Here is a 57,671-nt window from a genome sequence, read left to right as displayed (position 1 = left end):
AAAATCCAATTGGTAGATCTTCCCGCTCCAATCCCGTAACCTATATTAAAGCTTACGACGATATTCGAAACCTTTTTTCTGATCAAAAATTATCTAATATTCGAAGTTTTAAACCCAAACATTTTTCTTTTAATGTAGAAGGTGGGCGTTGCGAAGTTTGCAAAGGCGAAGGCGAAGTTACCATAGAAATGCAGTTTATGGCCGATGTTCATTTAGAATGTGAAGCCTGTAATGGGAAACGTTTTCAAACAGATGTGCTGGAAGTTCAGTTTGAAGGAAAAAATATTGACGATGTACTGAATATGACCATCGATGACGCCACTAGCTTTTTTGCCGAAAACAAACTCGATAAAATTGTTAGAAAACTTAAACCATTACAAGACGTTGGTTTAGGTTATGTGCAATTGGGGCAAAGCTCTTCTACCCTATCAGGTGGTGAAGCGCAAAGAATAAAACTGGCTTCATTCTTAGTAAAAGGAGCTACCAAAGAAAAAGCATTGTTCATTTTTGATGAACCTACCACAGGACTTCACTTTCACGATATTAAAAAGCTATTGAAATCATTTAATGCACTTATCGAAAAAGGACATAGCGTGGTGGTGATAGAACACAATATGGACCTGGTGAAATGTGCCGATCATATTATTGATATTGGCCCTGGTGGAGGAGTAAACGGCGGAAATATTGTGGCAAACGGCACTCCGGAAGAAATTATTAAATCGAAAAAATCTTTTACCGCCAAGTATCTCAAAGAAAAATTATAGCGATTATTATTTCTGAATAAATACACGCTAAATTTCATTTCTATTGAAGATTTTCTACTGAATTATTCGATTTTCTATATAAAACCTCTAAAAACAAGCTTTTTTAGAGGTTTTCTTTTTTTGGCACGCGGTTTGTATTTTATATATTGATTCTAAATGAGAATCTCTTTAACAACATAAAACGCAAACCATGAAAAATATCGCCATTTTATTCAGCTTTTTATTTATTGGTATTTCGGCAAAGGCTGCTTCAGAAGCTATGCCTCGTAATGCCTATAATAATGCCTTTATTTTCGTTGAAAACGGCGTTGAGTTTGCCGTTTATCCCAACGGGGAATTTGATTTCTATTATAATCCGGAATTCAGAAGAACCAGTATAGTAAATATTTCTACTCCAAATATGAATATCAGTTATAACGCAGGGCATAATTATGATGCGTATGTGCAGTATGACGATTATGGAGCTGTAATTCAAATTGAAAGTGTTCCGGTTTTTTATGATTACTACGGAAGAATTATTCGTGCCGGTGATGTTTTTATAGATTATAACCGTCGTGGCCGTATTGCAAGAGTTGGTGGTTTACATATCCATTACAACCGTTTTAACCGAATCACCAACTATACAGGATTTATAAATCATTATAATAACACTTATGTTTACAGGCCGTGGCACCAGTATTATTCAAGACCTCGCAGTAGTGTGAGCATAGTATTTGGACAGCCTTATAGGGCTTACTATCAGCCAAACCGCGTTACTTACGTGCAACACGTAAATTATTATAATAATCATTATTCTAGTAATGTGCATCAAAATTTTTACAGGCCAAATCAACAAGCGGTTTCTTATAATAAAGGAAGAAGAACTTCTGAAAGACGTGATATAAAAGATATTAGAGGTGACGAATCTCGTGTAGCTTTAAATACAAGAAATGTAAGAAGCAACGCTTATTCTGAAAGATCTAATAACACCGCTAACAGAAGCAGAACGATTAGATCAGAAAAAAATAGTAGCACCAATTCTCGAGGAAATGCTGTAAGATCATCCAGAAGTACTAATACTAGCGATGTTGTGAAAAGCAGAAATAACCGTACAAGAGTTGATGCAAATTCAAGTGTGAATACAAGACGAGCTGCAGTAAATACCAGTAGATCTTCTAATACAAATGTAAACTCCTCTGCAAGGAATAGTAGAACTGTAAAAAGTACTCCTACGAGACAAACAAGTAGAGCCACTACCGCTCCCAGCCCAAGAAGAACGCAGACTACCACCAGAAGTAGTAATAGAAGTAATAACACACAAGCGGCAAAAAGCAGTACGAATACACGATCTTCGGCTAGAACTTCAAATTCTTCTTCTCGAGGAAGAAGTTCGGCACGAAATGTGAATAACAGATAATAAAGAATTCATAATTTAATTTTTTGGTTGGTTAGTTGGAAACCCCTTGAAGCCTCAAAAGCTTCGGGGGTTTCCCGTTTTTAAGAGATTTTTATACCCAAAACCTTATTAATTATAGAATTCACTTCTGAAGAAAAATTCAGAAAATAAGCTAGTCCCACATAGCTTATTCCTATTAAAATAGATTTAAGTGCGATATTTAAAATTGGATGAAAACCGAAATCCCAGAAATAAAACCCAATTGAAAGGGTTATTCCGGTAAAAAGTACCAACCAGGTTTTTGAAGTAAACGGAAGGAAATTAAACTTTTTATGCACCAACCAGATTTTAGAAGAATTATATATAAAAAAAGCTATAAAACTTGCAATTGCCGCTCCTTCTATCCCAAAGCTGGGAATAAATATCAAATTTAAAACAAAGGCTACAAAAACAAGAAGAACACCTATAAACAGTACAATTCGGTAATAATCTGAATTAAAAAGAATACTGTTATTATTCCCAAGAAGATTATCATAAAGCTTTACCAGGGAGATTAATAAAACTACCAATATACTCAACTCATATTCATCGGGAATAAGTTCGTAAAGCTGTTTTACGTTAGTGATTATTAGGATAAAAATGAGTAAGCTTACAATCAATAAGTTTAAAGAACTCTTTTTATAAAGCTCTTCAAGGCTTTTTTTATTTTTGGTATTAAGAAATTCAGCCGTCATGGGGTTTGTAATTTGGTGCATAGCTTTTTGCGGCACCGAAATTACCGTAGCGATATAAATTGCAATTCCGTAGATAGCCACGTTTTCTATCGGCATAAAATATTCTATCATCACTTTATCTAAATCTAATAAAGCGGTAGCGACTGAACCCGCAATAAGAATTAGCGAGGTATATTTTAAAACCGGTGATAAGTTTTTTGGGAACTTAAAATTTAAACGCGGCAAATAGAGCGAAAACGCATAGATCTTCATTGCAATAAGTCGCAGAATAAAAACCCCTGCAATACAGTAGATAAATTGATGCACTGTAATCCAGTTAAAATAAACTCCTAAAAGCAATAAACTGATGCAGAACCTATGAAAAACCTCCTTCATAAAGTTTCCGAATACACTTTTATAAAAAAGCTTAGACCAGGCGAAAAAGATTTCAAAATAGGCGGTGGCAAAACCTATTAAAAAAATTAGCCAAATATACGGTCGCACCAATCCGTTACCCTGGGTAAAATAATTGATTAAAAATGAATAACCAGAAGCCACTATTAATCCCAGCAAGAGTGAAACGATTAGCGGTAAAAACAGCACTAAATTTAGCAGCCTATCTTTTTCTTCCCTGGTTTTATAAAAAGTAAAGAATTTTATTAATGTACTGTGAACTCCAAATCCCATAAAAGGCCAAAGCAAACTTGCCGCTGAAAGTAAAAAGGTCACCAACCCATAATATTCGGGCTCCAGGAAGTAGGTGAATAGAAACAAAGTATTAATCGCGCCAATCGCAAAACCAAAATAGGTGGTAATTAGGTTTTTAAAAGATTGCTTGATTATTATTCCCATAATTCTATAGGCTCTTTATTAAACTGGCCAGATTTTGCGTAAGATTTCTTCTGTGATATTGCTGAATAACTCCTTTTATAAAATTACCGTTGCCTTTTTTATAAGCATCGTAATGTTTTAAAATTAGACTTTTAAGTCGGTCTTTTTCTGAATATTGAAAATATTCTCCAGATCTGGTTTGCTGCAATATTTTCTGAACATCCCATTTTTCGGGTCCAATAGCTAATATGGGCCTTTTTGAACTTAAATATTCAAATAACTTCCCCGGAATAATTCCGCGAGTTTCTTCACTGTCAATTTCAATTAATACTAATAACCTGCTTTTTTGTTGAAGTGCGATTGCTTGCCTATGACTTACATAACCCAATAACTGAAGCTTCTCCCCTAATCCCACAGATTTAATTGAAGCAATTACTTCTTCACTTACCGTACCCGCTAATATTAATTCCAGATCTTCTGAAAAAGCTGAATTTTCATGAACAAGATCTGCTATGGCTTTCCAAAAATTTTCGGGATTTCTTTCTGAAAGTAAAGAACCGATATGAGAAATACTGAATTTAGTATCTAAGTCGGTGGTTGTTGCTTCATTTTCTTCAGCATCAAATCCGTTAGTAATTACGCTTATTGGTTTACTGGTTTTTTTAGCAAACTCAGCTTTTGTGGTAAAACTAGTGGTGATAATTTGGTCGGCAGAATTTAATACCTCCCGTTCCAGGTCTTTGTGCTTTTGTTCACTGCTTTTGGTAAGGTTCAATTTTTTATGATACCCAATTTGTGTCCAGGGATCCCTAAAATCGGCTATCCATTTTAAATCGAGTTCTTGCTTCAATTGTAAACCAATTAGATGCAAGCTATGCGGCGGACCGGTTGTAATTATTTTTTTAATACCTTCTTCTTTCAAATAGGTTTTCAGGAATTTCACCGATGGCTTTATCCAAAACTTCCGTGCATCAGGGATAAATAAATTCCCACGAATAAAAAGTAGGCTTTTCTGTAAAAAGGACTGATTTTTCTCTGCAGCAATAATTCCTTTGCTAATGGTTTTGGTTTGGTTTTTCGCAAAAAAACCGGCTAATTGGTAAGGTTCAAAAATAGGCTTCTTAAGAATAGTTATTCCCTCCGGAATTTCATTTTCTAAAGAATTATCCAACATAGGGTAATTAGGATTTTCAGGAATATAAACCACAGGTTCAATATTAAAATCCCTTAAATACTTCACAAACTTAAGCCAGCGCTGCACGCCGGGACCGCCGGCCGGTGGCCAATAATAAGTTATAATGAGTACCTTTTCCATTTAAGAACTTATTCCCTCTTTCGGGATTTATAGTAAAATCCGCCTAAAATAATTAAAACCAAAATAATGGAACTTGCCAGGGCAATGCTGCTCCCTGTATTTACTACTTCAGGTTCAAATCTAAAAGTCACAGTATGCTCGCCTGCAGGAATATTCATAGCTCGCAACACATAATTTGCCCTCACGTGATCTACTTCTTCCCCATCTAAATATGCCTGCCAACCCGGTTGGTAGTACATTTCAGAAAAAACTGCAAACTGAGGCGATGAGGCATTAGTTTCATAGACCAATTCATTAGGCTGATAGCTTTGCAATTGAATTTCTGCATTTTCGGTGGCTTTAAAATCTTCAGAAACTTCATTTTTAAATTCTGAATTTATAACCGCCGTATTTTGAAGGTCAACTTCGTTTAAATTCAGTATTTCTTCGTTAGCAGATTCAACCCATATAATATCCTTCACAAACCAGGCATTTCCAAAAGCATTCGGATTTTGTTGTGCTTGCGGCTGACCACCTTCAGAAGGAACAATAAAGTATTTAGCATTCAGCATATTTAGAATTTCCATATTATTTTGAGAAATATAGAAATCGTATAAATCCTGCATTCTGCCCGGCTTGGCTGCATGATAACCACCTATGGCATTGTGAAAATAAGAAGTTCTTCCGGTATTAAAAGGGCTTCCGGAAACGTCAAAAACACGGTAATGTGCATCGTCCTGTAAAATTTGTTGATCGGCAGCATTAGGTTGGAATGGACGATCCATCTGTCTAGCGCTTACAAAATCATCATCATTAACATAGCGTTTATCTACAGGAATCAAATCGATTAAAATTAGAAGTGCTAAAGCCGGTACTAACCAGTTTTGCGTGATTTTCTTTTCAATATATAACCAAAGGGCTGCTGCGGTTAATGCGGAAAAAATAAGTGACCTAATAAGATCTTCGGTATAAATTGCCTGCCTGTCTGCCTTTAGAGATCTTACAAAATCGGCGCCCATTTGTTGAATTAAAGCTGAATCTCCCGCACCACTGAAATCAAATAGTACAGAACGGAAAAGCAACAAAGCAATTCCAATTCCACCCACAATTATCCCAGACCATTTAAGCGCGTGAACTTTTACTTCTTTTTGAAGTTTAGGATCAAATAATTTATAAAGGCCGAAAACGGCTAAAACAGGAACGCATAATTCTATAATTACCTGTATGGAAGAAACGGCTCTAAATTTACTGTACAGGGGAACGTAATTTATAAAGAACTCGGTAAAAAATTCAAAATTTTTACCCCAGGAAAGAATCAAGGCTAAAACACTCCCTCCAACAATCCACCATTTTAAACGGCCTCTCACAAGGTAAAGGGCAAAAATAAAGAGAAATAATACTGTGGCACCAATATACGCCGGCGCGCCTACATAAGGCTGATCGCCCCAGTAAGTAGGTGCATTTTCAGTAAAATTAGCCGCCTGTGCCGGGGATGCCCCAAGTTTGAGTAAGGAATCATAAATTTCTGAATCTTTTCCAATATCTTCTGCATTGGAGCCGCCCATAAACCGGGGAGCAAAAAGATTAAAAGATTCCATTACCCCGTAGCTATACTCGGTGATATAATCATAAGTTAAGCCGGCTGCCGGTTTATCTGAACCGTCGGGGGCAATGGTTAAACCGGTATCACCTCGGGTACTGTGTGCGGTATATTCCTGGGTGGCAAGTAGATTGGTAGCATTGGCGCCTATAGCCAGTATAACCGCCACAACCATTACTCCTAAAGCTTTAAAGAATTTTGGAAGTATATTTTTTCGGTAGGCATCAATTAAATAGGCAATTCCCAAAACAATTACCAGGAGAAGCAAATAATACGTCATCTGGAAATGGTTTGCGCCAATTTGCAGCGCCATTCCAATAGCCAATACTAAAAACCCCCATAAATATTTTTGCCTGAAAGTGAGAATAATTCCGCCTAAGACCATCGGCATATAAGCTATCGCGTGAGCCTTGGCATTATGCCCAACTCCAAGGATAATAATAAGATAGGTAGAAAAACCGAAGGCCAACGCACCTAAAAATGCGAGCCTAAAATCGAGTTTTAAGCAGAGTAAAAGAATATAAAAGCCGATAAAATAAAGAAATAGATAATCGGCAGGTCTGGGTAAAAATCTTAAAACTGAATCCAGTTTTTTAACGTAGTTATGCGGATAATAAGCACCTAATTGAAATGTAGGCATTCCTCCAAAAGCAGAATCGGTCCAGTAAGGTTCCTGGCCGGTTTGATCGCGAAAATCGTTTTGCTCTTTGGCCATCCCGATATATTGAACTATATCGCTTTGAAAAATCTTTTTCCCTTCTAGAACCGGACTAAAATAAAATAAAGAAACTATTACGAAGCCTACCAAAACGAGAAGATGCGGTAGAAACTTTTTAAGATTGGCCATCTGAAATTTTTTAGATCACTTTCTGTTAAATTGAACGGGCAGCTTCTTCCCTTTTCAATATAAAAAATTGATCCCGAAATTAATCAATTTCCTCGTAATCTATATATTCCCCAACGTTTTTATTAGAATTCCTTTTTCCTTTCGGCTTCTTGTCAATGCTAACTTTTCCTTCTTTTTTCTGTGAAGCAGGACCTTGTTGTTGCCTGAATTGTTCTTCAAAACGTTTTCCCATTTTCCGAAGGAAATATTTAAGAATAAGCGGCCCAAACCATTTAATTAGCATTTTAAAAGCAAAATATACTAATAGAATGATTAGAATCGTTTGTAATACATCGGAAAAAGAAGCTTCTAACATTTTCAGGAATTTATGCAAAAATAAAAATAAGCCTTGAGAATAGAAGCTTTGAGCTCCTAAAAAAATAATAAATCTGCTATCTTTGAAAGTAACAAACCAATCTAATATGCACTATTTAAAAGTAGGTATCGCTTTTATTTTCCTCGGAATATTTAGCGCAAATGCGCAATATACTGAAACCATAAACTCCAATCGCCCGGGAGAATCGCAAGGCGCGTATGCCGTGGGCAAAAACGTTTTACAACTTGAAGCCGGTGGTTATTTCGGTAATGATAATCATACCTTATTTAATAGCGACACTGATATTTTAGGTGCCAGTTATGGTTTACGATATGGATTTTTAACTGAAATCCTGGAACTCAATTTCTTTGGTTCTTTTCAGGATCAGGTTACCTCAATTCCCGTGGGAAATAGCAGTGATGAGTTTAGATTTAGCAACTTTAAATCAAATACTCTTGGCGCTAAATTCCTGGTTTTTGATCCAGGGGTTAGTGTAAAAGAAAGAAAAGTAAATTTATATAGCTGGAAAGCGAATCAACGTTTAAATCTACGTAGTTTAATTCCCGCTGTCTCGGTGTATGCCGGCGCTAATTTTAGCTGGTGGGAAAATCCCTATATGTTTGAAGGCGAATCTAAAATTAGCCCTAAAGCTGCTTTAATAACGCAACATAACTGGGGCCGGTGGGTTTTGGTTATGAATTTTATAGCCGATAAATTTACAGAAGAATATCCTTCTTACGGCGGAATCTTTACCTTAACCCACGCTATTACTCCAAAATTTGCCGTTTTTGGGGAATTCCAAACTTATATAAGTGATCTATATGCCGATGATTTGGTAAGAGGTGGCGCAGCTTATTTATTTGGAAAAGATTTTCAGGTAGATATTTCTGGTCTTTTTAATTTTAAAGACACTCCTTCGAGATGGCAGGTAGCTGCGGGAGTTTCTTATAGATTCGATTTTCACGACGATGATGAATATATTGAAGACACTTATGAAGGCGACCGAAACCAACGTGGTGAAGAATTGGAAGAAACCGGATTTTATAAAGAAAATGAAGATGTTAATGGTTCTAAAGATTAATCCTGAACCTAATTTTTTCTAAAATTTAAACATAGAAAAGCCATTTAAAATTTCTTCTTTCAAACGTCATTCTGAACTTGTTTCAGAATGACGTTTGTTTTAAACTAGACCCTGAAACAAGTTCAGGGTGACGAAAAGTGGAATTTTAAACGGCTTTTATTAATTTTTAAGAACTAAATATTTCCTACTCCTTGCTTGCCATAGCTGCAGAAACTGAAGCGGATAACCTTTTGTAAGTTCCGTTTTCTAAACGCTCTCTAATTGCTGAAAAAGCAGTTAAGGTTTCTTCAATATCCTGAAGGGTATGCGTAGCGGTAGGAATCATTCTTAATAAAATAAGTCCTTTAGGAATAACTGGGTAAACTACGATAGAACAGAAAACGCCGTGGTTTTCCCTAAGATCTTTCACCAAAGCCATTGCTTCCGGAATGCTTCCTTTTAGATATACCGGAGTCACACAACTTTGCGTGGTTCCAATATCAAATCCGTTTTCTTTAAGTCCGTTTTGAAGTGCATTAACATTTTCCCACAACTTTTCTTTAAGCTCTGGCATTGTTCTTAGCATTTCCAAACGTTTTAATGCTCCCACTACCAATTGCATTTGCAATGATTTAGCGAACATTTGCGAACGTAAATTATATTTTAAATAATCAATAATTTCTTTATCGGCTGCAATAAATGCACCTGTGCTAGCCAATGATTTTGCGAAAGTGGCAAAATACACATCAATCTCATCCTGAATGCCCTGCTCCTCACCTGCTCCAGCTCCTGTTTTGCCAAGAGTACCAAAACCGTGGGCATCGTCTACAAAAAGTCTGAAATTATATTTTTTCTTCAGCTCAACGATATCCTTTAATTTCCCCTGTTCACCACGCATACCAAAAACGCCTTCAGAAATCAATAGAATTCCTCCTCCGGTTTGCTCTGCAATTTTAGTGGCACGTTGCAGGTTCTTTTCTATACTTTCAAGATCGTTGTGCTTATAAGTAAAACGCTGACCTAAATGTAATCTTACACCATCTATAATACAGGCGTGAGCATCTACATCATAAACTATTACATCTTGCTTAGAAACTAAAGCGTCTATGGTAGAAACCATTCCCTGGTAACCAAAATTAAGCAAGTAGGCCGATTGTTTGTGTACAAAAGAAGCTAATTCGTCCTGCAATTTTTCGTGAAGCTGAGTATGGCCGCTCATCATTCTAGCACCCATTGGGTAAGCCGAACCGTATTCAGCAGCAGCTTCAGCATCTACTTTTCTTACTTCTGGATGATTGGCAAGCCCCAGGTAGTCATTAATACTCCAGGTAATTACTTCTTTCCCTCTAAATTTCATTCGGTTAGAAATTGGCCCTTCCAGCTTAGGAAATACAAAATATCCTTCAGCTTGCTCTGCCCATTTTCCTAATGGTCCTTTATCTTTATATATTTTTTCAAATAAATCCCTCATCGATCTTTTTTTAGTCGAGCCGCAAAAATACTTAAAATTGGCTCAATTGCACAAAGTTATTTATTCAGCAAATTCAAATAAAAGAAAAGCATCCTACGCGGGATGCTTTTATAAACTTTATTTCTGAATAAATTTCAAAATACTCTTATTTTATAAATTCTATAGGCTGTGCCTCAATTTCATTTTTAGTATCAAAAAAGCCCTGTTCTTCCATCCAATCGTCGCTAAAGACTTTCCCCATATATCGGGAGCCGTGATCGGGAAATATTACTACAACATTACTGTTTTCGTCAAATTCTCCTTCTTCAGCAAGTTGTTTTAATCCCTGGGTAGCTGCACCACTGGTGTAACCTACAAATAAACCTTCGGTTTTTGCAAGTTCCCTGGCGGTATGTGCACTATCTTCGTCACTAACCTTAACAAAACGATCTATAATTTCAAAATCTGTTGCAGATGGAATAAGGTTTTTTCCCAGTCCTTCTATTCTGTACGGATAAATCTCACCAGAATCAAATTCTTTTGTTTCGTGATATTTCTTTAAAACTGAACCGTAAGCATCTATACCAATAACTTTCATTTCAGGATTTTGCTGCTTTAAATATCTGGCCGTTCCAGAAATTGTTCCACCGGTACCGCTACAAGCTACAAGGTGAGTTATTTTTCCTTCGGTTTGTTTCCAAATCTCGGGGCCTGTAGAATTAAAATGAGCATCAATATTCAGCTCATTAAAATACTGATTAATATAAACCGAGCCTTTAGTTTCTGAATGCAATCTTTTCGCAACCTGGTAATAAGATCTAGGGTCGTCTGCCGAAACGTGCGCCGGGCATACATACACCTTGGCGCCCATTGTTTTTAGCATATCAATCTTATCGTTAGAAGCTTTGGAGCTTACCGCAAGAATACATTCATAACCTTTTATAACACTTACCATAGCAATACTAAAACCGGTATTACCAGAAGTAGTTTCTATAATTGTGCTTCCCGGTTTAAGAATACCTTTTCTCTCGGCTTCTTCAATAATATAAAGTGCAATACGGTCTTTAGCGGAGTGTCCCGGATTAAAGGCTTCTACTTTAGCGAAGAATTCCCCTTTAAATTCCTGGGTTATTTTATTCAGTTGTATCAAGGGTGTATTGCCAATTAATTGCAATACATTATCATATACTTGCAAATCTTCTTTCATAAATCGAAGTTCTTTACAAAATTTGGGTTAACTATTTCACTCTTTTTAAGAGCGTAAAATCCCCCAAATTTAAGGCAAATTTTTTAATTAGTGGTCAATTCCTTCCAAATCCAGTAAAAACGCATACTCTTCGGCTACTTCTTTTAGAGCTTCAAAACGTCCGGAAGCCCCACCGTGACCGGCATCCATATTAGTATGGAACAATAATAAATTATTATTGGTCTTTAATTCTCTTAATTTCGCTACCCATTTTGCCGGTTCCCAATATTGAACCTGGGAATCGTGTAAACCTGTTGTTACCAGTAAATTTGGATAATGTTGCGCCACTACATTATCGTAAGGTGAATATTGCATCATATATTCGTAATAATCTTTATTATTCGGATTTCCCCATTCATCGTATTCCCCAGTGGTTAACGGGATACTATCATCTAACATAGTAGTTACCACATCTACAAAAGGAACTGCAGAAATAACTCCGTTATAAAGCTGTGGCGCCATATTAATAACCGCCCCCATAAGCAAACCTCCTGCCGAACCACCCATTGCGTAAAGATGTGCTGCGGAAGTATATTTTTCCTCAATTAAATATTCTGAAACATCTATATAATCGGTAAAAGTGTTCATTTTATTGAAAAGCTTTCCGTCTTCATACCAGTTACGCCCCAGGTATTCCCCACCACGAATGTGTGCGATTGCATAAATAAAACCACGATCTAATAAACTGAGTCTTACTGTAGAAAAATAAGGATCTATGGTAGAACCGTAGGAACCGTAAGCGTATTGTAATAGCGGACTATTTCCGTCTAATTTAGTTCCCTTTTTATAAACCAAACTCACCGGAATTTTAGTACCATCTTTGGCAGTAGCCCAAATTCTCTCAGAGAGGTAATTATTTTTATTAAAATTTTTATCTAAAACTTCCTGTTCTTTTAAAACCGTCTTTTCCCGGGTTTCCATATTAAAATCTACAACCGAAGTTGGCGTGGTCATAGAATTATAAGTGAATCTTAAAATATCAGTATCAAAAGCAGGATTTATTGAGGTATAAGCGGTATAGGTTTCATTATCAAAAGGAATATAATATTCTTCTGAATTATCCCAGCGAATCACTTTTATTTTATTTAAGCCATTGTTACGCTCGCTTACTACCAGATACTTTTTAAAGATATCAATATCTTCAAGTAAATAATCTTCGCGATGGGGAATAACGTCTACCCAGTTTTCTTTTGTGGTTTTATCAACCAGGGTTTTCATAAGTTTAAAGTTGGTGGCACCATCTTTATTGGTCATTACATAAAAGTTATCTTCGTAATGCGCTATGCTATACTCTAAACCTCGTTCTCTTGGCTGAAAAACCTGGAATTCACCAGATGGATCATCAGCCTTTAAAATACGGTATTCTGTAGTTAAAGTACTATGACTTCCTATTATGATATATTCTTTGGATTTAGATTTATATACATAGGTGTTAAAAGTTTCATCCTCCTCTTCAAAAACCAGTTCATCTTCAGCAGAATCAGTTCCTAAAATGTGCTTGTAAATTCGATAAGAACGAAGCGTTTGTTCGTCTTTCTTCGTGTAGAAAAGCGTTTTATTATCGGCGGCCCAGGTAGAACCTCCGGTTGCATTTTCAATTTTATCAGGATAAGTTTCTCCTGTTTGCAGGTCTTTAATTTGAATGGTATATTTTCTTCGGCTTAAAGTATCTACCCCAAAAGCCACCATTTTATTATCGGGACTCACATTCAATCCGCCAAGACTGTAATATTCAAAACCTTCGGCCATTTCATTAACATCAAAAAGCAATTCTTCAGGCGCATCCAGTTCCCGCTTTTTCCTTGAATAAATTGGGTAATCTTTTCCGGTTTCAAAACGAGTTAAATACCAGTAATTATTCAATTTATAGGGAACCGATTCATCATCTTCTTTTATTCGGCCTTTCATTTCCTCAAATAACCGCTGCTGAAAATCTTTGGTATGGGCAGTCATTTTCTGGTTATATTCATTTTCCTGATTTAGATAATCAATAACTTCCGGATTGTCGCGATTGTTCATCCAGTAATAATTATCTATTCTCACGTCTCCGTGAAATTCCAGGCTTTTAGGTATTTTCTTAGCTTTTGGCGGTAAAATTTCTTTTTTCAAATCTGCATTATTTTTAAGCGCTTGCAAAGGTAAGGCTTCCCAACCAAATACATAATTAGTGGGTTCAAATTAACAGGATTAAACCTGTAATTAGTAAATTTGTGTTTATTAAATTTAAAAAAGAGACTATGTTTGGAGATATGGGTATGATGAATAAGATCAAGGAAACCCAACAAAAGGTTGAAGAAACTAAAGAACGCCTAAAAACGGTAACTATTGAAGAAAAATCCAGTGACGGACTTCTAAAAGTAACTATTAGCGCTACGCGTGAAATTAAGAATATTAGCGTTGCTGATGAATTGATGGATGATAAAGAACAGCTGGAAGATTATTTGGTACTCACTTTAAATAAAGCGATAAGCAGAGCTTCAGATATTAACGAAGCAGAACTTGCTGCCGTAGCAAAAGACGGGATGCCAGATATTCCCGGTTTAGATCAATTCAAATAGAATTTAATTATCTTAAATCCTGAATTTATTTCAGAATTTAAATCAAAAAAACCTCACAGCTTTCTAAAAACTGTGAGGTTTTTCTTTTTATGCTTCTCCCCTTGCTGGATATTCTTTTTCTACCACAAAATCTATAGCCTTTAATAATTCATCAAATTTTGGCCTTGCGAAAGGCATCGTTTGAATAGAAGCCGCATAAAGGGTATTATCAGGTTTAACAAGAAACAGTCCGGGTTCAAAGAAAACTTCCGGTTCATCGTTAATTCCTTCAGAAATATATAAATCCCATTTCCGGGCATCTTCAGTATTAAAATTATAACCTATAGTAAGATTATCTACTTCCCATTCCTTCACCGTTTTTTCTGCCAGGGTCTTATTATTCGCGCTAATGCAAATAACACTCACTCCTTTCTCCTGAAATTTCTCAACTTTTTTATTTAATTCTTCTAAATACGATTTACAAACCGGGCAGTGCAATCCGCGATAAAAAATAACCATCGTAAAATTCTCTGGTTTCTGGTCGCGTAAATCCCATTGCATTCCGCTGGTAGTTTCTACTCTTAATCTTGGTACTTCTTTTCTTGGCAATACATTTTTCATAACTTAATTTTGGTTTTTTGAAAATTATGAAATTCAATTCCCGAAACATATTAAAAGCATTGTAAGATTAGGTTAAACTCTATTAAAACCTATAAATTAATTTCCCGTAGAACCTTCAAAAACTTCTGGTGCATTTCTTCGGAATAATCTAAATGGGTAACAATTCTTAATTTTCCCTGTCCCATATTGCTTATTCTAATATTTTCCTGCTGAAGCTTTTTCATAAAAGCAGTTTCATCTGAAGCATTTTTCAGGTAAAAAATAATAATATTTGTTTCCACAGTTTCCACCTCGCCCACATAGCTTGCAGCATCTAAAGTTTCAGCAATTTCTGCAGCTCTTTTATGGTCTTCGGCTAAACGTTCTACGTGGTTATCTAAGGCATAAATTCCGGCTGCGGCCATAAAACCTACCTGGCGCATACCACCACCTAAAACTTTACGAATTCTAATCGCGTTTTTCATAATTTCCTTATCACCAATAAGCACCGATCCCATAGGGATTCCCAGCCCTTTAGAAAGACAAACCGAAATAGTATCAAATAATTTTCCGTATTCTTTTGGATCTTCATTTTTAGCCACCAAGGCATTAAAAAGCCTTGCGCCGTCTAAATGCAAACCTAATTTATGCGTATTGCAAACTTTTCTTATTTTTTTGATTTCCTTTAGATCGTAACAAGCGCCACCACCTTTATTGGTGGTATTTTCCAAACAAACCAAACTCGTTAACGGACTGTGATAAAAGTCTGGCGGATTTATATTTTCTTCAACCTGGGTAGCAGTAATCATTCCGCGATCACCATCTACCAACTTGCAGGAAACCCCACTATTAAAAGAAGCGCCACCACCTTCATAGTTAAAAACGTGCGCCCATTTATCACAAATAAGCTGCTCGGCAGGTTGTGTATGCAATTTTATTGCGGCCTGGTTAGCCATACTTCCGGTAGGAAAAAATAAGGCTTCATCCTTCCCGAACATCTTTGCCAGTTTTTCTTCTAAAGCGTTTACGCTAGGATCTTCCTTATAAACATCGTCCCCAACATCGGCGCCCATTATTGCTTTTAACATTCCGCTTGTTGGGCGGGTTACGGTATCACTTCTTAAATCTATTTCTTTCATATATATTTCTTTTTTATTTCAGCAAAAACAGAAATTATTTCCATTTGATTCATTATAACTAAATTTCTAAAATCAATTTCAAACCTCCAATGCAAAATTTCTTTTTCAGAAGAAATTATATTATTCTGGAAAGTGAGAAACTGACTAACAGCAAAATAAGTGAAAATTGCTGCATTTACGTGCTTTTATAGGAAGTCTAAAACTATAAAAATATCGTTAAATACTTTCCCGTCGCAGTCTTAAATTCTATTTTTACCTTATAAAATTTAGATATGATTACAACTGAGCAGATCAAAGATCTCAGAGAGCGCCTTGGTGCGTTAAGGAGGTATCTTTGACATTGATGCCAAAAAAATAGAAATCTCCAACCAGGAAGAAAAAACCTTTGCTTCAGATTTTTGGGACGATCCTAAAAAAGCTGAGGCACTAATGCGTGATCTCAATACTGAAAAGCAATGGGTAGACGAATTTGAAAAAGGAGAAACCCTGGTAGAAGATTTAGAGGTTTTGTATGAATTTTATAAGGAAGATGAAGCTACGCAAAAAGATGTGGAAGAAAAACATAAGCAGGCCTTGGACCTTATAGAAGACCTTGAATTTAAAAATATGCTTTCGGAAGAGGGTGATAAATTGAGTGCGGTTTTACAAATTACTGCCGGTGCCGGTGGTACCGAGAGTTGCGACTGGGCCGAGATGCTTAGGCGTATGTACTTGATGTGGGCCGAAAAACGCAGGTTTAAGATAAAAGAATTGAATTACCAGGCCGGTGATGTGGCAGGAATTAAAACGGTAACGCTTGAAATTGAAGGCGATTTTGCTTTTGGATGGTTAAAAGGAGAAAATGGCGTACACAGGCTGGTACGAATTTCCCCATTTGACAGTAATGCGAAAAGGCACACCTCTTTTGCTTCGGTTTATGTTTATCCATTAGCCGATGATTCAATTGAAATAGACATTAATCCTTCTGAGATTTCCTGGGAAACTATGCGTTCTTCTGGAGCTGGGGGACAAAATGTAAATAAGGTTGAAACCGCGGTTAGATTGCGCCACGCTCCCACGGGAATTGTTGTAGAAAATTCTGAAACACGATCGCAGCTGGAAAATAAGACCAAGGCAATGCAGCTTTTAAAAAGTCAGTTGTATGAAATAGAACTTCAGAAACAACAGGCCCAACGTAGGGAAATTGAAGATTCTAAGATGAAAATTGAATGGGGATCTCAAATTAGAAATTACGTGATGCATCCTTATAAATTGGTTAAAGACGTAAGAACTGCAGAAGAAACCGGAAATGTAGATGCCGTGATGAATGGTGATATTGATATGTTTTTAAAAGCTTTTTTAATGATGATGGGACAACGGCAGGAAGATTGATAAGTTTATACTCATAAATTTTAGAATTAGAATTTATTGTTTATTTTAAAGAAGCCAAAACCAAAAAATAATGATTACAGTTTACCATAACGCCAGATGTAAAAAATCCCGGGAAGGATTGGAAATCGTTAAAAACTCAGGAAAAGATTATGAGGTTAGAGAATATTTAAAAGAACCTCTTTCTGAAACTGAATTAAAGCAAATTCTGGATAAATTAAGTTTTTATCCTATGCAGTTAATAAGAACCAACGAAAAGATCTGGAAAGAAGAATATAAAAATAAAGATCTTAGCGACAGGGAATTAATTACTGTAATGGTTAAAAATCCAAAATTAATTGAAAGACCTATTGTAGAAACTAAAGATACTGCGGTTGTAGGTCGCCCGGGTTCTAAAATTGAAGATTTACTACAATAAAAGTTTTGGTAATTCAAACCAGTAAAAAATGAAAACTCAACATAAAATAGCTATAATTGGAGCCGCCGGATTTCTAGTTGCGGGATTTGTTTTTTCCCATTTTTACCTGCATAGAAAAAGCAGAAAAGAACTTCTTGAAATTGCAAGGGAATTAGCCTATACCTGGAAAAGAGAATTAGAACTGGATTTTGAACAAACCGGTAAACTTGAAGATCTTATTATAGAATATACCCTTAAAAAGAATGAAATCCTTAATACTACGGCTTTACATGAAGATGAAATAATCTTTAAACTCAAGGAAATTCAAAAGGCAGAACATAGAAAGTTGCAGAAATTAATGAGCCAAAAGCAGTTTGAAAAATATCTTGAATTAAATAAGAAAATTAGTCGTAAATCTTAAGTATTGAAGCTCAGTGATAAAAGTACTTTTAACATTTAAAAGTCGTATTTAACGCGAGTTTAACCCAAATTCCATTAAACCATTTCAAAAAATTGGAGTCAAAGAATAAAATTTTTCTATGACCACCAAAATCTTGAGTACGCTCAGTGTAGCGTTTTTTCTTTTTTTCAGCCTTAGCGGCTTCGCCCAATCGGGCCCGCATAAAATTTCCGGAAAAGTAATGGACGAGGAGATGAATGTTCCTCTGGAGTTTGCAACAGTTTCTGTAGTTAATGCCAACGAACCTGCAGATGTTACAGGAGTTGTAACCAATTCCCAGGGAAATTTCTCTATAGAAGTCCCAGAAGGCACTTATAATGTTATTGTTGAATTTATCTCTTATGAAACTAAAGAATTCAATGATCGTAAGGTAGATTCAGATATTAATTTAGGTACTATCTCTCTGGGGCTTGATTCAGATAGTCTTGACGAGGTTGTAGTCCAGGCCGAAACTACACAGGTAAGCGTCCAACTTGATAAAAAGATTTATAATATAGGAAAAGACCTTACCACCGCAGGAGGTACTGTTAGTGATGCTCTTAATAACGTTCCTTCGGTTTCTGTAGATGTTGAAGGCGGAATTAGCTTAAGAGGGAATCAAAATGTTAGAATTCTAATTAACGGTAAACCATCGGCAATGGCCGGGTTTGGAGATAGCAATGTTTTAAGCCAGCTTCCTGCTGAAGCTATTGAACGTGTTGAAGTTATTACTTCCCCCTCGGCTAGATATGATGCTGAAGGAACGGCAGGTATCCTAAATATCATTCTTAGACAAAAAGAAACCCTTGGATTCAACGGTTCAGTAAATTTAAACTTAGGTCATCCTGATAATGCCGGACTTTCCACCAATCTTAACTATAGAACTGAAAAATTCAATCTATTTACTAATATTGGATGGCGCTATTTTGATGCTCCCCAAAATAACTTTAGTGATACCGAATATCTAAGACGATTTAATTCTGATGGGGAAATTGTTAGACCCGAGTATGATAGAATTCGCGAGGAACGGGAAACAGAGCGTTTAAATAGAAACTACAACGGTAATTTTGGAATTGAATATTTCCTTACCGAGCAATCTTCGCTTACAGCCAGTATTTTTTATCGCTACGGTGAGGATGAAGATGAAACCTTAAATAATAGCGATCGCTATATTGGTGGCAGTTTAGTTGAAGAAACTTTAAGAAGAGAGTTACAAAGTGAAGAAGATAATAGCTACCAGATTTCAATAAATTACCAGAATAAATTTAATGATGAAGGTCACGAACTAACAGCCGATTTTCAATATGAAAACGATGCCGAAGTTCAAAATACTTTTATAAACGAAGAATATATTTCTACAAATCAGGAAAATCCTGAAGCTTTTCAACGAGAAGAAGTTTATACCGAAGAAGATCAAAAAGAATATTTAATCCAGGCAGATTATGTTTTACCGCTTGGGGAAGACGCTAGATTTGAAGCCGGTTACCGCGGAAATTTTGAAAACGAAATTACAGATTACCGTCTACAGCAGGAAGATTTAGCTACCGGAAATCTGGTAACTAACGATACGCTTACCAATATCTTTGATTACGAAGAAAACGTAAATGCCCTGTATTCTCAATACGGAACCAAATTTGGTAAATTTTCATTTCTCTTAGGTTTAAGATTAGAAAACACTCAACTTAAAGGTGATATAAATTCAAGACTAAGTGATGAAGAACTTGTTGAAGCTTTTGGATTCCCAATTCAAACAAAATTTGACAATAATTATTTAGGCTTGTTCCCAACAGTTAATTTAATTTACGAATTATCCAGTGACGGTGGCGAAGAAGAAAATATAACTGTAGGTTATAATAGAAGGATTAACCGCCCTAGAGGTTGGTATATTAATCCGTTCCCATCTCGTTCAAGTCGTACTAACGTATTTCAGGGAAATCCTAATTTACAACCGGCTTTTGCCAGCGCTTTTGATATTGGATACTTAAAACGATGGGATAAAATAACCTTTACTTCTTCTGTTTATTATCAACACGAAACAGATTCGTTTGAAAGAGTTGAAGAAAATACAGGCCAGGAAACTACAGATGGTATTGATATTATTAGAACTATCCCTATTAACCTTGCTACTAATAAAAGAACCGGTGGAGAACTTGGTATTCTTTACAACCCGGCAGACTGGTTAAGATTAAATAGTAGTTTTAACTTTTTTCAGTTTGAAACTGAAGGTGAATTTAATGGTGTAGATTATGGAGCAAAAAATACAAGCTGGTTTGCAAGGTTTAGCTCTAAAGTAACACTTCCCGGTGCTATAGATTGGCAAACCAATGCTTTCTATCGTGGTCCACAGGAAAATGCACAAACTAAAAACGAAGGGATTTTTTCTATAGATCTTGCTTTTAGTAAAGAAATTCTAAACGATAATGTTACGCTTTCTTTAAACGTAAGAGATTTATTAAATTCAAGAAAAAGAAAATCATTTACTTCTACTGAATTCTTTAACAGGGAAAGTGAATTCCAATGGAGACAAAGACAAATTAACCTTTCAGTAATTTATAGATTCAATCAGCAAAAACGCGAACAACGACGTGGTGGTGAAGAAGATTTTGATGATCCCGGATTTGAAGGATAATTTAGAACTAATAAAACCGGCTTAAATAAGCCGGTTTTTATTTTATTGTAAAAAATAAAGCATAAAAAAAGGGACATTAACCGTCCCTTTTTTTATGCTTTTTCTTCTTTAGCTTTTTTTCTAGCTTCTTTCTTTTCTTTAAGCAATTCAGCAACCGAACCGCCTATCCAATAGGGTAAGATAGCCATTAGGAAAATCATAAGCCAGAATCCCATAGTTAAAATAACCAGGAAAGCCAGGAAACCGAGGTATTGATCGAATTCGAACATAATATCAAAATTTTTTTGATCTGGTCAAAGATAGTAAGCTTTGCCGGCTTATCACAATTAAATTGTGAGAAATTCACACTTACTTGACGAAAATCAGAAAAAATACAGGCTAAATTCTTTGTTTTTATACCTATAAAAAAGCCGCTAACTTGTAAATTTGTGTCACAACTAATATATTAATTATGGACTATAGAATAGAAAAAGATACTATTGGAGAAGTAAAGGTTCCGGCCGATAAACTCTGGGGTGCACAAACGGAACGCTCCCGGAATAATTTTAAAATTGGTCCTGCCGCCAGTATGCCTCTGGAAATAGTTTATGGTTTTGCTTACCTCAAAAAAGCTGCTGCATACACCAACTGCGAATTAGGTGTTTTGCCGGTAGATAAAAGAGATTACATTGCCCAGGTTTGTGACGAAATTCTTGAAGGGAAACATGATGACCAATTTCCTTTGGTAATATGGCAAACCGGAAGCGGTACTCAAAGCAATATGAACGTAAATGAAGTTATTGCCAACCGCGCGCACCAACTTGCAGGAAAAACTTTGGGAGAAGGAGACAAAACCCTGCAACCAAACGATGATGTAAATAAATCGCAATCTTCTAACGATACTTTTCCTACGGGAATGCATATCGCAGCTTACCAAAAGATTACGAAAGTTACCCTTCCGGGTGTAAGACAGCTTCGTGATACTTTAAAGAAAAAGTCAGATGAGTTTAAAGAAGTTGTAAAAATTGGGCGTACGCATTTTATGGATGCCACTCCCCTAACCCTGGGCCAGGAATTTAGTGGTTATGTGGCTCAACTAGATCACGGAATTAATGCGCTGGAAAATACGCTTCCGCATTTAGCCGAATTAGCACTTGGTGGTACCGCTGTTGGGACGGGATTAAATACTCCAAAAGGATATTCAAAGCGCGTTTCTGAATTTATCGCAAAATTCACTGAATTACCATTTATTTCCGCAGGAAATAAATTTGAAGCTCTTGCCGCACATGATGCTTTTGTAGAAACTCACGGTGCTTTAAAGCAATTAGCGGTTTCCCTTAATAAAATAGGAAACGATATTAGAATGCTTTCATCAGGACCAAGAAGTGGAATTGGAGAGATCAATATTCCTGCAAACGAGCCCGGCTCTTCCATTATGCCAGGAAAAGTGAACCCTACGCAATGTGAAGCTTTAACTATGGTTTGCGCACAGGTAATGGGTAACGACGTAGCCATTGGGGTTGGCGGAATGCAGGGCCAGTTTGAATTAAATGTATTTAAACCGGTTATGGCTGCTAACTTATTACAAAGTGCAGAACTTATTGGTGATGCCTGTGTATCTTTTGATGTTAATTGTGCTCGTGGAATTGAAGCGAACACCCCAAGAATCAAAGAACATTTAAATAATTCTTTAATGCTGGTTACCGCTTTAAATACCAAAATTGGATATTATAAAGCCGCTGAAATTGCTAATAAAGCTCACGAAGACGGCACTACACTTAAAGAAGCTGCTGTTGAATTAGGTCATCTTACCGAAGAGCAATTTGATGAATGGGTACAACCTAAAGATATGGTTGGAAATATTAAATAATTGATTCCTTTGTATAAACTCAAAAAGCCTGTCTAAAAAATTTAGACAGGCTTTTTTATTCGTCATCCTGAACTTGTTTCAGGATCTAAGTTGTTGTGAATCTATACATATTAGAAGCCTCACCACCTTACTTTAAACACGAGATTTTTCAGTTCGCAATTTTCTAATTATTTTTCAATCTTCTTCTTGGGCTTTTTAGCATAAAACTTCTGGAATCTCCAGTAAGAAACTGCACCAAGCAAGGCTACTATAGCCACGGCGTAATAAATAAATGTTGGCGTTATCACTTTATCTCCGCTTGCGTAAGAGTGTAAACCTGCTAAGTAGAAGTTTACTCCAAAATAAGTCATTAAAATACTGGCAAAAGATACAACAGCCATAAGATTAAAGAACCATCTACTTCGTAATCCCGGCACAAGTCGCATATGTATTACGAAGGCATAAACCATAATACTAATTAAAGCCCAGGTTTCTTTAGGGTCCCAGCCCCAGTAACGTCCCCAGCTTTCATTAGCCCATTGTCCTCCAAGGAAGTTTCCAATGGTTAGCATTACCAAACCTACAGTTAACGCCATTTCAGTAATAATGGTGATCTCTTTTATATTGAGATCCATTTTCTTTTTATTCTTTTCAGTAGTAAAAATCATTAAAAGCAATGCCACTGCCCCCAGAATCATTCCCAGGGTAAATGGGCCGTAACTTCCCACAATTACTGAAACGTGAATCATTAACCAATAGGAATCTAACACAGGCTGGAGGTTTGCTATAGATGGATCCATCCAGTTCCAGTGCGCAATCATCAAAATCATTGAAGTTACAAAGGCTGTAGATGCAATAGTTAAGGTACTTTTTCTTCCAAAAGCCAAACCAAAGAACATTGTGGCCCAGGCTACGTAAATCATAGACTCGTAAGCATCACTCCAGGGTGCGTGTCCAGAAATATACCACCGGGCAATTAAACCTAAAGTATGTAAAACAAAAAGAACAATTATAACGACGGCGCTTATTTTAACCAGCCAATCAATAAATTTATTTTCTTTAAAAATCTTTACAATTACAATAACCAGCATAAATAAACCGGCTACCATATACATCCAAAAAAGATTCCTAAAAATATCGTATTTGTTATAAGCAATTTCTGCATTAACCTTTTCTTCTGAAGGCAATACTTCGGCCCCGAATTTCTTTTGAAATCCTTTTATACTTTCCAGAAACTGGTTTGCTTTAGAATAATCTCCACTTTCAACCGCATCAGAAAGGGAAGTCATATAAAGTGGAAGAATTTGTTTGGTGTACACCGAATCCATTCCTTTAAAAGCACCTTCTTCATCTTCTAATTCAGGATAAGAAACCCATTTATTATTTTCATGTTCCGGAATTGGGAAAATTCTTAAAATCTTACCCTGAAGCGCACGATATAATAAATTCACTTTTTTATCGGTATTGATAAAATCTTTCTGAAATTTATTAGGCACAGCAGCCTGGTAGGCTTCTTCTAACAGCGGAGAAAGTTTATAATTCCCCATCTCGTCAAAGAAACTACTAAGGGTAAGGTATTTTTTCCCTTCTTCTACCCCAAGAAGATTATGTAAACTATCGTTATGTTTTTCAACATAAATAATAGGTACATTATACCAAATCATTGGGTTTTGAGTAAGTGAAACTAAAACCTGGTCTGAACTTAAGCCTTCGTAAGAATCAGATTTGCTTAATTTCCGAAGCAATTCTGAAGAATACGTATTAGCGGGTTTCATCCTTCCGCCGGCATCCTGGATTATAAGTCGGCCAAAATCAGCAGCGTGCTCTTCGCTTATGGCGTTGCTTTTAATAATAGAATCTACTTCTCTTTTGGCCGATTCAGCATGCTCGTGCTCGTCTCCCGGTGTTTGTGCAAACATAGAGCCGGTAGCCATAAAGAAAATAAGCACCGTAGTTAATTTTTTCTTTTTGTCTTTTACTTTTTCAAGCATATCCTTAAGGTTTCCAAAACGGGAACCTTTATCAAACAAGATGAGCATTAATCCCAAATAAAGTAGAAAATAACCTATATAAGTTACCCAGGTACCCCAGAAATCGTGATTTACAGAAAGTACTGTACCGCTTTCATCTGGCATAAAACTGGCCTGGAAGAATCTGAAACCTTTGTGATCTAAAACGTGGTTCATATAAATCTCGTAGGGAACATTTTCTTTTCCTTCTTCCACAATTTCAACTTTACTTTTAAATGAAGAATAACTGTTTTCAGTTCCCGGATATCTATTGGCAATAAAATCGTTCAGTTTTAATGCAAAAGGCAATTCTATCTCTTTACTACCGTAGTTAAGGAATAGTTCCAGGCCGGCAAGTTCTACTTTATGAGGTTCACTGGGAATTCCCTGGCCACCCAAAATAGTAACTGTTTCAGATTCCCCTTCAGAAGTAACTTTTACCGTTAGAGCATCGCTCTGGCCGTCGGTTTTTTTTGGGGTTTTTATAATATCGTATTTTCCTTTAACCACCGGTTCAGGAATTACAAATTGCATAGCCCCTATATTATAAAGAGAGCGCAGCATTAAGTTTTGGGTAGAATCTTTAACCAAATTCCCTTTCTCCTGGTCGGCCATTCGCATATAATCGCCTTCAAATGGAGAGTTTATAGTGTATTTTCCGGTTTCTTCCTCATACGTTATATTAATCGCTCCCTCGGTAGGTTCATTTAACGCGAATAAGACATTGTGTATGTTTTGAACTTCGCCCTCTTTTAAATAATGGTCGTGACGATTACCACCACCGGCTTCTACCAATTTAAGATGATTCTCTCCATCTTCGGCAGGAACTAATTCTTCTTTAGCACCATAAATAAAATTAGTAGCTTCAATAGTAACCGGTTGCCCATTATAATCGGTATTTAATACGTAGTCATTCTCGGTTTCAGGGGCAAAAAGCACCTGTTCTTCCAAAACCCTTCGGCGAGGTTCGCCGTCTATTTCCCCGTCAATAAATGCGGTAAAATAGGTTTTTTCTGAAAGCATGATATTTGTTGTTTCACCTTCCGTGATAGGCATCACACCTTCATAACTAATATAACGGGTAATAAAGGCACCAACTAAAATTAATACAAACGATAAATGGATTAAAAGTGAAGACCATTTTTCGCGTTTATGAAGGTTATACCGTTTAATATTTCCGGCGAAATTAATCACAAAAAATACCATAATGGCTTCAAACCACCAGGCGTTATAAATTAACACTCTCGCGGTTTCTATACTGTACCAACTTTCAATAAATGTTCCCAACGCCAGGGCTATTGCATAGACCACAAATAAGACTGCCATTATACGTGTAGAAAATATGACAGAGGCTATTTTATTCTGCATGAAGTAACTCTTTTAAGCCCGCAAATTTAGGGAATTTTAACGGTTTGAAATAGTAAAAATCAAGACATTCTCCTACATGAATGTTAATTTTATTGCCTCAATATTTTTAATAATTTAGCCGAATGATAGAAGTGGTAATTTTAGGTGCAGGGAATGTTGCATTTCATCTATTTAGAGCATTTTCTGAAGCAGAAAACACCAGGGTAATCCAGGTGTATAATCACCTGGAAGAAAACCTGAATTATTTTAAAGATTACACCAATACCACAAACAGGATCAGCGACTTAAAATCGGCCGATTTCTATTTACTCGCTTTAAAAGATGATGTAATTGCCGATGTTGCCCATAATCTAAAAGACCTTCCAGGGATAGTTTTACATACCTCGGGCGCGGTAAGTTTAAATGCGTTGGAAAATTTGAGTAATTTCGGAGTGTTTTATCCGTTGCAAACTTTTTCTAAAAACAAATTGGTAGATTTTGGGGAAATCCCGGTTTGCATCGAAGCAAATTCAGCTGAAAATTTAGAAAAAATTAAGAAACTGGCTTTAGAAATCACCAAAGACGTTAGAGAAGTAAATTCTGAGCAACGCAAAGCTTTACACCTGGCAGCAGTTTTTGTAAACAATTTCAGCAATCATTTATATACTCTTGGCGCAGAAATTTGCGAAAAAAACCAGGTAGATTTTAGTATTTTAAGACCACTTATTAAGGAAACCGCTTCAAAAATTGAAAGCTTAGCACCAAAAGATGCTCAAACCGGCCCGGCCATAAGAAATGACCAAAAAACGATTGAAGCTCATTTAAGACTTTTACCAAAAAAAAATAAAGACATTTACAGCATTTTAACCCAATCTATTCAGGATTTTCATGGAAAAAAATTATAAAGAATATTTAAACCAAATCAACACTTTTGTTTTTGATGTAGACGGTGTGCTTACCGATGGGAGCATTCAAATTAGTACTCAGGGTGAACTTCTTCGTACTATGAATATTAAAGATGGTTATGCTTTAAAAGCAGCTAAAAATGCCGGTTTTACGGTTTGTATAATTTCTGGAGGGAAAAACGAAGGTGTTCGCAAACGTCTTAGAGACCTTGGAATTACAGATATTTATCTGGGCATTCACGATAAAGTGGAACAAATGGACGAGTTCTTCGATATTTATGAAATTAACGCCGAAGATGTTCTATATATGGGAGACGATATTCCCGATTATTATCCTATGAAACTTGTTGGTTTACCTTGCTGCCCCCAGGATGCGGTAGCCGAAGTAAAAGAAATTTCAAAATATGTTTCGCATAAAAAAGGCGGAAAAGGTTGTGTAAGAGATGTGATTGAGCAGGTGATGAAAGTGCAGGGTAAATGGATTGATAAATAATAAATGAACTGGATTATACTTATTCTCGCCGGACTTTTTGAAGTAGGTTTCGCTTTTTGTCTGGGAAAAATGAAAGTCACCTCGGGAAATACCAGTACCCTTTGGTTTGTTGGCTTTTTATTTTCGCTCACGCTAAGTATGGTTCTACTTTACAAAGCTACCCAAACGCTACCCATAGGCACTGCTTACGCGGTTTGGACAGGTATTGGAGCTGTGGGCACCGTTTTGCTGGGTATTTTTATCTTTAAGGAACCCGCGCATTTTTGGCGTATCTTTTTCTTAAGCACCTTAATTATTTCCCTCATAGGTCTAAAATTTGTTTCTGAATAATTAAATATGATAGCATACCTCAAACTAATTCGGTGGCCCAACCTGGTTTTTATTGCACTCACTTTAATCCTGATTAAATTTTCATTTTTCGAGGAATTTGGCGCTGCAATTACGCTTAGCACTTTTGGGTATGCGCTCCTTATGCTTGCCACACTTTGTATTGCCGCTTCGGGATACGTAATTAATGATATTTATGATGTACAGGCCGATAAAATTAACAAACCGGAAAAGCTGATTATAGGCAATAAAATTTCAGAAAAAAAAGCGAATAATTTATTTATAATTTTGAATGTTATTGGCGTAGGAATTGGTTTTTACCTTGCTAATTTACTGGGCAAACCCGGGTTTGTTGCGATTTTCATCTTTTCTTCAGCTTTACTCTACCTTTATGCCAGTTATTTAAAGCAAATTCCTGTGCTGGGGAATGTTTTAATTAGCTTGCTTGTTGGCTTTGTGGTGCTTTTGCCTTCAGTTTTTGATCTTTTTCCTGCAATAAATTCACAAAATAAACAGGTTCAATCTTTACTATTTTCAATTTTACTGGATTATGCAATTTTTGCATTTCTAATAAATTTACTTCGGGAAATAGTAAAAGATCAGGAAGATGCGAAAGGAGATTATAACGCCGGAATACAAACCTTACCTATAATTCTTGGGCATAGCCGCACCAATAAGATCATTTTTGCAATAGGCATTTTACCCGTGGCCGCAATTGTATATTATATTTACAATTATTTATTTGAGAATACTTTCCTGGTAATATATACTCTTATTTTTATACTCGCACCCCTACTCTATTTCCAGGTTAAAATTTGGGAAGCCAAAAAGAAGAAACATTTTTCACACCTAAGCTTATTATTAAAAATAATAATGTTTTTCGGACTAACTTCTATAGGCTTATATCAGTTTATTCTTGTTTCATAGAATTTACACCTGGTATACTTCACTCAACAAAAAATTTTACAAATAATCTTATCTTACAGGGATTTTAATAAAATAATTATGCTTAAAGAACTTTTAAAGAAGAAAGAAATAATTCTCGCATCAGGCTCTCCAAGACGTCACCAATTTTTTAAAGATTTAAATATCCCTTTTAAAATTGATGTGAGACCGGTAAAAGAAGTATGTCCAGATTACCTTAAAAAAGAAGAAATAACCGATTTTCTCTCACAATTAAAAGCTGAAGCTTTTCAGAAGGAATTAAAAAAAGATCAGATTTTAATTACCAGCGATACCATAGTGTACAACGAAGACAAAGCTATGGGAAAACCTGAAACTACGCTTGAAGCTAAAGAGATGCTTAGATCATTATCGGGTAAAACCCATAGTGTTTTTACTTCGGTATGTTTTACTACGCACAATCATCAATCTACCGTAAACTGCGAAACAAAAGTAACTTTTAAAGAACTTACCAGCGGGGAGATTGATTATTACGTTGAAAATTTTAAAACCTTTGACAAAGCTGGCGGCTATGCAATACAGGAATGGATTGGCTTAATTGGAATTACCAATCTGGAAGGAAGTTATTTTAATGTAGTAGGGCTTCCAACCCATTTAGTTTATAACGAACTAATTGACCTTGCTTCTATTTAAATTATAATTAATTGATTATAAAATCATTAAATAACACAACCTTAAGCTTTAAGTTAACCTTAAACTGAAAGTAAAAATTTTAAATAAGTCCATAATTTTTATTTGAAAATAGCTTTTAAAATCTACCTTTATATAAAATTATTAGCACTAAAATGTTTGAAGTTTTAACTCAATACAGATCTGAAATTACCTACACGATAATTACTGTATTTGCCTTATTAATCGTCCAGTTTTTGTTAAAAAAAGCTGCTCATAGGGTTGGAAAACGAAGTGAAATAGACTTCACCCGAACCCGGTTAATGTTTAAATACATTAATATACTTATCCTATTTATCGCGGTTTTCTTATTAGCCATTGCCTGGGGAATGGGACTAACCGAACTTTCTTTAATATTTTCTTCGGTTTTTGCAGTGCTTGGGGTTGCGCTTTTTGCTATTTGGTCTATTCTTAGCAATATTACTTCAGGTGTAATTCTTTTCTTTTCATTTCCGTATAAAATTGGAGACAAAATAAAGATTCACGATAAAGATCTACCTATTGAAGCTATTATTGAAGATATAAAGGCTTTTCATTTACACCTCAGAACTTTAGAGGGAGAATTAATAACCTACCCAAATAACTTAATTCTTCAAAAAGCGGTTTCTTTAGTTGCCAAAGATGTTTACCTGGATGGAGATAAAAGCAGTCTTTAAACCATTTAGAAATCTTTTGCTTTCCAAATTTCTGCTGTTATTATTGTAAATTATAAATAGTCCTTACATAATTAAATCACGATTACCGGGTAAAAGCAGTTAATTTTCTATCTTCAGGCGGCTAAAGTTTTTATATTTGGATGTCTTATTAATCGCCGTGAAATTTATGCGAAAACTATTTAGTTTACTTTTCTGTTTTTTCCTGTTGAATTTACACGCACAGGAACCCGAAAAATTAAATGCTTCTGAAATATTTCAGAAAATAAAAAAGCTGAATTTCCTTGGTTCGGTTTTATACATTGGCGCACACCCCGATGATGAAAACACCCGATTAATTTCCTATTTTTCAAACGAAAAACACGCCCGAACCGCATATTTATCCTTAACCCGAGGTGATGGTGGTCAAAACCTAATTGGCCCAGAACTAAGAGAACAACTGGGCTTAATAAGAACCCAGGAATTACTTGCGGCGAGAGAAATAGACGGTGGAGAGCAGTTTTTTACCCGTGCTAACGATTTTGGTTATTCTAAAACCCCGGAAGAAACCCTTAAAATTTGGGATAAAGAAAAAGTATTAAGCGATGTGGTTTGGATAATTAGAAATTTTAAACCAGATGTGATTATAAATCGGTTTGATCATCGCACCCCCGGGAGTACTCACGGGCATCACACTTCTTCTGCCCTTCTAAGTTTAGAAGCTTTTGATGCTGCTGCTAATCCCAATAAATTTCCAGACCAATTAAATTATACCAACACCCACCAACCAAAACGTGCATATTTTAATACTTCGCCCTGGTTTTATGGCGGTGAAGAAGCTTTTGAAGAAGCCAGTAAAGATAGATTTATAAGTTTTGACACCGGAGTTTATTTTCCGCTACTGGGACTTTCAAATCCCGAAATTTCATCTTTAAGCCGAAGCCAACACCAATCTCAAGGCTTTGGAAGTACTGGGTCCCGTGGTAAACAAATGGAGTATTTAGAACCAATTAAAGGAGATACCATACGCTCGCAAGATGTGTTTGAAGGTATAGATACTTCCTGGAACAAATTAGAAGGTGGTGCTGAAATTAGTAAAATTCTACATCAAGTTGAAGAAAACTACAGTTTTACAAATCCTGCCGCTAGCCTACCCCAACTTCTTGAAGCTTATAAGCTGATCCAGAAATTACCAAATGAACATTGGCGGGAATTAAAAACCAAAGAAATTAAAAATATTATTTACGCCAGCACAGGCTTATTTTTAGAAGCAGTAGCTTCTCAGCCTTCAGCAACTCCAAAAGATAGCGTAACAATTAAACTGGAGGCTATTAACCGAAGTGATTTTCCTGTAATTTTGAGTTCAATAGAATTAAGTCCGAATGACTCTAAAGTTCAACCCGAAACCGAACTAAAAAATAACGAAAACTGGCAAAATAAGATCGCATTAAAGGTTCCGGAAAAAACATCTTATACCACGCCATACTGGTTAGAGGAAGAATCAAAAAACGGAATGTATATTGTAAAAAACCGTGAGCTTATTGGGCTACCCGAAAGACCAGGTCTTACTAAAGCAGTTTTTAAGCTCAATTTTAAGGATGTTTCCCTAAACTTTGAAAAACCTATAGTTTATAAATATAATGATGCTGTTTTTGGCGAAACCTATCAACCTTTTGAGGTTATTCCTAAAGTTTCCCTCGCTTTTGAAGAAGATGTAATCATTTTTGAAAATGAGGAATCTAAAAAAGTTTCAGTAAAACTTACCTCTGGAAAACCAAATATTCAGGGAGAGGTTAATCTTACTGCCGGGGAAAACTGGAAAATTAAGCCCGAAAATCATAAATTTCAGCTTCAGCAAAAAGGGAGTTCAGTAACGGTCACTTTTGAGATTACTCCGCCCAAAGAACAGGAAGAAACTTTTATAATTCCTTCAGCAACGATAAACGGAGAGAAATTTTCAGAAAAACTCATCAGTATAGATTACAAACACATTCCGAAACAAAACCTGGTAGTTCCTACAAAATTAAAAGTTGCAAGACTGGAAATCGAGAAAAAAGGAGATTTAGTAGGGTACATTGAGGGTGCGGGTGATGTTGTTCCAGAAAGCCTTCAGCAAATTGGCTATCGAGTTAATAAATTAAATGTGGCTTCAATTTTACAGGCTTCATTGCAAAAATATGATGCGGTGGTACTGGGAATTCGTGCATTAAACACCGTAGAAGCCTTAAAATATAAGCAACAGGCTCTTTTTGATTATGTAAAAAATGGCGGCAATCTTATTGTGCAATACAACACTAACCGTGGGTTGGTGACAGAGAATATTTCTCCTTTTCCGCTGGAATTATCTAGAGACAGGGTAACCGATGAAACGGCCGAAGTTAGGTTTTTAGCCGAAGATCACCCTATCTTAAATTTTCCGAATAAAATCACCGAAAAAGATTTTGAAAATTGGGTGCAGGAACGCGGACTTTACTTTCCTGATTCCTGGAGTGAAGAATTTACGCCAATCCTTTCTATGAACGATAAAAATGAAACTCCCAAAAATGGAAGTTTAATGGTTGCAAAATATGGAGAAGGATATTTTATTTATACCGGTTTAAGCTTTTTTAGACAGTTTCCGGTGGGAGTTCCCGGCGCTTACAGGCTTTTTGCTAATATGATTTCAATAGGAAAATAATGAAGAAACCCGAGAAATTTACCTGGAAGAAATCCTATACTTTTGTTCTTTTGGCCAACGCAGCCTACATAATCATGTTTTATTTTATAATGTCTCAATTCACCTAATATGCAATTAATAGACTGGATTGTTCTTCTTGGTACGCTCACTTTTATAGTTACTTATGGCGTTTACAAAACCCGAAATAATAAGGGAGCACAAGATTATATTCGCGGTGGCAGCGAAACCCGTTGGTGGACAATTGGGCTTTCTACAATGGCAACTCAAGCAAGTGCCATCACCTTTCTATCTACACCGGGCCAGGCTTTTCACGATGGGATGGGTTTTGTACAGTTCTATTTTGGGCTACCTATTGCAATGGTAATTATTTGTATGTTTTTTATTCCCATTTATCGAAGACTCAACGTTTATACCGCATACGAATATTTAGAATCAAGATTCGATAGAAAAACCCGAACATTAACTGCAGTCCTGTTTTTAATTCAGCGTGGTCTTGCAGCCGGTTTAACTATTTTTGCCCCTGCAATTATTCTTTCAGCTGTTTTAGGCTGGAACCTCTCTGGTTTAACAGTGCTAATTGGTTCCTTAGTTATTATTTACACGGTTGCCGGCGGTACAAAAGCCGTGAGCGTTACTCATAAGCAGCAAATGGCAGTAATTCTCACGGGAATGTTTGCTGCATTTTTTATTATTCTAAGCTATTTACCCGAAAATATTAATTTTAGCAATGCTCTTGAAATTGCCGGTGCCAGCGGCAAGATGGATATTCTGGATTTCTCTTTCGATTTTGAAAACCGATATACTTTTTGGAGCGGAATTATTGGAGGAAGCTTTTTAGCACTTTCCTATTTTGGAACAGATCAAAGCCAGGTGCAGCGCTATTTGAGTGGAAGATCGGTTAACGAGAGCCGAATGGGAATGATTATGAACGGGATGCTTAAAGTACCATTACAGTTCTTTATTTTGCTTGTAGGTGTCCTGGTTTTTGTATTCTATCAGTTTAACAACGCTCCTTTAAATTTTAATCCCGCAGCCACGGAAACTGTTTTAAATTCCGATTACGGAAATCAATATGAAGATTTAATGCTGGAGCACGATGAGATACAGCAGGAAAAACAGAACCTGCATTTACAATTTGCCGAAAACAATAATTTCACTCCTAAAAATAATTCTACTTATCGCGAAAACCTGGCTACTTTAAATGCTTCAGAAAACGAAACGAGACAAAAAGCAAGGAAATTAATAGACGCATCAGACAAAGATGCCGAGAGCAACGATAAAGATTATGTATTTATTCATTTTATTCTGAATAACCTTCCACGCGGATTAATTGGTTTGTTATTAGCAGTAATCCTATCTGCAGCCATGTCTTCTACCGCTTCCGAATTAAATGCGTTGTCCTCAACAACTTCCATAGATCTATATAAAAGAAGCCGAAAAACCGAAATGTCTGACGAACATTATGTAAAAGCTTCCAAATGGTTTACGCTACTTTGGGGCGCCATTGCCATTGCCTTTGCAAGCTTTGCCAATTTATTTGATAATCTCATCCAGCTGGTAAATATCATCGGTTCTATTTTCTACGGAAATGTTTTGGGAATATTTTTACTGGCATTTTTTATTAAAATTGTAAATAGTAATTCGGTTTTTGTAGCCGCAATAATCACACAAATTATAGTAATAATTCTCTATAAATTTGATGTGATGCCCTATTTATGGCTCAATTTAGTAGGATGTTTACTTGTCATGGCACTTGCTCTAATCCTGGAATTATTTATAAAAACCCCGGAACATAAAATTAAAAGAAGCACCTAGTTTTCAGTTTAAAATTTGGGTTTTTCAATAAAAATTAACTTTCTAAAATAAATTTTATTTAAGATGAAAAATATAAAATGGGGAATCCTTGGCCTCGGAAAAATTGCCGGAAAATTCGCCACTGCTTTAAATAACGTTGAAGGCGCCGAACTTTACGCGGTTGCCAGTAGATCTAAAAACAAAGCTGAAACATTTGCAAAAGAACATGCGGCTACAAAATTATTTTCCAGCTACGAAGCAATGTTAAAAGATGAAGAATTAGATGTGGTTTATATCGCAACCCCACACGTTTTTCATTACGAACAGACCCTTCTTTGCCTTGATCATAAAAAAGCCGTTTTATGCGAAAAACCTTTTGCAATGAACAAAAAGCAGGTGGAAGAAATGATCGCAAAAGCCAAAAAGGAAAAGGTTTTTCTTATGGAAGCGATGTGGACGCAATTTCTTCCGCATTTTAAGTTTGTAATAGAACAAATTAAGTCTGAAAAATATGGGAAAATCAAAAATCTAAAAGCCGATTTTGGATTTCCGGCACCGGTAGATCTAGATAAACGCCTTTACAATAAAAACCTGGGTGGCGGTAGCTTACTGGATATTGGCATTTACCCTATCTTTATGGCAATGAGTGCTCTGGGAGCTCCAGAGAGAATTCAGGCGAAAGCCAGTTTTCATGATACCGGAGTTGACGAAAACTGTGATATTATTTTTGAGTATAAAAATGGTGTAGAGGCAGAATTGGGTAGTTCTATTATAAAACAAACCCCTACCGCAGCAATTATTCAGTTTGAAAAAGCTACGCTTACACTAAATACCAGGTTTCACGAACCTACAAGTATTATTATACAAACACCAGAAGGTGAAGAAACCAAAGAGTTTAAAGTGAATTCCAATGGTTATAATTTTGAAGCGGAACACGTTCAAAAAATGCTAAGCGAGGGCAAAACTGAAAGTACCGAAATGACCTTTGAAAAAAGCCTGCAATTAATTGAGCTACTGGATAAAGTTAGAACTAAAATAGGGTTGGAATATTAGTATTTATAACAATTATCAATTTAACGTGATCCTGAACTGGTTTCAGGATCTAAGCTGATTTTTTTTGTGATTTTATTTAAAAACAAAAAAACCTCACAGGTTTTGATGACCTGTGAGGTTTGATATTCTTAAAATTATGAGGATTAAGCTTCTACCTTTTTGGTAGTTTTTACTTCTTCTCCCTCTTCGCTTTCAATTTCAGCTAAATAACGTTCAGCATCAAGAGCAGCCATACATCCAGTTCCCGCTGCGGTTACTGCTTGGCGATAAATTTTATCCTGCACATCACCTGAGGCAAAAACTCCCGGGATATTGGTTTTAGTAGATTTACCTTCGGTAATTAAGTACCCGGTATCATCCATCGTTAATTTACCTTTAAAAATATCGGTATTTGGTTTATGGCCAATGGCGATAAACAACCCGGTAATATAGATTTGCTCTTTTTCGCCAGTTTCTTTATTCAGCATTCTTAGACCTTCTACTACCTGTTCGCCTATTACTTCGTCTACTTCAGTATTAAACCTAACATCAATATTTTTAGTACTGTTTACTCGGTGTTGCATTGCTTTAGATGCACGCATCTGGTCACCTCTTACAAGCATAGTAACTTTGCTACAAATATTAGCCAAATAGGTAGCTTCTTCTGCGGCGGTATCTCCACCACCAACTATAGCTACATCCTGACCTTTATAGAAAAATCCGTCACAAACAGCACATGCTGAAACTCCACCACCACGTAAACGTTGCTCACTTGGTAAACCAAGGTATTTAGCCGTAGCACCGGTAGAAATAATAATCGTTTCGGCTTCTACCCAGGTTGCGTTATCTACACAAGCTTTGTGAATTCCGCCGGGTTTATCGGTAAATTCAACTTCGGTTACCATGCCCATTCTTACTTCGGTACCAAAACGTTCGGCTTGCTTTTGCAGATCCATCATCATTTTTGGCCCATCTACTCCATCGGCATAACCGGGAAAGTTATCCACTTCGGTTGTTGTAGTTAACTGTCCACCAGGTTCCATTCCTGTATACATAACAGGTTTAAGGTCTGCTCTTGCCGCGTATATTGCTGCAGTATATCCTGCAGGTCCAGATCCTATAATTAAGGTTTTTATTCTTTCTATTTTATCGCTCATTATTTCTTGTTTTTCTGTCTTACAAAAGTAATAACTTTAGTTATAATCTATAGGCCTTACTAATTAAGTTTTCTTATTAGCAAATAATTTGAAGGTATAGATTTCATTCAGGAAATAAAAATTAAGGGCTTCCAAAATTTAACTATACCTTTGTTTAAGAATTCTCTAGCGAAAACCGCGAGATATTCAGGTTTAACTTTTTTAATTTCGGGAAGTCCCCGAAGCTTTTAAAATCTCGATTATCGAGTAAATGGAACTTACTTTATTTAATATTCTAGATATCCTGGGGACTATAGCCTTTGCTATATCTGGCGCATTGGCTGCTATGGATCGCCGGCTGGACCTCTTTGGTATTTTTATTATTGGTTTTGTAACTGCCATTGGTGGTGGTACGTTACGCGATACTTTAATAGGTAACACTCCAGTAACCTGGATGGAAAATACCATATATATTTACCTAATTGGCGTTGTAACCATTCTTGCCATTATTTTTAGAAACAAAATTAATTATCTAAAAAAATCCCTCTTTCTTTTTGATACCATTGGGCTGGGAGTCTTTACTATTACCGGTGTTGAAATAGGCATTAGAAATGGGCTTGATCCCATTATTTGCATTGCACTTGGTACTATGACGGGTACTTTTGGTGGTGCAATTCGAGATATTCTTTGTAACGAAATTCCCGTGATCTTTAGAAAAGAGATCTACGCCACTGCCTGTATAATGGGCGGACTCGCTTTTGTAATAATGCACGAGCTTGTTATAAATCGTGATATCATTTACCTTACCACCACGCTAATTGTAATTTCAATTAGACTTGTTGTTGTAAAATACCATATTTCCCTACCCTATTTCTATATTTCTTCGGAAAGTAAAAACTAATTTCTTTCCCGCCGAAACCCAAAATTTTTATTAATGCGGAAGTTTCTTCCGAAGCAATCCGTATAAAAAAGTGCCTAAAAGCGAACCTATAAATACGATTAGAATTGGTAAAAATCCTGCACCAATTAAGGTGAAAATTGGTCCCGGGCAGGCACCGGCTAACGCCCAACCTAATCCAAAGATAATTCCGCCGTACATATAGCGGCTAAAACTCTTTTCTTTTGGTGTAAACGAAATTCGTTCTCCAAAAAAAGATTTCAGGTTCTTACGTTTTATAATTTGAACGCCAATAACTCCTAAAAATAATGCCGAACCTATAATTCCATACATATGAAACGACTGGAACTGGAACATTTCATAAATTCTGAACCACGAAGCCGCTTCAGATTTAAACATTACGATTCCAAAAAATATACCTATCAATAAATATCCTATACTTCTCATAATTTCAATTTAAAATATTAGAGGAAATAATAAATGTACCATCACCAAACCACCGATAAAAAATCCGATAACGGCAATTAAAGAAGGTAATTGCAAATTACTAAGTCCAGAAATAGCGTGCCCAGATGTACAACCACCGGCATAGCGAGCACCAAATCCAATTAAGATTCCGCCTACCAGTAAAATGATAAGCGCTTTAATTCCGCCAACTGCTTCCCAACTATATATTTCAGTTGGTAGGTAAGCTTCACCGGCACTATTAAAGCCAAGGTCATCTAAAATTGTAATCGTATCAGGATTTATTGCTACAGAAAGATCGTTACTTAAAAAATTTGCTCCAATAAATCCGCCAATAATCGCTCCTGCAACCACAATAAGATTCCATCGTTGAGATTTCCAATCGAAATTGAAGAAATCGGCTTTAGAATCGGCACCGCAGATTGTACACATGGTTCTAAGGTTGGAAGACATTCCAAACTGTTTCCCAATAAAAATTAGTAAAAACATTATTAAAGCAATAAGCGGACCCGATACATACCAGGGCCAGGGCTCAAAAATCCATTCCATAGTTCATTTTTTTAATGAGGTGCAAATTAACTGTAATTTACGAAGTAAGACAGTAACAAATGTTACAACAAAAAACCTCATAGGTTTTGAAAACCTTTGAGGTTTGAATTATATATTTTGAGGTTTATTTGAAATAAGATTTCAAATTCTCCAATACCTTTTCAGATAAGCGTTTTTGAGTTTCAGCACTCCAACCTGCGCTTTTAGTATAAGAAATTACACGATCTAATGCTTTTGTATCTTTAGAAAGTGAAGCTCCCCCATCACCATCAAAAATCCCGAAATTACCTTCAGATTTTATCCAGTTTGCAAAAGCTCCTTCCTTAAAAGGAAGTCCCAGCGAAGTATTGATTAAAATTTTTCCCGCACCAAAAGTTTTAAATTCTTCTTTTCCAAGGAGCCTGGTATTTTTTGGAAGATGAAGCGAGATAATTTCTGAAGTTTTCAGCAATTTTTCCAGTTCTAAATACTTGACTCCTTTTTCTTCCCAGTCTTTTTTTCTACTTCTGCTGAAATAATAAAGATCGGCTCCAAGCGGCAATAAAGCTTCGGCCAGAAGTTGCCCGGTGGTTCCCAAACCAATAATTCCAATCTTTTTATCGATAAGTTCCACCGGCATTTCTCGCCATTGATGTTTACCAAATCCGTGCAGTAATCTTATTAATTCCGAAATAATGAATTCTATAACCCCAGGATCGCCATAATCGAAAATACCTTTCACGGTAATTTCTTGCTTCCTGGCAAAATCTACAGCAACATTCGCCGATTCATCATCATAAAGGCTGCAGGCCATCCCAATATATTTAAGGTTGCTACATTCTTTTATAACATTTTCAGGGATTTGCGTTTTCCAGGAAACTATTACCGCTTCTGCATCGCCAATTCGTTCAATGAGCTCTTTTTCTGAATCCGGACTTTCTTTATAAACCTTTACTTTAGCTTCGCTAAATTCCTGGAGTTCTTCTATGGCCCAGTCTTCTAATTTTGTATGGTCTACACAAACAATTTTATTGAATTTCATATATTATTTTTAGCAACATATACTACAAACCTACCTTAAAAATGGTATTCTAAAAAAATATAAAACATTCTTTTCAGCCTTCAATCGAAATGAATTATAAAGAACGATGACTAAATTAAACAGGTAAAGAAAACAGATTATCAACCAAAATATTATAGGATTAAGCAGTAAAGATGGAGTAATATACGAGGCTGTTTGTACACGGTAAAAATTAATACTAATAAACCCTATACAAGTAAGAAACAACAGAATACACCAGGTAATCTCAAAATTCAATATTTCTTTGCTTGTTTTATTAATATTATGAATTTCATTTTTCTTAGATATCCACATCACTAATGGAACTAAAATCCCTAATACTGGAAAGAAAAGAAAACTTAATGCTGAACTATTCAGTAATGCGAGATAACTATTATTTTTCTCTAATTTCCAATCAATAAGTTCTTCAGAAGTTACGCCAAGCCCTTTGGCAATTCGCTGTAAAGTATCTTCTCTTGGCTGGGTTTCTCCATTTTCCACTCTTTGAATAGTTCTAAGGCTAACTCCAGATTCCTCGGCTAAAAATTCTTGAGAAAATCCCTTTCTATTCCTTAGCTCAATTACCCTGTTTGCTAATTCATTGTTCTGCATAATTATAAGTTTATATGTTTCAGCAAATCTACAGTGAGGTTTAAAAAAATATTGCGACAGCCTTGCGACATATTTACGTCAAACTTGTTAAATGCAGTAGAATAAGGGTTTTAAAGGTCTAAAAACTATAGAGGAATATTCCCGTGCTTTCGCTTGGGTCTAAGCACTTTTTTATTTTCCAGCATACTAAAAGCTTTCAATAATTTTCTACGGGTTTCTTTAGGCATAATTACTTCATCAATAAATCCGCGTTGAGCGGCTTCAAAAGGATTTGCAAATGTTTCAGCGTATTCAGCCTCTTTTTCAGCTAGTTTCGCTTCGCTATCTTCAGCTTCCTGAATTTCTTTTCTAAAAATAATCTCACTGGCACCTTTGGCTCCCATTACCGCAATTTCTGCCGTTGGCCAGGCAAAATTAAGATCAGCGCCAATGTGTTTGGAATTCATTACATCATAAGCGCCGCCATAAGCTTTTCTGGTAATTACGGTCACTTTTGGAACGGTGGCTTCGCTTAGTGCATAAAGTAATTTTGCGCCGTTGAGAATAATTCCATTCCACTCCTGGTCGGTTCCGGGTAAGAAACCGGGAACATCTACCAAAACTAGCAATGGAATGTTAAAACAATCGCAAAAACGGGTAAATCGAGCTGCTTTTTTAGAGGAATCTACGTCTAAAACTCCGGCAAGACTCATTGGTTGATTGGCAACAATCCCAATACTTCTTCCGCCTAAGCGCGCAAAACCAACAATAATATTATCGGCGTAATCTTTATGAATTTCATAAAATGAATCTTTGTCTATGATTCCGCTAATCACCTCGTGCATATCGTAAGGTTTATTGGAACTATCTGGAATCAAAGAATCCAGTTCCTCCCTAATTTCATCACCTAATTCATACGGAAGTTTCTCCGGTGCCTTTTTGTTATTTCGAGGTATATAACTCACCAGTTTCTTTATATCTTCAAGACAGGCGATATCGTTGAATGACGTGATATGAGTTACCCCAGATTTTGTAGCGTGCGTTGAAGCCCCACCAAGTTCTTCGGAAGTTACTTCCTCATTAGTTACCGTTTTCACCACATTAGGCCCGGTTACAAACATATAACTGGTATCCTGAACCATAAGTGTAAAATCTGTCATTGCAGGTGAATACACTGCTCCCCCGGCACAAGGGCCCATAATCGCCGAAATTTGCGGAATAACCCCAGATGCTTTTACATTTCTATGAAAAATATCGGCATAACCTCCTAAAGATTTTACGCCTTCCTGAATTCTGGCTCCACCAGAATCGTTTAAGCCGATCATTGGCGCTCCAACTTTTACGGCCAGGTCCATAACTTTACAAATTTTTTCGGCGTGTGTTTCAGAAAGGGAACCTCCAAAAACCGTAAAATCCTGGGCAAAAATATACACCAGTTTTCCGCTTATGGTACCGTAGCCTGTTACGACTCCGTCTCCATAGATCTTTTGATCTTCCATTCCAAAACCGGTAGTTCTATGAGTTACCAGAATGCCAATTTCTTCAAAAGAACCTTCATCCAGTAAATAATCTACACGCTCCCGGGCGGTAAGTTTCTTTTTTTCGTGTTGCTTCGCTATGCGTTTCTCGCCACCACCAAGATGTGCCTGCTTAATTTTATCATTTAACTTCTCTATATTCTGACTCATCAATTTATTTTTTACGCGATAATCTAGATTAAATGTTTGAGGTTACTTTTAGTTTATTGGTAACCTCAACTCCTGTTGATCTTTGAGATATTGCTTTAAAGCTACAATAGCCGCTAATTTAGCTTCTTCTTCAATTTCATTTTCAAGTTTCTCAGCGGAATAATATTTTTTTACAAAATGGGTATCAAAATTTCCGCTTCTGAAGGCTTCGTGTTCAAAAACAAATTTTCCAAACGGAAGGGTCGTCATTACGCCCTCAACTTCATATTGCTTTATCGCCTTCAGCATTAATTGAATGGCTTCCTCGCGGGTTTTTCCGTAAGTAATCAATTTTGCCAGCATTGGGTCGTAATAAATAGGAACTTCCATGCCTTCTTCAAAGCCGTTATCTACACGTATATTTTCACCTTCAGGAATACTGTATTTATCAAGTGTTCCCACACTTGGCATAAAATTATCCATAGGATCTTCAGCATAAACCCTGAGTTCTACCGCGTGCCCTTTTATTTTTAGATCTTCCTGAAGCAATCTCAGTTTTTCCCCCCGGGCAATTCTAATTTGTTGTTCTACCAGGTCTACACCGGTAATATATTCCGTTACGGGATGTTCAACCTGCAAACGAGTATTCATTTCCAGGAAATAGAAATTTTGATCTTCATCGAAAAGAAATTCTACGGTTCCGGCGCCAACATAATCACAGGCCTTTGCTACCTTTACAGCAGCTTTGCCCATTTGTTTTCGAAGTCTTGAATCTAGCACTACCGATGGCGCTTCTTCCACCACTTTTTGATGCCTACGCTGCACACTACATTCCCTTTCGAATAGATGAATATAATTCCCGTGGGAATCAGCTAAAACCTGAATTTCAATATGCCTTGGTGAAGAAACATACTTCTCTATAAAAACCGAACCATCACCAAATGCTGATTCAGCTTCGCTAATGGCACGTTTCATTTGGTCTTCCAAATCTTTTTCCTTATCAACGATACGCATTCCCTTACCACCGCCACCGGCAGAAGCTTTTATTAAAATAGGAAAACCGATCTCTTTAGCGATTTTCTTCGCTTTTTCTGGATCGGTAATCGCCTCGTCAATTCCGGGAACCATTGGAATGTCATATTCTTTTACCGCATCTTTAGCGGCAAGTTTGCTCCCCATAATTTTAATGGCTTTAGAACCGGGACCTATCCAGGTAATGCCGTTTTTCTCTACATTTTCGGCAAAGCCTGCATTTTCACTTAAAAATCCGTAGCCAGGATGAATCCCATCTACATCGAGTTCTTTAGCTACTTCAATAATTTTATCGCCCTTTAGGTAAGATTCGTTAGAAGGGGCTTCGCCTATGCAAACCGCCTCGTCGGCAAACTTTACGTGGGGCGCATTTCTATCAGCTTTAGAAAAAACAGCTACGGTTTTGATCCCCATTTTTTGAATGGTTTTCATTACCCGCAAAGCAATTTCTCCCCTATTGGCTACTAATATTTTCTTCATTTTATTTCTTTTGAATTCTAATTATTCCCATTTGGAGGATTAAGGGTTTATTCCATTTCAATTAATAACTGGTTCTTTTCAACAGTTTGTCCGGTTTTTACTGAAACCGATTTCACCACACCATCCCTGGGTGCAATAAGTGTATTTTCCATTTTCATAGCTTCTAAAACCAGCAAGTAATCCCCTTCTTTAACTTCAGCACCTTCCTCAACATTAACTTCCAGAATTAACCCCGGCATGGGCGCTTTTATATCATTTATCATTTGCGCGGTGCCAAGAGAAAGTCCCATTTCTTCAATAAGTAAATCCAACTCATTGGAAATAGCTACTTCATAGGTATTAGAATTGATTTTAATATCGTACTTGCGTTGAAGAAAGTTTTCGGTAAGAACCTCAGCCTTAAAACTGCGATTTTCTTTTAATAAATGGTAATGTTTAGTGGCAATTTCCTGTGTATCTAAAGCGGTGATCTGGTCTTTGGTAAATTCAAATTCAAATAAATTATTCACCTTAACCTTATATTTTTTTTCCATATTTCGTAGTTTTCAAATCTAATTTGAAGCTTGTGTTGTAAATATAGAAAAAGTTTGGAGCTTTTACTTATGAGTTTTCAAGATTTAGATTCTGGATATTACCAATCTGTGTACAATTAAACATAAAAAAAGCCCTGTAAATTCAATTATCTACAGGGCTTTAAAATAATAACTAATTAATTACGAAAACTCTTTAATCGCTTCACTTAGATCATAAACTTTAGTGTTTTTAAATTTATTTTCAAGAATACTGCTTCCTGCAGCAGAACGATATCCTCCGGCACAATGTACCATAAACGGTTTGTCATCTGGTAATTCATCGGCACGGTTTCTTAGCTCATTCAACGGAATTGCTTTAGCATCATCAAAGATCTTCCCTTCTGCAATCTCGCTTTCATTTCTAATATCTACAATAGTGTATTTATCTTTATTGGCTTTAAAATCTTCTAAATTGAAATCATCCGAAGATTTTGAAACTTTTTCAGATAAAGTCACTACACCTTTCATTTGCTTTTCATAACCGATTTTCGCAGTTCTTTCCAGTAAATCGTCAATTTGATCTACGCTTTCAGCAACAAGATAAAATTCCTCTTTAGGCTCGATAATAGCACCCAGCCAGGTTTCATATTTATCACTTTCAGACCGGGCCATGATATTAATACTATTGGGTAAATGTCCCTTTTTATACGCATCCCCATCACGAGTATCTACTACAGTAATTCCTTCTTTTTCTACAGAATCTACATAAAGTTTTACCGGAACTTCATACTTCGCTTTTTGAACATTTAAAGCTCCTTTTCGGTTTAACTCTACACTAAAACCAAAATAGGCAGGAATAAAAGGCTGATCCTTTAAAATTTCTTCTACAAACTCCTCTTCGGTTTGATCTTTAAAAGCCCAGTTTCCCTGGCGTTCATTTCCAAGAGTACTTGAAGAAGCATCACTCATATTTTTTCCGCATAGCGAACCTGCACCGTGAGCCGGATAGATTATGGTATCATCTGGCAATTCGTTAAATTTGGTTTGCATGGTATTGTACATTTGCTTCGCCAATTCTACACGTTTTGCTTTCATATTTCCAGCTTTTTCACGTAAATCTGGCCTTCCAACATCGCCTATAAAAAGTGTATCCCCACTAAACATAATGGTTTCACCGTTTTCTTCAGCTATAAATGTTAAACTATCTGGCGAGTGACCGGGAGTATGAATAGCCTTTATACTGGCATCTCCAATTTTTACTTCGTCCCCTTCATCAAATGGAGTATGCGTATATTCTACACCAACATTTTTACTAATATAAACGGTGGATCCTGTCTCCTGCTGAATTTGTAAATGTCCACTCACAAAATCGGCGTGCGGGTGCGTTTCAAAAACTGCTACTATTTTTGCATTATTTTCTTCGGCATATTTATAGTATTGCATAGGGTTACGGCTAGGGTCTACCAGGGCCATCTTTCCATTACTTACAAGTGCGTAAGAATAATGCGCTAAAGGATCGTCTTTAAATTGTTTTATCTTCATTTCTTTAATTCTTTTAAATTATAAACTGTTTATTGTGCGTTCTTTTTTCTAAATGGAAATACCATTTGATTTTTAAAATCTTCAGGAAAATCTTCATCTCCTTTAAAACCTAATTCTATATCTTTTCCTTCCTGCGGAATATATGCTGTGCCAAATAAATAGTCCCAAATGCTTAGGCTTAAACCGAAATTCATTCCATAAGGCCTGTCTTTCGGAAGTTCCTTTGAATGATGCCAGATATGCATTTTAGGGTTATTTAAAAGATAACCAAAAATTCCATAGTTCCAGCCTACATTTGCGTGGTTTAAATGCCCAATAAATACAGCAAACATATGTACCACAAAAAATTGCTGAATTCCAAAACCAATCATTGCCAGCGGAATATACTGCACGGTTTTATAAACAATAGTTTCCATAAAATGAAACCTAAATTGTGCCGCAAATCCCATTTCCTTAACGCTATGGTGTACTTTATGAAATTCCCAAAGCCACGGCTGCTTGTGTAATTGCCGGTGGACATTCCACTGGATAAAGTCTGCAATCACAAACATAATAAGCAACTGTACCCAAACAGGGAAATTTTGTACTTCTATGGCTATAATATTAGTGATTCCAAAAATGCCCAGGAAATCATTAAATAATTCTACTGCAACATTAGAGATCGCGTTATAACCAACTAGCGAAAACAGGAAAAAATTAAATAAAATATAGAACGTATCCAGCCAGAAATCCTTTCGAAATATCTTTTGATCTTTTCTCCAGGGGATTAAAATTTCCAATACCCAAACTAAAAGGGACAATCCAATAAGCCAATAAAAATAATTGGTCCAGGACGGATTGCTAATTTCATTAACCAGGTAATTAAAATAACCTGAAAATGAATTGGCAATTATGTTTAAGTACTTTTCCAACCGGTTAATTAAGTTTTACAAGGCAAAAATATAATAATCCTACGTTTAGGGCAGTAACTTTTGTTACAGTACTAAATTTCACCTGCTTTTCTTAATTAAGTGCATCTTAACAAAGGCCGGGCAAAAAATGTTAGTCTTTGTTAAATAGCAATGACGTAAGGCTTTTCTGTTTTAATTTTAATATTGAAAATAATAAGAAATCAAGATATAAAACTATAAAATTATGAGTCAGTTTATATTAGAACATAAATTCGGTTTAGGCGGAGTCGCCATTGGTAACGGATTTAAACAAATAAGCGATGCTGAAGCTGAAAAAACACTGGAAGGAGCCTGGGAAGCCGGCGTGAGATATTATGACACCTCGCCCTGGTATGGATTAGGCTTAAGCGAAAGAAGATTTGGGCACTTTCTACATAATAAAAAACGAGAAGATTACGTACTTTCTACCAAAGTTGGCCGGGTTTTAAAAGCCACTAAAAATGTTCCTGAAACAATGTGGAATAATCCTGCACCTTTTGATTATAAATATGATTATTCAGCTGAAGCTGTGCGCCGCTCGGTAGAAGACAGTTTGCAGCGCTTAGGTGTAGAAAGTATAGATTATGCTTTTATTCACGATCTCTCACCAGATCATAATGATGAGTACGAGGAAGGAACCACCTGGGAAGATCATTTTGAAGTTGCGAAGAAAGGCGCAATACCAGAGCTTGAAAAAATGAAAGAAGAAGGTCTCATTAAAGCCTGGGGATTGGGAGTAAATACCATAGAACCTATTTTAAAAACTTTGGAAGTTGCAAAACCAGATGTTTTTCTTTCGGCTATTCAATATTCTTTGGTTCACCATAATGATGCCCTGGAACGTCTATTACCGGCAATAGAAAAAAGCGAAGCCACTTTAATAAATGCTGCGCCATTTAATGCAGGCTTACTTGCCGGACAAAAGCGTTATAATTATGATGGAAAAATGCCCGATGATATTTCAGATCGATATAAAAAAATATTGAAAATTGCTGAGAAACATAAAGTAAACCTCGTGGCTGCATCGCTTCAGTTTTCTTTAGCTCCAAAGGCAGCAGGAACAGTTTTGGCTGGAGCCAGCAAACCGGAACAGGTTCAGGAAAATATTAAAGCCCTGGAAGAAAAAATCCCAGCGAAATTCTGGGAAGAACTAAAATCCGAAAATCTTATTGAACAAAAAGCAGAAGTACCAGCTTAAAAAATAAAAGCCAGGAATTCACTAATTATTTATTATTTGTGAATTTCTGGCTTATTAATTTATAACCTCAGAAAGGTATAATTACTTTTCACCTTTAGAGAAGAACAAACTATCGCTTCCTTTTTCTGTTTTTAATATACTCATGAATTGCTTCTTTAGTAGTAAGCCAATTTCTGCCTTCTTTATAGGCGTCAATTTTTCCCTGCCTTGCCAGTAAACTAATATATTCCTGGCCATAAGGTAATTGCTCCTCCTCTACCAAATTAGAAATTTCAGTATAATTTGCATCATTATCTGGCAGCGCCTGAATATAAATATTTAAAGTACGCTCTAAGGCCTGGCACATTAATAGTGCAAGCTTGTTATAATCTCCCTTATTTGCAGCATTTAGTGCGGCATAATATTTTTTGCGATCGTTACGTAGAATAATAGCTGGTGGAAAACCTGCATTCATTAAAATAAGGTTCATCGCCAAACGCACCGTTCTTCCATTTCCATCAAAAAATGGATGAATCCAAACAAATTTATGATGAAAAACCATCGCCAGTTCAATTACATTTAACTGCTGTTTATTTTCATTTACAAAATTCACTAATTCATCAAATAACCCGGAAACCTTTTGGGCATTAGGCGGCACAAAATTTGCCCCAGCGATACGCACACCAGAATTTCTTAATCTCCCGGCAAAATCATCTTCTATGCTTCTTAAAACCAGCTCGTGTAATTTGAGAATATCTTTACCATTTAATTGATAACCCGGTTTAACCAGGGTGTACAGATAATCTAAAGCGGTTTCGTGGTTTTTAGCTTCAAAATGCTCTCGCAGTGACTTTCCCTTTACGGTAATTCCTTCTTGCAACACCATTTGAGTTTCCCTAAGGGTAAGGGTATTCCCTTCTATACTATTTGAATTATAAGTCCATTCTATAGAAAGAACTTCTTTCATTTTTTTCAAAGCGATATTGGGCAACGGCCTGGCTTTTTCCAGCATTGCTCTCTTTTCGAACAAGCGTTCAAAAGTGCTTTGCATCTCTTCTCTATATCTTACATCTACTTCCCACATAGCACAAAGATACAAATTATCGGTTGAAGTTATATATAACCTATCCGATATTAAAGTTAATTTTTAAATTTAAGTAATTTCACAGCCTTATTGTCTTTGTAATCCATTCGAAGAAAAATAATTCCGGCTGAAATTAAAGTTAGAATTCCTATTAACATAATCGCCGCTTCAATACTCACCAAATCTGCAATTACCCCGGTTAAGATAGCTCCTATCGCGTATCCCAGGTCACGCCAAAGTCTAAAAATACCAATACTTTTTGCCCGATCCTGCGGATGGGTGTTATCGGCAATAGTTGCAAGGAAAGTCGGGTAAACCATTGCGGTTCCCCAGCCCAGTAAAGAAGAAAGTATCACAAAATGCGTCATTGTTTCAGCCCAAACTAATATTACCAGAACTATGGCCTGCAGAAGCATCCCAATAAACAGCATATCTTTCTTACTAAAAATATCGGCCATTCTTCCGGTAAACAGTTGGCCTATTCCCCAAACTGCAGGATAAAGTGCGGTAACAATTCCTATTTGTTCAAGATTAAAACCTTTTCCGGAAAGTAAAATAGGAAATAATCCCCAGGCCATTCCATCATTCAAATTATTGATTAACCCCGCCTGACTAACGGAACCAAGGTTTTTATCTTTCCAGGTGGTATCCCAGAAAATATTTTTTAATCGCAACATATCGCTGCTTCCCTCCTCTTTGGCAACGTGGTGGCGCGTATCTTTAATTAGGAAAATACTAAAGAGCAACCCCAGAATCATAAGTCCAATTCCCAGGTAGAAAGGATAAGGTCTTACCCCATATTCCGAAGCGATCCAACCCGTAAGAAAAGCTACAACAGCTACTGCAAAATACCCGGCAAACTCATTTAAACCCATTGCAAAACCACGCTGCTTTTCACCCACCAGGTCAATCTTCATCACTACGGTACTACTCCAGGCCAATCCCTGGTTTATTCCGAGTAAGACATTGGCGGCGATTATCCAATTCCAATTTTCAGCATAAATGAGGATAAAAGGAATGGGAATAGCAAAAAACCATCCCAAAACCAACAGGTTTTTTCTTCCATACCTATTTGCCAATGCCCCGGCGTAATAATTGGAAATTGCCTTTACCACTCCAAAAACTACAATAAAAGATAAAATGGCACTGGTTGCCGCAATACCAAATTCTTTTTCGGCAATTTCAGGCAAAATACTTCGTTCCAGCCCTACCATTCCGCCAACAAAGGCATTTACCAATACCAATAAACTAAATTGTTTCCAGTTCTCTTTTAATCCTAATTTTATATTTTCCATTCCTGTTTTATAACTTTAAAAATTGAAGTTGGTAACAAAATTTAATTGATTAAAATTACTCTTATTAAAAATACTCTGGGCATCGGTGTGGTTGTGATTTCTTCTGTAAATCCATAAAATATTAAAATTCAAACCTTCCAAAAATCCGTGTGCGCGATAACTTAAATGACTATTTATCTGGAACGATTCATCAACATTATATTTATTAAATTCAAACTTACCGGTTTCAGGACCTTGTAACTGTTGCATTTCTATTCCAATATGAAGATCGGGTTTTGGAACGTGGTATGCTGCTTTTAAGATAAAAACATCTGCATTTCCCAGGCCTTCCAGGCGTGATCTGGAAATGGAAGTAAAAAAACGATCCCGCCCTAATTCCTTTGGAAATAAAAACCGGCCGGTATCAAAAGCGTGGGTATAGCCAAGCGCGAGATTGAAACCCGATTTTCCCCAACTAAGCTGAGAACTCAGTACCTGTCCATTTTCTCCAGGTTGCACATATCTATTCACGTAAGACAGGTCTTCAGAAAAGGAAAAAGGATTTTGATAAACATATTGAACTCCAAAGTTAAAATCGGCCAGGTTGTACCCTATTTCTGCCCAAATTGTATTCATTACTTTATCCTGGTAAAAATCATAGAAATTAAGCTTAAAATTATCTTTTCTAAAATTGTAGTTTAAAATCCCAATCCCTGATGAAGGATAAAACTCGTGATAATCAGCCATTTTTCCATTGGGTTGAAATCCGTTATAGAAAAGTCCGAGCGACTCATCCATACCAAACCATTCGGTGGTTGACCGCGGCGAAACCCCATCAAGCCAACCCAAATTAACCTGGTGTTTTGAATTGAAATTTAAATGGGCCCAGCCTCCCCTATGTGCAAAAGGTTTCATTCGGCCATCGCTATGGTTTAAAAGTGGTGTGAATTCGGTTTCAAACTTACCATAACTTAAATATGAATTTCCAAAGCGATACCTTAAAAACAACTCCTCCAACCTATCAAGATCCCTAAAGTTTCCTTTATTCAATACATCATAAAGTTCGTACTCCCATTTAGCATTTTTTCCCGTTACCTCATCCTCAACACCCAAATCACTGCCAAAAGTTTTGTAAGTAAAAATTCCTTTTACTCCAACCTCAAAACCTTTAAAATTTCCGGTAGTAAATCCAATTGCACCGCCGCTTGCATTGGTATAATAATCCTTTAAATCACCCCGGTTAATGGTATTCATATAGAAATTACGAATATGGCCGTGGAAGGTTGCGTTTTTAAATATATCTATAAGTTGAGGCCTTTCTTCTTTTAAGGAATCGGAAGATTGAGCCTTAAGATTAAGACTTAAAACCAGGTATAAAAATAAAGTAAGTAAATTAAGAACTTTCAACATTTAAGATTTTCAGATTCAGATTGCAAAAGTCTCTATTCTTGGAGACCGCTGCAGTAACAAGGGTTACCTTAAACAAAATTGTTTTGTAACATTAGTCACGCTATTATTAAAATCTTCTAATTACTTTTGCGAAATATGAAGCGAAAACATCTAGCACTATTACTTCTTGGCGTTCTTACTGGCTTTACAGCTACGGCTCAAAATAACGGCGTGAAAGTAGCCGGAGCGATGAAAAATGTGATGAAAAAAGGAAAACTTCAGGGTACAATTTCCCTGGATTCTGTAGCTAAAAAAGGTGTTTACGGACTTGGGCCAGTAGAATTCCTTAGTGGTGAACTGCTTATTTTAGACGGAGAAGTTTTTAAATCAGCTGTTAGGAATGAAAATTCAATGGAAGTTGAAAAAACAAATGCTGTTAAAGCACCGTTTTTTGTTTATGCTGAAGTTGAAAAGTGGAAATCTGTTTCACTTCCAAACTCAGTAAACTCATTGGAGAATTTAGAAAATTTTTTAAATGAAAGGACGCCTGATGATGCGGAAGCTTTTCCATTTCGACTAAAAGGAAAAATCAATTCAGCTAAAATTCATATTGTAAATTTACCTCACGGCCAAAAAGTGAGTTCTCCAAAAGAAGCTCACGAAGGACTTATAAATTATACTTTAGAAGATAAAGAGATAGAAATTCTCGGATTTTTCTCTCGTAAACACCAGGCGGTTTTTACGCATCACAATACCTATATACATCTTCATTTAATTACCGAAGACGAAAAGCAGATGGGGCACCTGGACCAGGTTGAGTTTGATGCAAATAATTTAAAACTCTATCTTCCCGAATAATGCAAATCAAAGCTTACATAGCGATTTTCCTTACCGTGATTTTCTTCGGAAAATTCCTGATGCTGGACGCAAAAGTGCTGAATAGTATTTTGGATGCTGAAGGAATTGCACTGGTAAACCCGTTTTGTAAGAAAAAATCCCAAAAATCGATAGATGATAAAACCTTCACACAAGATTCTTCGGTATTAGTTATTAGCAGTGATGCCGTTTGTAATCCGGCTTTTAACCTGGCAAAAATAGCCTGGTTCGAGACCGAAATAAAAACAAATTTTCAGGATTACAATTACCTCAATCCTGCGGTAATTTCAACCTATTTCTCCAAAAATTACCCTCCTCCAAAGGAATTAGCAGCATAATGAATTTAATTTTATCGGTGTCTTTGCCGATGAATGAGCTATTAACTCCATAATCGAGATTTAAATACCGGGGCTTGCCTCGAAATTAAAATTTTATATCTATGACAGCCTTATGAGCTTGCTCTTAGGTAGTTTAATAATTCTAAACTTCAATGAAAACGAACATTTTAGTGAGTCGTCGCTCTGTACAGGTTTTACGGGTGATGCTTAGCGGGATATTTCTCGTGGCCAGTTTTAATCATTTACTAAATATTGAAAAAACAGTAAATAGAATAGACCAGGCAAATTTTAAAGGAATCGCCTATTTCTTCGGTAACCCGGAGTTGCTGGTAATGATCTCAGGAGTTGTAATGCTTATCGCCGGGATTGGATTACTTATAGGTTTTAAAACCCGTTGGGCAGCCACGATATTGCTCGCCGTTTTAATCCCTATAACCTTAACGGTGCAGGTAGGGCAAATTACCACGTTGGGACCGCTATTTAAAAATATTGCGATTTCCGGCGGACTCCTGTTTTTTATTCTAAACAATTTTAAAAATCAACAAACAACAAAAATATAACCGGCTGTTTCAGCCATAAATACTAAAAAAAATGAAAAAGTCAGTTTTAATTTTTACAGCATTTATAATGCTGTTCTCTCTAACTACAAATGCTCAAAACAACAATACTACAAAGAATAATTATGTAGTTTTAACCAAGAAGATTCCGCAATTGCAACCCATTTTAATTACAGCGGAAGAATTAAAAAAAGAAGATGGGCACCACTTCGGTGATTTTCAGGTTATCGTTTGTGGCCAAACCGTCACAGGGCTAACCGAGAAAAAGGAAATGCAGAAATATTTAGACCGTGCTAAAAAAGCCGGAGTGTCTATAAAAGCCTGCGGATTTTCACTAAAGAAATTCGGTGTGAATCCAGAAGAAATTCCTTCTACAATGGAAGTTGTAGATAATGGAATACTTTACGATTTTCAACTACAGAAAAAGGGATATTTCAGTATAGAACTTTAAAATTCAAAAAACTTCCTGCAAGGTTTTCGAAACCTTGTAGGTGTAATTCGTCATCCTGAATTCATTTCAGAGCCTGCCCCGATTTTTATCGGGGATATTACTAATTATAAAAATTAGATACTGAAACAAGTTCAGCATGACGTGATAACTATAATTCAGAAAACAAAAAATATGAATTTCAAAAAAAGAATAAAACCAATTTTACTCCTTTTTTCGGGAGTTTTAGGACTTTCACTTTTTACCTCTTGCTTAAATGCTGAAGGTAAAAACAAAAATAGTAAGCGAGAAAACACCACTAAAATTACCATTCTTCAAACTGCCGATATCCACGGCCAGTTAGATGCACATCCAGAATTATTTTGGGAAAATGAAGAAATCAAATTTAAAAATCGTGGTGGTTTGGCACATATCCAAACCTTGTTTGAAGAAGAAAGAGCCAAAAACCCCAACACCATAATTTTGGATGGCGGCGATCTTATTCAGGGAAGTGGGTATGCAGCACTTTCTGAAGGAAAAATATTTCCTGATATTATTAAAAATATGGATTACGATCTTATCGTACCCGGAAATTGGGAAGTGGTTTATGGAAAACAAGTAATGATGGACGTTCTACAGGGTTTTGAAACCCCGGTGATTGTTCAGAATATGTTTCACGAAAAAGATAAAAAAGAACTTTTTCCACCTTACTGGACCAAAGAAATTGAAGGTGTAAAACTTGGATTTATCGGAATAAACGATCCCGATGTTCCTGTTCGGCAAAATCCAATTTTTAGCGAGGGAATTGGTTTTAGCGGCTTAGACGAAGGCGTTCAGGAACTTATTCAAAAAATGAAGACCGAAGAAAAAGTTGATGCGCTGTTTCTAGTGACGCATTTTGGAATTTTTAAGCAAATTGAATTAGCCAACAACCCAATAGCTAAAGATGTAGATTATATTTTCGGCAACGATACCCACGAAAGGGTTCGCCAACCCATTGAAGGGAAATATGCGAAGGTTACAGAGCCCGGTGCTTTTGGTTCTTTTGTGGGGAAATTAAATCTTTACTTTAGAGATGGTGAAATTGTAGATGAGGAATATGAATTAATGGAAGTTGATCCTGAAAAATATGCTGCAAATCCAGAAATAGCTGGGTTAGTTAAGAAAGCTAAAGCTCCTTACAAAGAGCACCTGGAAACCGTAATAGGTTATACTGAAACTCCGCTTTATCGCTACTTAACCGTAGAAAACCCGATGGATAATATGATTACCGATGCAGCTCGTTGGAAAACCGGTGCCGATATTTCTATCTCTAACGGATTTCGCTTCGGAAATCCTATAGTTCCCAAAAACGGGGAAGCTGCACCAATTACAAGAGCAAACTTGTGGAATTTATTACCGGTAAACGAAAAAGTAAAAACCGGAAAAGCCAGCGGAAAACAAATTAAAGAATGGTTGGAAAATGAAATGCACAATGCATTTGCCCAAAACTCAACCGAACGATTTGGTGGCTGGTTGGTAAGATTTTCAGGAATGGAAGTCGATTTTAATTCTCAGAATAAAAAAGGAGGACGCATACAATCGGTTACAGTTAAAGGCGAAGAAATGCAGGATGATGAATACTACACGATCTCAGCCTGTGTTCGGCCCGGAGACCCAATTGATAATCTTTGCCGAATGCCAAATGTAAAAGACGTTGAAGTAAAAGATTATACCATTCACGAGTTGGTAGAAGAATATTTACAAAAACATTCGCCGGTCTCTCCAAAATTAGATGGCCGCGCTTATTGCGAATATTTAGGCGAAAAATCTTTTTCTACAGTTCCGGGAACCGATTATAAATTTCAATAATTTAAAAAACCTCAAAGGTCCAGATGTTTATCGGGATCTTTGAGGTTTAATTTTTCAGTTTAATGGCTTTTTCGCTACAAAACGAATTACTGCTGCTTTTCCCTGGTGATATTTTCCTTCTGAAAGTTCAGTAATTAGATCTTCAAATTCCTCAAATTCGTAGCCGCTAAAATAGGTTTGCAACTCTTCTTTAGAAAAAAGCATTTCAGCATTTTTAGGTCCGCCAGATTTTGGATTCTCTTTCTGAATATCTATTTGTTCTTTACTAAAAGCTTCAAAAATAATTACTCCACCACGTTTCAGTAACTTTTTAAATTTCTTTAGATAGTTTTCCTTTTTTTCTTCCGAAAAATGAGCAAAAATCAAAGCAATCACATCAAATTGCTCGTCCTTATAATCAAGGTCTGGCAGGTCACCTACTTTGTAATTAATTTCTACGCTTTGGTTATTAGCCAGGTTCAGAGCTTTTTCCTTACCTTTTTCACTAATATCAAAAGCAGAAACATCCCAATCGAGGCTTGCAGCATGCACCGCATTTCTCCCTTCTCCCTCTGCCGGCAGTAAAATTTTACCGGGCTGCATTTCATCAATCTTCTCTTTAAAATATTTATTCGGTGCCTGGCCGTAAAGATAATCTTTATCGGCGTAGCGTTCGTTCCAAAAATCTTTCATAATATTTTATTTTTTTCTAAAACAACAAAATGTAAAATTCTGAATCGCCCCGGTTGGAGTTGTATGATCTAAATTTTCGCATTTCAAAAGAGCAAATTTATCCTGCAATAAGTCCTGAAGATCTTCTTTTGAATATTGCTTAATTGTTCTTCCACTACATTTTTCTGGTCCCTCTTTTGAAAATGTTGCCAAAATTACAAATCCACCGGAAGCTACTGAATTTTCCAAGGTTCTTATATAATTTTCTATCTGTTTTTCTTCAGTTAAAAAATGAAAAGCAGCGCGATCGTGCCAAAGATGATAAACCTGTGTAGCTTCAAATTCTGAAGCATCAGCAACGATCCAGTTTACCTTTTCGGCATCATTATTTAAACGTGTTTTTGCTTTTTCCAGGGCTTTTGCAGAAATATCCAAAACCGAAATATCCCGATAGCCTTCTTTTAATAAGTAGTCTACAAGATTAGAATCTCCTCCCCCTACATCTATAATTTTTGAACATTCAGGCAAATCCAGTTCAGCGATAAATTTTAAAGATGTTTCAGGTTTTTCCTGGTACCAGCTGGCATCTTTGTAAGACTTTTTATTATAAACCTCTTCCCAATGCGACTTTGTTTCCTTCATAATTCAATTCTTTTATTCAAAATTCCACCATTCTTCCTGTGAAAATTGTTCTCCTAAAACATAAGCTTCACCAATTCTTGGCGAAACTACTTCTTGCTTTTGTATTCTGGTTTCTGCCATTAGTCTCCTAATAGGTTCGTTCCAGGGATGTACCGAAAGCACAAATTTCCCCCAATGCACGGGGAACAAAATTTTAGCATTTAGATCTTTCGCAGCTTTCGCGGTTTCCTCAGGAAACATATGTATTTGGGGCCAATATTTACCATATTGTCCGCATTCCAGAAAAGCGAGGTCAAATTCCTTAAATTTTTCTCCAATTTCTTTAAACTGCGAACTGTAACCCGAATCACTACCAATATATATTTTAAAACCCTCCCATTCCAGGGCGAAAGAAGCCCACAAACTCGTGTTTCTTTTTACGTTTCTGCCAGAAAAATGACGGGAAGGCAAAGCGGTAACTTTTAAATTTTGATGTACTTCCTCACTTTCATTCCAGTTGAGCTCGGTAATTATATCAGGTTGTGTATTCCAATATTCTAAATGCTCTCCTACTCCAAGGGGAGTAACTATTTTTAAAACTTTTGTCTTTAATTGTTTTAAAAATTTATAATCCAAATGGTCATAATGATCGTGAGTAAGAATTAGCAAATCAATTTTTGGAAAATCTTCGGCTTGATACAGATCGGTCCCCGGGAAGGATTTTCCAAGGAATTTAAAAGGGGAAGCGAATCCGCTAAAAACGGGATCTACCAAAATATTATAGCCATTAAAACTTAATAAGTAAGAAGAATGTCCAAACCAGACCACTGTCGGTTTTTTGGTATTTATATTTAATAAATCAGCTTTTTTATGAGGAATTTCTGATGAAGGCCGAACCGTTTTTGGCCTATTCAGCATCTGTTTCATTATTTTAAACATAGAAACATCTTCTGGCTGCACCGCGGTAGGTTCTATATTTTGAAACTTGCCGTTTTGTGTATTTTCGGCATTATTTATTCGCTTCAGCCTTTCTCCAGAAGGTTCTTTTCCAAATCTTTTTAAGATCATTAGCTATTTTTTGAATGAGATTACCAAATTCCGCAATTAATTCAGTAAAAATTATTCGTACTCCTTCGCATTTTTTTCCAACACTTTAATCATATTAAAAGATTTCATTAAATGAAAAAGTCCTGGTAAAATAATAAATCCGCCTATTAGCAACATAATCGCCAAATTACTAATGGTAGATTCTGGTGCCAGGTTTTC

General features: G+C 36.3%; 53 protein-coding genes (2 of these 53 only partly in view). 25 read left to right on the top strand and 28 right to left on the bottom strand.

Annotation, left to right across the window (positions count from 1 at the left end):
- Together uvrA and AO058_RS11815 are read left to right on the top strand one after the other, a co-directional pair.
- Window positions 1-764, top strand: partial view of an excinuclease ABC subunit UvrA gene (uvrA, locus tag AO058_RS11820; RefSeq protein WP_075326755.1) — the 3' portion only. It extends 2,023 nt beyond the left edge of the window; only the last 764 of its 2,787 coding nucleotides appear in the window; its start codon lies beyond the left edge, outside the window; it ends in the stop codon at window positions 762-764.
- Between the two features lie 190 nt (window positions 765-954).
- Window positions 955-2,160 carry a hypothetical protein gene (locus AO058_RS11815; RefSeq protein ID WP_075326754.1) on the top strand — a complete coding sequence of 402 codons (1,206 nt, stop codon included), beginning with the start codon at window positions 955-957 and terminating at the stop codon, window positions 2,158-2,160.
- An 80-nt stretch (window positions 2,161-2,240) separates the two neighbouring features.
- Here AO058_RS11815 and AO058_RS11810 read toward each other — a convergent pair whose 3' ends face one another.
- From AO058_RS11810 to AO058_RS11795, 4 genes are all read right to left on the bottom strand, one after another.
- A complete protein-coding gene (locus AO058_RS11810; RefSeq protein ID WP_075326753.1) occupies window positions 2,241-3,704 on the bottom strand; it encodes an MATE family efflux transporter in 1,464 nt (487 codons plus the stop codon).
- Between the two features lie 4 nt (window positions 3,705-3,708).
- Window positions 3,709-4,998, bottom strand: a complete 1,290-nt coding sequence (locus AO058_RS11805; protein ID WP_075326752.1) for a glycosyltransferase family 4 protein — start codon at window positions 4,996-4,998, stop codon at window positions 3,709-3,711.
- Window positions 4,999-5,006: 8 nt separating this feature from the next.
- Window positions 5,007-7,424, bottom strand: coding sequence for a YfhO family protein (locus AO058_RS11800; protein ID WP_075326751.1), 2,418 nt, complete (start codon window positions 7,422-7,424; stop codon window positions 5,007-5,009).
- A gap of 79 nt (window positions 7,425-7,503) precedes the next feature.
- Window positions 7,504-7,779 carry a DUF4834 domain-containing protein gene (locus AO058_RS11795; RefSeq protein ID WP_075326750.1) on the bottom strand — a complete coding sequence of 92 codons (276 nt, stop codon included), beginning with the start codon at window positions 7,777-7,779 and terminating at the stop codon, window positions 7,504-7,506.
- Between the two features lie 106 nt (window positions 7,780-7,885).
- Here AO058_RS11795 and AO058_RS11790 point away from each other — a divergent pair, with 106 nt between their 5' ends.
- The gene (locus tag AO058_RS11790) at window positions 7,886-8,860 is read left to right on the top strand and encodes a transporter (protein WP_075326749.1); all 975 of its coding nucleotides are present in this window, start codon (window positions 7,886-7,888) and stop codon (window positions 8,858-8,860) included.
- 184 nt (window positions 8,861-9,044) lie between these two features.
- Here AO058_RS11790 and AO058_RS11785 read toward each other — a convergent pair whose 3' ends face one another.
- The 3 genes from AO058_RS11785 to AO058_RS11775 all read right to left on the bottom strand — a co-directional run bounded on the left by AO058_RS11785 (window position 9,045) and on the right by AO058_RS11775 (window position 13,644).
- Window positions 9,045-10,310, bottom strand: coding sequence for an aminotransferase class I/II-fold pyridoxal phosphate-dependent enzyme (locus AO058_RS11785; protein ID WP_075326748.1), 1,266 nt, complete (start codon window positions 10,308-10,310; stop codon window positions 9,045-9,047).
- Window positions 10,311-10,455: 145 nt separating this feature from the next.
- On the bottom strand, window positions 10,456-11,496 hold the full coding sequence (locus tag AO058_RS11780) for a PLP-dependent cysteine synthase family protein (protein ID WP_075326747.1): 1,041 nt from the start codon (window positions 11,494-11,496) through the stop codon (window positions 10,456-10,458).
- 87 nt (window positions 11,497-11,583) lie between these two features.
- Window positions 11,584-13,644, bottom strand: coding sequence for a S9 family peptidase (locus AO058_RS11775; protein WP_075327961.1), 2,061 nt, complete (start codon window positions 13,642-13,644; stop codon window positions 11,584-11,586).
- A gap of 128 nt (window positions 13,645-13,772) precedes the next feature.
- Between AO058_RS11775 and AO058_RS11770 the strand changes: the two genes are divergently transcribed.
- The gene (locus AO058_RS11770; RefSeq protein ID WP_075326746.1) at window positions 13,773-14,093 is read left to right on the top strand and encodes a YbaB/EbfC family nucleoid-associated protein; all 321 of its coding nucleotides are present in this window, start codon (window positions 13,773-13,775) and stop codon (window positions 14,091-14,093) included.
- A gap of 87 nt (window positions 14,094-14,180) precedes the next feature.
- Here the strand turns inward: AO058_RS11770 and AO058_RS11765 are convergent, their stop codons facing one another.
- Window positions 14,181-14,693: a redoxin domain-containing protein gene (locus tag AO058_RS11765; protein WP_075326745.1), complete on the bottom strand. Its 513-nt coding sequence runs from the start codon at window positions 14,691-14,693 to the stop codon at window positions 14,181-14,183.
- An 89-nt stretch (window positions 14,694-14,782) separates the two neighbouring features.
- Window positions 14,783-15,811, bottom strand: coding sequence for a threonine aldolase family protein (locus AO058_RS11760; RefSeq protein WP_075326744.1), 1,029 nt, complete (start codon window positions 15,809-15,811; stop codon window positions 14,783-14,785).
- 272 nt (window positions 15,812-16,083) lie between these two features.
- Here AO058_RS11760 and prfB point away from each other — a divergent pair.
- The 4 genes from prfB (at window position 16,084) to AO058_RS11740 (ending at window position 20,644) form a co-directional block, all read left to right on the top strand.
- Window positions 16,084-17,182 (top strand): peptide chain release factor 2 gene (gene prfB / locus AO058_RS11755; protein ID WP_143083614.1). Its coding sequence is split into 2 segments (ribosomal slippage): window positions 16,084-16,146 and window positions 16,148-17,182, totalling 1,098 coding nucleotides; the frame shifts between segments, so codons are not numbered across the junction.
- Between the two features lie 70 nt (window positions 17,183-17,252).
- On the top strand, window positions 17,253-17,597 hold the full coding sequence (arsC, locus tag AO058_RS11750) for an arsenate reductase (glutaredoxin) (protein WP_075326743.1): 345 nt from the start codon (window positions 17,253-17,255) through the stop codon (window positions 17,595-17,597).
- A 28-nt stretch (window positions 17,598-17,625) separates the two neighbouring features.
- Window positions 17,626-17,997 (top strand): hypothetical protein, encoded by a 372-nt coding sequence (locus AO058_RS11745; protein WP_075326742.1) that lies wholly within the window; start codon window positions 17,626-17,628, stop codon window positions 17,995-17,997.
- 118 nt (window positions 17,998-18,115) lie between these two features.
- Window positions 18,116-20,644, top strand: a complete 2,529-nt coding sequence (locus tag AO058_RS11740) for a TonB-dependent receptor domain-containing protein (protein ID WP_075326741.1) — start codon at window positions 18,116-18,118, stop codon at window positions 20,642-20,644.
- A gap of 92 nt (window positions 20,645-20,736) precedes the next feature.
- Here AO058_RS11740 and AO058_RS18550 read toward each other — a convergent pair whose 3' ends face one another.
- The gene (locus tag AO058_RS18550) at window positions 20,737-20,913 is read right to left on the bottom strand and encodes a hypothetical protein (RefSeq protein ID WP_093302571.1); all 177 of its coding nucleotides are present in this window, start codon (window positions 20,911-20,913) and stop codon (window positions 20,737-20,739) included.
- A gap of 182 nt (window positions 20,914-21,095) precedes the next feature.
- Between AO058_RS18550 and fumC the strand changes: the two genes are divergently transcribed.
- Window positions 21,096-22,493, top strand: a complete 1,398-nt coding sequence (fumC, locus tag AO058_RS11735; RefSeq protein WP_075326740.1) for a class II fumarate hydratase — start codon at window positions 21,096-21,098, stop codon at window positions 22,491-22,493.
- Between the two features lie 167 nt (window positions 22,494-22,660).
- Here the strand turns inward: fumC and ccsA are convergent, their stop codons facing one another.
- Window positions 22,661-25,849 (bottom strand): cytochrome c biogenesis protein CcsA, encoded by a 3,189-nt coding sequence (gene ccsA / locus AO058_RS11730; protein ID WP_075326739.1) that lies wholly within the window; start codon window positions 25,847-25,849, stop codon window positions 22,661-22,663.
- Window positions 25,850-25,971: 122 nt separating this feature from the next.
- Between ccsA and AO058_RS11725 the strand changes: the two genes are divergently transcribed.
- The 9 genes from AO058_RS11725 (at window position 25,972) to AO058_RS11685 (ending at window position 35,341) form a co-directional block, all read left to right on the top strand.
- Window positions 25,972-26,733, top strand: a complete 762-nt coding sequence (locus AO058_RS11725; RefSeq protein ID WP_075326738.1) for a Rossmann-like and DUF2520 domain-containing protein — start codon at window positions 25,972-25,974, stop codon at window positions 26,731-26,733.
- Window positions 26,717-27,226: a KdsC family phosphatase gene (locus AO058_RS11720; RefSeq protein WP_075326737.1), complete on the top strand. Its 510-nt coding sequence runs from the start codon at window positions 26,717-26,719 to the stop codon at window positions 27,224-27,226. The genes AO058_RS11725 and AO058_RS11720 overlap by 17 nt, the downstream gene beginning before the upstream one ends.
- Window positions 27,227-27,229: 3 nt before the next feature.
- Window positions 27,230-27,556: a DMT family transporter gene (locus tag AO058_RS11715; protein WP_075326736.1), complete on the top strand. Its 327-nt coding sequence runs from the start codon at window positions 27,230-27,232 to the stop codon at window positions 27,554-27,556.
- Between the two features lie 6 nt (window positions 27,557-27,562).
- Window positions 27,563-28,480, top strand: a complete 918-nt coding sequence (locus tag AO058_RS11710; RefSeq protein WP_075326735.1) for a geranylgeranylglycerol-phosphate geranylgeranyltransferase — start codon at window positions 27,563-27,565, stop codon at window positions 28,478-28,480.
- Between the two features lie 78 nt (window positions 28,481-28,558).
- Window positions 28,559-29,149, top strand: coding sequence for a Maf-like protein (locus AO058_RS11705; protein WP_075326734.1), 591 nt, complete (start codon window positions 28,559-28,561; stop codon window positions 29,147-29,149).
- A 152-nt stretch (window positions 29,150-29,301) separates the two neighbouring features.
- Complete coding sequence (locus tag AO058_RS11700) at window positions 29,302-29,841, top strand: mechanosensitive ion channel domain-containing protein (RefSeq protein ID WP_075326733.1); 540 nt, start codon at window positions 29,302-29,304, stop codon at window positions 29,839-29,841.
- 166 nt (window positions 29,842-30,007) lie between these two features.
- A complete protein-coding gene (locus AO058_RS11695) occupies window positions 30,008-32,494 on the top strand; it encodes a PIG-L family deacetylase (RefSeq protein ID WP_075326732.1) in 2,487 nt (828 codons plus the stop codon).
- 108 nt (window positions 32,495-32,602) lie between these two features.
- Window positions 32,603-34,309: a sodium:solute symporter gene (locus AO058_RS11690; RefSeq protein WP_075326731.1), complete on the top strand. Its 1,707-nt coding sequence runs from the start codon at window positions 32,603-32,605 to the stop codon at window positions 34,307-34,309.
- Between the two features lie 63 nt (window positions 34,310-34,372).
- Entirely contained in the window at window positions 34,373-35,341 is a 969-nt protein-coding gene (locus AO058_RS11685) for a Gfo/Idh/MocA family protein (protein ID WP_075326730.1), read from the top strand.
- Between the two features lie 143 nt (window positions 35,342-35,484).
- On the opposite strand, the gene trxB is transcribed toward AO058_RS11685, so the two are convergent.
- Window positions 35,485-36,477 carry a thioredoxin-disulfide reductase gene (trxB, locus tag AO058_RS11680; protein ID WP_075326729.1) on the bottom strand — a complete coding sequence of 331 codons (993 nt, stop codon included), beginning with the start codon at window positions 36,475-36,477 and terminating at the stop codon, window positions 35,485-35,487.
- Between the two features lie 250 nt (window positions 36,478-36,727).
- Between trxB and AO058_RS11675 the strand changes: the two genes are divergently transcribed.
- Window positions 36,728-37,357: a trimeric intracellular cation channel family protein gene (locus AO058_RS11675; protein ID WP_075326728.1), complete on the top strand. Its 630-nt coding sequence runs from the start codon at window positions 36,728-36,730 to the stop codon at window positions 37,355-37,357.
- A gap of 30 nt (window positions 37,358-37,387) precedes the next feature.
- Here the strand turns inward: AO058_RS11675 and AO058_RS11670 are convergent, their stop codons facing one another.
- From AO058_RS11670 to AO058_RS11630, 9 genes are all read right to left on the bottom strand, one after another.
- Window positions 37,388-37,801 (bottom strand): DUF6691 family protein, encoded by a 414-nt coding sequence (locus tag AO058_RS11670; RefSeq protein ID WP_075326727.1) that lies wholly within the window; start codon window positions 37,799-37,801, stop codon window positions 37,388-37,390.
- A gap of 9 nt (window positions 37,802-37,810) precedes the next feature.
- The gene (locus AO058_RS11665; RefSeq protein WP_075326726.1) at window positions 37,811-38,368 is read right to left on the bottom strand and encodes a YeeE/YedE family protein; all 558 of its coding nucleotides are present in this window, start codon (window positions 38,366-38,368) and stop codon (window positions 37,811-37,813) included.
- 124 nt (window positions 38,369-38,492) lie between these two features.
- Entirely contained in the window at window positions 38,493-39,389 is an 897-nt protein-coding gene (locus AO058_RS11660) for an NAD(P)-dependent oxidoreductase (protein ID WP_075326725.1), read from the bottom strand.
- Between the two features lie 30 nt (window positions 39,390-39,419).
- Entirely contained in the window at window positions 39,420-40,019 is a 600-nt protein-coding gene (locus AO058_RS11655) for a helix-turn-helix domain-containing protein (RefSeq protein ID WP_075326724.1), read from the bottom strand.
- Between the two features lie 125 nt (window positions 40,020-40,144).
- Window positions 40,145-41,686, bottom strand: a complete 1,542-nt coding sequence (locus tag AO058_RS11650) for an acyl-CoA carboxylase subunit beta (RefSeq protein ID WP_075326723.1) — start codon at window positions 41,684-41,686, stop codon at window positions 40,145-40,147.
- A 48-nt stretch (window positions 41,687-41,734) separates the two neighbouring features.
- Window positions 41,735-43,177, bottom strand: a complete 1,443-nt coding sequence (gene accC / locus AO058_RS11645; protein WP_075326722.1) for an acetyl-CoA carboxylase biotin carboxylase subunit — start codon at window positions 43,175-43,177, stop codon at window positions 41,735-41,737.
- A 47-nt stretch (window positions 43,178-43,224) separates the two neighbouring features.
- Window positions 43,225-43,710 (bottom strand): acetyl-CoA carboxylase biotin carboxyl carrier protein subunit, encoded by a 486-nt coding sequence (locus tag AO058_RS11640; protein WP_075326721.1) that lies wholly within the window; start codon window positions 43,708-43,710, stop codon window positions 43,225-43,227.
- A 180-nt stretch (window positions 43,711-43,890) separates the two neighbouring features.
- Window positions 43,891-45,231, bottom strand: a complete 1,341-nt coding sequence (locus AO058_RS11635) for an MBL fold metallo-hydrolase (protein ID WP_075326720.1) — start codon at window positions 45,229-45,231, stop codon at window positions 43,891-43,893.
- Between the two features lie 29 nt (window positions 45,232-45,260).
- The gene (locus AO058_RS11630) at window positions 45,261-46,142 is read right to left on the bottom strand and encodes a sterol desaturase family protein (protein ID WP_075326719.1); all 882 of its coding nucleotides are present in this window, start codon (window positions 46,140-46,142) and stop codon (window positions 45,261-45,263) included.
- Between the two features lie 223 nt (window positions 46,143-46,365).
- On the opposite strand from AO058_RS11630, the gene AO058_RS11625 reads away from it, so the two are divergent.
- Window positions 46,366-47,358 carry an aldo/keto reductase gene (locus AO058_RS11625; protein ID WP_093302550.1) on the top strand — a complete coding sequence of 331 codons (993 nt, stop codon included), beginning with the start codon at window positions 46,366-46,368 and terminating at the stop codon, window positions 47,356-47,358.
- A gap of 109 nt (window positions 47,359-47,467) precedes the next feature.
- On the opposite strand, the gene AO058_RS11620 is transcribed toward AO058_RS11625, so the two are convergent.
- From AO058_RS11620 to AO058_RS11610, 3 genes are read right to left on the bottom strand one after another with little or no spacing between them, the layout of a single operon-like run.
- Window positions 47,468-48,421, bottom strand: coding sequence for a Fic family protein (locus tag AO058_RS11620; RefSeq protein WP_075326717.1), 954 nt, complete (start codon window positions 48,419-48,421; stop codon window positions 47,468-47,470).
- Between the two features lie 56 nt (window positions 48,422-48,477).
- A complete protein-coding gene (locus tag AO058_RS11615; protein WP_075326716.1) occupies window positions 48,478-49,716 on the bottom strand; it encodes an MFS transporter in 1,239 nt (412 codons plus the stop codon).
- 15 nt (window positions 49,717-49,731) lie between these two features.
- Window positions 49,732-51,105: a hypothetical protein gene (locus tag AO058_RS11610; protein ID WP_075326715.1), complete on the bottom strand. Its 1,374-nt coding sequence runs from the start codon at window positions 51,103-51,105 to the stop codon at window positions 49,732-49,734.
- Between the two features lie 135 nt (window positions 51,106-51,240).
- Here AO058_RS11610 and AO058_RS11605 point away from each other — a divergent pair, with 135 nt between their 5' ends.
- The 5 genes from AO058_RS11605 to AO058_RS11585 all read left to right on the top strand — a co-directional run bounded on the left by AO058_RS11605 (window position 51,241) and on the right by AO058_RS11585 (window position 55,133).
- Window positions 51,241-51,942 (top strand): acetolactate decarboxylase, encoded by a 702-nt coding sequence (locus AO058_RS11605; RefSeq protein ID WP_075326714.1) that lies wholly within the window; start codon window positions 51,241-51,243, stop codon window positions 51,940-51,942.
- Window positions 51,942-52,298: a hypothetical protein gene (locus tag AO058_RS11600; RefSeq protein ID WP_075326713.1), complete on the top strand. Its 357-nt coding sequence runs from the start codon at window positions 51,942-51,944 to the stop codon at window positions 52,296-52,298. The genes AO058_RS11605 and AO058_RS11600 overlap by 1 nt, the downstream gene beginning before the upstream one ends.
- A 152-nt stretch (window positions 52,299-52,450) precedes the next feature.
- Window positions 52,451-52,858: a DoxX family protein gene (locus AO058_RS11595; protein ID WP_075326712.1), complete on the top strand. Its 408-nt coding sequence runs from the start codon at window positions 52,451-52,453 to the stop codon at window positions 52,856-52,858.
- Window positions 52,859-52,889: 31 nt separating this feature from the next.
- A complete protein-coding gene (locus AO058_RS11590; RefSeq protein WP_075326711.1) occupies window positions 52,890-53,306 on the top strand; it encodes a DsrE family protein in 417 nt (138 codons plus the stop codon).
- A 171-nt stretch (window positions 53,307-53,477) separates the two neighbouring features.
- Entirely contained in the window at window positions 53,478-55,133 is a 1,656-nt protein-coding gene (locus AO058_RS11585) for a bifunctional metallophosphatase/5'-nucleotidase (RefSeq protein ID WP_075327960.1), read from the top strand.
- 54 nt (window positions 55,134-55,187) lie between these two features.
- Here AO058_RS11585 and AO058_RS11580 read toward each other — a convergent pair whose 3' ends face one another.
- The 4 genes in view from AO058_RS11580 to AO058_RS11565 are tightly spaced (at most 51 nt apart) and all read right to left on the bottom strand, a layout consistent with a single transcriptional unit that may run on beyond the window.
- Window positions 55,188-55,805 carry a class I SAM-dependent methyltransferase gene (locus tag AO058_RS11580; protein ID WP_075326710.1) on the bottom strand — a complete coding sequence of 206 codons (618 nt, stop codon included), beginning with the start codon at window positions 55,803-55,805 and terminating at the stop codon, window positions 55,188-55,190.
- 6 nt (window positions 55,806-55,811) lie between these two features.
- Entirely contained in the window at window positions 55,812-56,426 is a 615-nt protein-coding gene (locus AO058_RS11575) for a class I SAM-dependent methyltransferase (protein WP_075326709.1), read from the bottom strand.
- A gap of 12 nt (window positions 56,427-56,438) precedes the next feature.
- Entirely contained in the window at window positions 56,439-57,473 is a 1,035-nt protein-coding gene (locus AO058_RS11570; RefSeq protein ID WP_075326708.1) for an MBL fold metallo-hydrolase, read from the bottom strand.
- A 51-nt stretch (window positions 57,474-57,524) separates the two neighbouring features.
- On the bottom strand, window positions 57,525-57,671 hold the end of the coding sequence (locus AO058_RS11565) for a cytochrome d ubiquinol oxidase subunit II (RefSeq protein WP_075326707.1). It continues 891 nt past the right edge of the window; 147 of the gene's 1,038 nt are visible here — the last part of the coding sequence; its start codon lies off the right edge, out of view — the gene reads right to left on this strand; the stop codon is at window positions 57,525-57,527.

This window comes from Salegentibacter sp. T436 (genome assembly GCF_001932675.1).
In the GTDB taxonomy this organism is placed as follows: domain Bacteria; phylum Bacteroidota; class Bacteroidia; order Flavobacteriales; family Flavobacteriaceae; genus Salegentibacter; species Salegentibacter agarivorans.
Note: the sequence above shows the minus strand (reverse complement) of the source record. Positions and strands in the feature narration are given on the sequence as shown.

Excerpts from the sequence above, each read along its gene's own strand:
- AO058_RS11815 (WP_075326754.1), top strand. The coding sequence starts at position 955 with ATGAAAAATATCGCCATTTTATTCAGCTTTTTATTTATTGGTATTTCG.
- AO058_RS11810 (WP_075326753.1), bottom strand. The coding sequence starts at position 3,704 with ATGGGAATAATAATCAAGCAATCTTTTAAAAACCTAATTACCACCTAT.
- AO058_RS11805 (WP_075326752.1), bottom strand. The coding sequence starts at position 4,998 with ATGGAAAAGGTACTCATTATAACTTATTATTGGCCACCGGCCGGCGGT.
- AO058_RS11800 (WP_075326751.1), bottom strand. The coding sequence starts at position 7,424 with ATGGCCAATCTTAAAAAGTTTCTACCGCATCTTCTCGTTTTGGTAGGC.
- AO058_RS11795 (WP_075326750.1), bottom strand. The coding sequence starts at position 7,779 with ATGTTAGAAGCTTCTTTTTCCGATGTATTACAAACGATTCTAATCATT.
- AO058_RS11790 (WP_075326749.1), top strand. The coding sequence starts at position 7,886 with ATGCACTATTTAAAAGTAGGTATCGCTTTTATTTTCCTCGGAATATTT.
- AO058_RS11785 (WP_075326748.1), bottom strand. The coding sequence starts at position 10,310 with ATGAGGGATTTATTTGAAAAAATATATAAAGATAAAGGACCATTAGGA.
- AO058_RS11780 (WP_075326747.1), bottom strand. The coding sequence starts at position 11,496 with ATGAAAGAAGATTTGCAAGTATATGATAATGTATTGCAATTAATTGGC.
- AO058_RS11770 (WP_075326746.1), top strand. The coding sequence starts at position 13,773 with ATGTTTGGAGATATGGGTATGATGAATAAGATCAAGGAAACCCAACAA.
- AO058_RS11765 (WP_075326745.1), bottom strand. The coding sequence starts at position 14,693 with ATGAAAAATGTATTGCCAAGAAAAGAAGTACCAAGATTAAGAGTAGAA.
- AO058_RS11760 (WP_075326744.1), bottom strand. The coding sequence starts at position 15,811 with ATGAAAGAAATAGATTTAAGAAGTGATACCGTAACCCGCCCAACAAGC.
- arsC (WP_075326743.1), top strand. The coding sequence starts at position 17,253 with ATGATTACAGTTTACCATAACGCCAGATGTAAAAAATCCCGGGAAGGA.
- AO058_RS11745 (WP_075326742.1), top strand. The coding sequence starts at position 17,626 with ATGAAAACTCAACATAAAATAGCTATAATTGGAGCCGCCGGATTTCTA.
- AO058_RS11740 (WP_075326741.1), top strand. The coding sequence starts at position 18,116 with ATGACCACCAAAATCTTGAGTACGCTCAGTGTAGCGTTTTTTCTTTTT.
- AO058_RS18550 (WP_093302571.1), bottom strand. The coding sequence starts at position 20,913 with ATGTTCGAATTCGATCAATACCTCGGTTTCCTGGCTTTCCTGGTTATT.
- fumC (WP_075326740.1), top strand. The coding sequence starts at position 21,096 with ATGGACTATAGAATAGAAAAAGATACTATTGGAGAAGTAAAGGTTCCG.
- ccsA (WP_075326739.1), bottom strand. The coding sequence starts at position 25,849 with ATGCAGAATAAAATAGCCTCTGTCATATTTTCTACACGTATAATGGCA.
- AO058_RS11725 (WP_075326738.1), top strand. The coding sequence starts at position 25,972 with ATGATAGAAGTGGTAATTTTAGGTGCAGGGAATGTTGCATTTCATCTA.
- AO058_RS11720 (WP_075326737.1), top strand. The coding sequence starts at position 26,717 with ATGGAAAAAAATTATAAAGAATATTTAAACCAAATCAACACTTTTGTT.
- AO058_RS11715 (WP_075326736.1), top strand. The coding sequence starts at position 27,230 with ATGAACTGGATTATACTTATTCTCGCCGGACTTTTTGAAGTAGGTTTC.
- AO058_RS11710 (WP_075326735.1), top strand. The coding sequence starts at position 27,563 with ATGATAGCATACCTCAAACTAATTCGGTGGCCCAACCTGGTTTTTATT.
- AO058_RS11705 (WP_075326734.1), top strand. The coding sequence starts at position 28,559 with ATGCTTAAAGAACTTTTAAAGAAGAAAGAAATAATTCTCGCATCAGGC.
- AO058_RS11700 (WP_075326733.1), top strand. The coding sequence starts at position 29,302 with ATGTTTGAAGTTTTAACTCAATACAGATCTGAAATTACCTACACGATA.
- AO058_RS11695 (WP_075326732.1), top strand. The coding sequence starts at position 30,008 with ATGCGAAAACTATTTAGTTTACTTTTCTGTTTTTTCCTGTTGAATTTA.
- AO058_RS11690 (WP_075326731.1), top strand. The coding sequence starts at position 32,603 with ATGCAATTAATAGACTGGATTGTTCTTCTTGGTACGCTCACTTTTATA.
- AO058_RS11685 (WP_075326730.1), top strand. The coding sequence starts at position 34,373 with ATGAAAAATATAAAATGGGGAATCCTTGGCCTCGGAAAAATTGCCGGA.
- trxB (WP_075326729.1), bottom strand. The coding sequence starts at position 36,477 with ATGAGCGATAAAATAGAAAGAATAAAAACCTTAATTATAGGATCTGGA.
- AO058_RS11675 (WP_075326728.1), top strand. The coding sequence starts at position 36,728 with ATGGAACTTACTTTATTTAATATTCTAGATATCCTGGGGACTATAGCC.
- AO058_RS11670 (WP_075326727.1), bottom strand. The coding sequence starts at position 37,801 with ATGAGAAGTATAGGATATTTATTGATAGGTATATTTTTTGGAATCGTA.
- AO058_RS11665 (WP_075326726.1), bottom strand. The coding sequence starts at position 38,368 with ATGGAATGGATTTTTGAGCCCTGGCCCTGGTATGTATCGGGTCCGCTT.
- AO058_RS11660 (WP_075326725.1), bottom strand. The coding sequence starts at position 39,389 with ATGAAATTCAATAAAATTGTTTGTGTAGACCATACAAAATTAGAAGAC.
- AO058_RS11655 (WP_075326724.1), bottom strand. The coding sequence starts at position 40,019 with ATGCAGAACAATGAATTAGCAAACAGGGTAATTGAGCTAAGGAATAGA.
- AO058_RS11650 (WP_075326723.1), bottom strand. The coding sequence starts at position 41,686 with ATGAGTCAGAATATAGAGAAGTTAAATGATAAAATTAAGCAGGCACAT.
- accC (WP_075326722.1), bottom strand. The coding sequence starts at position 43,177 with ATGAAGAAAATATTAGTAGCCAATAGGGGAGAAATTGCTTTGCGGGTA.
- AO058_RS11640 (WP_075326721.1), bottom strand. The coding sequence starts at position 43,710 with ATGGAAAAAAAATATAAGGTTAAGGTGAATAATTTATTTGAATTTGAA.
- AO058_RS11635 (WP_075326720.1), bottom strand. The coding sequence starts at position 45,231 with ATGAAGATAAAACAATTTAAAGACGATCCTTTAGCGCATTATTCTTAC.
- AO058_RS11625 (WP_093302550.1), top strand. The coding sequence starts at position 46,366 with ATGAGTCAGTTTATATTAGAACATAAATTCGGTTTAGGCGGAGTCGCC.
- AO058_RS11620 (WP_075326717.1), bottom strand. The coding sequence starts at position 48,421 with ATGTGGGAAGTAGATGTAAGATATAGAGAAGAGATGCAAAGCACTTTT.
- AO058_RS11615 (WP_075326716.1), bottom strand. The coding sequence starts at position 49,716 with ATGGAAAATATAAAATTAGGATTAAAAGAGAACTGGAAACAATTTAGT.
- AO058_RS11610 (WP_075326715.1), bottom strand. The coding sequence starts at position 51,105 with ATGTTGAAAGTTCTTAATTTACTTACTTTATTTTTATACCTGGTTTTA.
- AO058_RS11605 (WP_075326714.1), top strand. The coding sequence starts at position 51,241 with ATGAAGCGAAAACATCTAGCACTATTACTTCTTGGCGTTCTTACTGGC.
- AO058_RS11600 (WP_075326713.1), top strand. The coding sequence starts at position 51,942 with ATGCAAATCAAAGCTTACATAGCGATTTTCCTTACCGTGATTTTCTTC.
- AO058_RS11595 (WP_075326712.1), top strand. The coding sequence starts at position 52,451 with ATGAAAACGAACATTTTAGTGAGTCGTCGCTCTGTACAGGTTTTACGG.
- AO058_RS11590 (WP_075326711.1), top strand. The coding sequence starts at position 52,890 with ATGAAAAAGTCAGTTTTAATTTTTACAGCATTTATAATGCTGTTCTCT.
- AO058_RS11585 (WP_075327960.1), top strand. The coding sequence starts at position 53,478 with ATGAATTTCAAAAAAAGAATAAAACCAATTTTACTCCTTTTTTCGGGA.
- AO058_RS11580 (WP_075326710.1), bottom strand. The coding sequence starts at position 55,805 with ATGAAAGATTTTTGGAACGAACGCTACGCCGATAAAGATTATCTTTAC.
- AO058_RS11575 (WP_075326709.1), bottom strand. The coding sequence starts at position 56,426 with ATGAAGGAAACAAAGTCGCATTGGGAAGAGGTTTATAATAAAAAGTCT.
- AO058_RS11570 (WP_075326708.1), bottom strand. The coding sequence starts at position 57,473 with ATGATCTTAAAAAGATTTGGAAAAGAACCTTCTGGAGAAAGGCTGAAG.